Origin of the sequence: Methylobacterium sp. WL8 (assembly GCF_008040045.1) — a bacterium.
Classification (GTDB): Bacteria; Pseudomonadota; Alphaproteobacteria; order Rhizobiales; family Beijerinckiaceae; genus Methylobacterium; species Methylobacterium cerastii.
In genome coordinates this window covers 1-53956 of record NZ_VRVF01000032.1, presented here as the reverse complement: position 1 = coordinate 53956, position 53956 = coordinate 1, and the positions used below count along the sequence as shown (strand labels likewise).

Annotated in this window: 41 protein-coding genes and 1 pseudogene; 17 read left to right on the top strand and 25 right to left on the bottom strand. The window is 65.5% G+C overall.

Going from position 1 to position 53956, the window contains the following annotated elements; translation table 11 throughout:
- Positions 1-237 precede the first annotated feature (237 nt).
- From FV234_RS13385 to FV234_RS13375, 3 genes are all read right to left on the bottom strand, one after another.
- Positions 238-708: a BLUF domain-containing protein gene (locus tag FV234_RS13385; protein WP_147829740.1), complete on the bottom strand. Its 471-nt coding sequence runs from the start codon at positions 706-708 to the stop codon at positions 238-240.
- Between the two features lie 132 nt (positions 709-840).
- Positions 841-1251 (bottom strand): BLUF domain-containing protein, encoded by a 411-nt coding sequence (locus tag FV234_RS13380; RefSeq protein ID WP_147829738.1) that lies wholly within the window; start codon positions 1249-1251, stop codon positions 841-843.
- Between the two features lie 102 nt (positions 1252-1353).
- A complete protein-coding gene (locus tag FV234_RS13375; protein ID WP_147829736.1) occupies positions 1354-2247 on the bottom strand; it encodes a cobalamin B12-binding domain-containing protein in 894 nt (297 codons plus the stop codon).
- A 704-nt stretch (positions 2248-2951) separates the two neighbouring features.
- Here FV234_RS13375 and FV234_RS13370 point away from each other — a divergent pair.
- The 6 genes from FV234_RS13370 (at position 2952) to FV234_RS13345 (ending at position 7139) form a co-directional block, all read left to right on the top strand.
- Positions 2952-3152 (top strand): hypothetical protein, encoded by a 201-nt coding sequence (locus FV234_RS13370; protein WP_147829735.1) that lies wholly within the window; start codon positions 2952-2954, stop codon positions 3150-3152.
- A gap of 46 nt (positions 3153-3198) precedes the next feature.
- Positions 3199-3441: a hypothetical protein gene (locus FV234_RS13365; RefSeq protein ID WP_147829733.1), complete on the top strand. Its 243-nt coding sequence runs from the start codon at positions 3199-3201 to the stop codon at positions 3439-3441.
- Positions 3442-3503: 62 nt separating this feature from the next.
- Entirely contained in the window at positions 3504-3998 is a 495-nt protein-coding gene (locus FV234_RS13360; protein WP_147829731.1) for a response regulator, read from the top strand.
- Between the two features lie 160 nt (positions 3999-4158).
- Positions 4159-4902 carry a Crp/Fnr family transcriptional regulator gene (locus FV234_RS13355; protein WP_147829729.1) on the top strand — a complete coding sequence of 248 codons (744 nt, stop codon included), beginning with the start codon at positions 4159-4161 and terminating at the stop codon, positions 4900-4902.
- Positions 4903-5409: 507 nt separating this feature from the next.
- Positions 5410-6066, top strand: coding sequence for a hypothetical protein (locus tag FV234_RS13350; protein ID WP_147829727.1), 657 nt, complete (start codon positions 5410-5412; stop codon positions 6064-6066).
- Positions 6067-6668: 602 nt separating this feature from the next.
- Entirely contained in the window at positions 6669-7139 is a 471-nt protein-coding gene (locus FV234_RS13345; RefSeq protein ID WP_147829725.1) for a hypothetical protein, read from the top strand.
- A 100-nt stretch (positions 7140-7239) separates the two neighbouring features.
- Here FV234_RS13345 and FV234_RS13340 read toward each other — a convergent pair whose 3' ends face one another.
- Positions 7240-8763 (bottom strand): sensor domain-containing diguanylate cyclase, encoded by a 1524-nt coding sequence (locus FV234_RS13340; RefSeq protein WP_187273677.1) that lies wholly within the window; start codon positions 8761-8763, stop codon positions 7240-7242.
- A 512-nt stretch (positions 8764-9275) separates the two neighbouring features.
- On the opposite strand from FV234_RS13340, the gene FV234_RS13335 reads away from it, so the two are divergent.
- Positions 9276-10499, top strand: coding sequence for a TAXI family TRAP transporter solute-binding subunit (locus FV234_RS13335; protein ID WP_147829721.1), 1224 nt, complete (start codon positions 9276-9278; stop codon positions 10497-10499).
- Positions 10500-10584: 85 nt separating this feature from the next.
- Here FV234_RS13335 and FV234_RS13330 read toward each other — a convergent pair whose 3' ends face one another.
- Positions 10585-10818 (bottom strand): PepSY domain-containing protein, encoded by a 234-nt coding sequence (locus FV234_RS13330; protein WP_246686192.1) that lies wholly within the window; start codon positions 10816-10818, stop codon positions 10585-10587.
- Positions 10819-11259: 441 nt separating this feature from the next.
- Positions 11260-12339, bottom strand: coding sequence for a PAS domain-containing protein (locus FV234_RS13325; protein ID WP_246686193.1), 1080 nt, complete (start codon positions 12337-12339; stop codon positions 11260-11262).
- 188 nt (positions 12340-12527) lie between these two features.
- On the opposite strand from FV234_RS13325, the gene FV234_RS13320 reads away from it, so the two are divergent.
- Positions 12528-12848, top strand: coding sequence for a hypothetical protein (locus FV234_RS13320; RefSeq protein ID WP_147829717.1), 321 nt, complete (start codon positions 12528-12530; stop codon positions 12846-12848).
- A gap of 210 nt (positions 12849-13058) precedes the next feature.
- Here the strand turns inward: FV234_RS13320 and FV234_RS13315 are convergent, their stop codons facing one another.
- The 7 genes from FV234_RS13315 to FV234_RS13285 all read right to left on the bottom strand — a co-directional run bounded on the left by FV234_RS13315 (position 13059) and on the right by FV234_RS13285 (position 30932).
- A complete protein-coding gene (locus FV234_RS13315) occupies positions 13059-13742 on the bottom strand; it encodes a response regulator transcription factor (RefSeq protein ID WP_246686191.1) in 684 nt (227 codons plus the stop codon).
- A complete protein-coding gene (locus FV234_RS13310; protein WP_238272994.1) occupies positions 13723-14838 on the bottom strand; it encodes a sensor histidine kinase in 1116 nt (371 codons plus the stop codon). Before FV234_RS13310 ends, FV234_RS13315 begins: the two co-directional genes overlap by 20 nt.
- A gap of 58 nt (positions 14839-14896) precedes the next feature.
- Positions 14897-15436, bottom strand: a complete 540-nt coding sequence (locus tag FV234_RS13305) for a methanogen output domain 1-containing protein (RefSeq protein ID WP_246686190.1) — start codon at positions 15434-15436, stop codon at positions 14897-14899.
- A gap of 149 nt (positions 15437-15585) precedes the next feature.
- Positions 15586-16932 carry an HlyD family type I secretion periplasmic adaptor subunit gene (locus FV234_RS13300; protein WP_147829714.1) on the bottom strand — a complete coding sequence of 449 codons (1347 nt, stop codon included), beginning with the start codon at positions 16930-16932 and terminating at the stop codon, positions 15586-15588.
- A gap of 24 nt (positions 16933-16956) precedes the next feature.
- Complete coding sequence (locus FV234_RS13295; RefSeq protein ID WP_147829712.1) at positions 16957-20190, bottom strand: cadherin-like domain-containing protein; 3234 nt, start codon at positions 20188-20190, stop codon at positions 16957-16959.
- Positions 20187-21914 carry a type I secretion system permease/ATPase gene (locus FV234_RS13290; protein WP_147829710.1) on the bottom strand — a complete coding sequence of 576 codons (1728 nt, stop codon included), beginning with the start codon at positions 21912-21914 and terminating at the stop codon, positions 20187-20189. The genes FV234_RS13295 and FV234_RS13290 overlap by 4 nt, the downstream gene beginning before the upstream one ends.
- A gap of 60 nt (positions 21915-21974) precedes the next feature.
- Positions 21975-30932, bottom strand: a complete 8958-nt coding sequence (locus FV234_RS13285; protein WP_147829708.1) for a peroxidase family protein — start codon at positions 30930-30932, stop codon at positions 21975-21977.
- A 768-nt stretch (positions 30933-31700) separates the two neighbouring features.
- On the opposite strand from FV234_RS13285, the gene FV234_RS26215 reads away from it, so the two are divergent.
- The 4 genes and pseudogenes from FV234_RS26215 to FV234_RS13270 all read left to right on the top strand — a co-directional run bounded on the left by FV234_RS26215 (position 31701) and on the right by FV234_RS13270 (position 35751).
- A complete protein-coding gene (locus FV234_RS26215; RefSeq protein ID WP_187273676.1) occupies positions 31701-31862 on the top strand; it encodes a hypothetical protein in 162 nt (53 codons plus the stop codon).
- Positions 31863-31966: 104 nt separating this feature from the next.
- Complete coding sequence (locus FV234_RS13280; RefSeq protein ID WP_187273675.1) at positions 31967-33910, top strand: GAF domain-containing protein; 1944 nt, start codon at positions 31967-31969, stop codon at positions 33908-33910.
- A gap of 185 nt (positions 33911-34095) precedes the next feature.
- A complete protein-coding gene (locus FV234_RS27050; protein ID WP_348643062.1) occupies positions 34096-34314 on the top strand; it encodes a helix-turn-helix domain-containing protein in 219 nt (72 codons plus the stop codon).
- A gap of 891 nt (positions 34315-35205) precedes the next feature.
- Positions 35206-35751 (top strand): annotated as a pseudogene (locus FV234_RS13270) (recombinase family protein).
- A 119-nt stretch (positions 35752-35870) separates the two neighbouring features.
- Here FV234_RS13270 and FV234_RS13265 read toward each other — a convergent pair.
- The 8 genes from FV234_RS13265 to FV234_RS13230 form a co-directional block, all read right to left on the bottom strand.
- Positions 35871-36665, bottom strand: a complete 795-nt coding sequence (locus FV234_RS13265) for an FCD domain-containing protein (protein ID WP_147829705.1) — start codon at positions 36663-36665, stop codon at positions 35871-35873.
- A gap of 13 nt (positions 36666-36678) precedes the next feature.
- Entirely contained in the window at positions 36679-38166 is a 1488-nt protein-coding gene (locus FV234_RS13260) for a M81 family metallopeptidase (RefSeq protein ID WP_147829703.1), read from the bottom strand.
- A gap of 29 nt (positions 38167-38195) precedes the next feature.
- Complete coding sequence (locus FV234_RS13255) at positions 38196-39443, bottom strand: Zn-dependent hydrolase (protein ID WP_147829701.1); 1248 nt, start codon at positions 39441-39443, stop codon at positions 38196-38198.
- Positions 39444-39466: 23 nt separating this feature from the next.
- Entirely contained in the window at positions 39467-40180 is a 714-nt protein-coding gene (locus FV234_RS13250; RefSeq protein WP_147764192.1) for an ABC transporter ATP-binding protein, read from the bottom strand.
- Positions 40177-40965: an ABC transporter ATP-binding protein gene (locus FV234_RS13245; protein ID WP_147829699.1), complete on the bottom strand. Its 789-nt coding sequence runs from the start codon at positions 40963-40965 to the stop codon at positions 40177-40179. Before FV234_RS13245 ends, FV234_RS13250 begins: the two co-directional genes overlap by 4 nt.
- The gene (locus tag FV234_RS13240) at positions 40962-42017 is read right to left on the bottom strand and encodes a branched-chain amino acid ABC transporter permease (protein ID WP_147829697.1); all 1056 of its coding nucleotides are present in this window, start codon (positions 42015-42017) and stop codon (positions 40962-40964) included. The genes FV234_RS13245 and FV234_RS13240 overlap by 4 nt, the downstream gene beginning before the upstream one ends.
- A gap of 12 nt (positions 42018-42029) precedes the next feature.
- On the bottom strand, positions 42030-42884 hold the full coding sequence (locus FV234_RS13235; RefSeq protein ID WP_187273674.1) for a branched-chain amino acid ABC transporter permease: 855 nt from the start codon (positions 42882-42884) through the stop codon (positions 42030-42032).
- Positions 42885-43071: 187 nt separating this feature from the next.
- Positions 43072-44286 (bottom strand): ABC transporter substrate-binding protein, encoded by a 1215-nt coding sequence (locus FV234_RS13230; protein WP_147829695.1) that lies wholly within the window; start codon positions 44284-44286, stop codon positions 43072-43074.
- Positions 44287-44762: 476 nt separating this feature from the next.
- On the opposite strand from FV234_RS13230, the gene FV234_RS13225 reads away from it, so the two are divergent.
- Both FV234_RS13225 and FV234_RS13210 read left to right on the top strand, forming a co-directional pair.
- The gene (locus tag FV234_RS13225; RefSeq protein ID WP_246686189.1) at positions 44763-45953 is read left to right on the top strand and encodes an MFS transporter; all 1191 of its coding nucleotides are present in this window, start codon (positions 44763-44765) and stop codon (positions 45951-45953) included.
- A gap of 691 nt (positions 45954-46644) precedes the next feature.
- On the top strand, positions 46645-46896 hold the full coding sequence (locus FV234_RS13210) for a hypothetical protein (RefSeq protein WP_238262605.1): 252 nt from the start codon (positions 46645-46647) through the stop codon (positions 46894-46896).
- Between the two features lie 499 nt (positions 46897-47395).
- Here FV234_RS13210 and FV234_RS13200 read toward each other — a convergent pair whose 3' ends face one another.
- Complete coding sequence (locus tag FV234_RS13200) at positions 47396-47962, bottom strand: MucR family transcriptional regulator (RefSeq protein ID WP_147829689.1); 567 nt, start codon at positions 47960-47962, stop codon at positions 47396-47398.
- Between the two features lie 388 nt (positions 47963-48350).
- On the opposite strand from FV234_RS13200, the gene FV234_RS13195 reads away from it, so the two are divergent.
- Positions 48351-48746, top strand: a complete 396-nt coding sequence (locus tag FV234_RS13195; RefSeq protein ID WP_147829742.1) for a MucR family transcriptional regulator — start codon at positions 48351-48353, stop codon at positions 48744-48746.
- A 549-nt stretch (positions 48747-49295) separates the two neighbouring features.
- Here FV234_RS13195 and FV234_RS13190 read toward each other — a convergent pair.
- The 3 genes from FV234_RS13190 to FV234_RS13180 all read right to left on the bottom strand — a co-directional run bounded on the left by FV234_RS13190 (position 49296) and on the right by FV234_RS13180 (position 52686).
- Positions 49296-49475, bottom strand: a complete 180-nt coding sequence (locus FV234_RS13190) for a hypothetical protein (protein WP_147829687.1) — start codon at positions 49473-49475, stop codon at positions 49296-49298.
- Complete coding sequence (locus tag FV234_RS13185) at positions 49475-51625, bottom strand: AAA family ATPase (RefSeq protein ID WP_147829685.1); 2151 nt, start codon at positions 51623-51625, stop codon at positions 49475-49477. Before FV234_RS13185 ends, FV234_RS13190 begins: the two co-directional genes overlap by 1 nt.
- A 338-nt stretch (positions 51626-51963) precedes the next feature.
- Positions 51964-52686 carry a hypothetical protein gene (locus FV234_RS13180; protein ID WP_147829683.1) on the bottom strand — a complete coding sequence of 241 codons (723 nt, stop codon included), beginning with the start codon at positions 52684-52686 and terminating at the stop codon, positions 51964-51966.
- Between the two features lie 83 nt (positions 52687-52769).
- Between FV234_RS13180 and FV234_RS13175 the strand changes: the two genes are divergently transcribed.
- Both FV234_RS13175 and FV234_RS13170 read left to right on the top strand, forming a co-directional pair.
- Positions 52770-53126, top strand: coding sequence for a hypothetical protein (locus FV234_RS13175; RefSeq protein WP_147829681.1), 357 nt, complete (start codon positions 52770-52772; stop codon positions 53124-53126).
- Between the two features lie 314 nt (positions 53127-53440).
- The gene (locus tag FV234_RS13170) at positions 53441-53854 is read left to right on the top strand and encodes a hypothetical protein (RefSeq protein ID WP_147829679.1); all 414 of its coding nucleotides are present in this window, start codon (positions 53441-53443) and stop codon (positions 53852-53854) included.
- Positions 53855-53956: the final 102 nt, after the last annotated feature.

The window sequence follows — 53956 nt, the reverse complement described above, 5'->3', positions numbered from 1 at the left end:
TCACACGCCTTCCGTCCCTCGCTGGGGTCGACGGTCTGCCCAAATCCCCATAGCTCTGCGCCCGCCATCCCGCGGGTTCGTTCTTCCACGACTTTCGTACGCCTCGCGGCGCCCGAAACTCTTCAGGGAAGCGGACTTTAGCCCTTTGCCCCTAAGCAGACGTTCTGCGTCGGACGCAACTGAGTGGTACAAGCTGCATCAAGATCTGCCATCAGGGATACACCGACCCCTGCCACCTCACCCAAGCGAATTGAGCGAGTCGGAATCGAGGTGTTTGAGAATTCGCTTGAGTGCCACGCGGTTGTTTTTATCGTCCGTGCTCTCAAGCGCATCCTGAAGGACAAGGCGGATGTCTCCGGCCTCGACCTTCTCCATGTCCCAGTTCGGATAGAGACGCTCTCGTTCTTCCTCGCTCTGGCTGAGCGAAACGATGTCATAGTGGCGCTTGTCGCGATGCAGGGTTGCGATCAGTTTCCGTATCTCGGCGGCTGGCCCCTCGATCCACTGGAAGAAGACACCGCTGCCGAACACGAGCACCCCGGTGATACCATGGGCGAGATTGTTGCGTTGGGCCGTCTCGACGATGCGAGCGACTTCGGCGTCGTCAACGCCCCCCGCGGCCCGACTGCAGTAGACGAAATGGTAAAGTTTGGGCAGCGCCGCTTCGTCAAATTCCGCGCCGCGCGGAATGCCGTATTCGTCGAACATGGATGGGCACTCCTACCTGGATCAGCTAGACGCTGCTCGAACCCTGTCTGTACCGATATTCGAGAAAAGGTGCGGGTCAAGTCAGTCAGAAGGCATCCCAAGTTCATCCATCAGGCCATTATTCACGGAAGCCTATGATACATCGTGCTCGGATTGAGCAGCAAGCCGCTCGAATATCTTGATCGCTTGTGGAGGAGTGGCCCGATCTATGGCTCCGTCGGCAACCTCGGCCTGCGACCACATCCATGAACGGGCGGGATCGTCACGCATAGCCCAGGTGGGAAATAATCGATCCGTCACGGTCTGATAGGATATGCGCCGGATCTCCAGATGTCGGTCGTCCCTCAAGATCCGGGCATAGGTCGCATCCAGCGCATCGGCCGTGCCCTCCAGCAACTGCATGTAGACATCCGCCCGGCAAATGAGGGCGCCCGTGATCCCATCGCGCGTGTTGCATCGCCGCGATTGCGAGAGGATGCCGTTGAGCATCGCTTGATCGAATCCGAAAGGCCGTGAGGCATAGATGAGCTGAACGAGAGACATTGCTGCGAGATCCCATCAGTCACTTGGATCGGTCGATGAATCCACACTCGCTCACGCGAAGGCCGAGCGATGAGAAATCGCCTCGGCGAGGATGGATTTGCCTCAGGGCGATGTCGAGCGTTTGGATTGAGAAGACGAGAGCAGTCTTTGTGCGAGCAGCACCGCGGTAGGAGCGTCGACCGCCGAGGCGTCGGCGCCGACCCGTTCGACATATTCCGGATGCTCAAGAAAGACGGGTCCCCCGACGATGACGCCGATCGACGGGTTGAGCGACGCCCGCCGTACCGCCTGGATCGAGATAGCGAGTTGATCGAGGTGGCTCTCCCGGCTCAGCGTCAGACCCACCACGCCGAACAACTCCGAGCCGACGAGATCGGCGATTTCCTCCGGACTGGAGGCCAGGCCGCTCGCCACATGCCAGCCGGCCTTGCGCATGAACTGCTCGACGATCGCCAAGCCGAAGGTGTGGCGTTCACCGGGTGCCCCCATCAGGAGGATACGACGCCCATCATCATAGGGAGCGATGCCTCCGTCCGACCGGAACGTGGCCAGAAGGAACTGGAGTTGGGCGAGGCCGGCCGTGACCTCGATGAAGTCGCACAGGTCGTCATCCCACATGCGACCGAGCAAGGCCGCAGACGGTGCCAGAAGATCGAGGAACAGGTCGTCGACGCAATAGCCCTTCCTCATCAATTCGGAAAAGGCGTCCATGAGTGCTCTGACGTCGTGCCCGAGGATCAGGTCCGTGAAGCCGGCGACCGCTTCCGTATCGAGCTTCGGCAGGATGTCCGACCGGACCTGCCTCTCGCCGCGATCGAGCAACATCAGCCGGGGGATGATGTCCGTCTGAACGATGCGGCCGAGTGCCAGCGTCCGCTGTCGTGCCTCTTCGGCAGACCGTCGTCGTGCATAGTCCTCTCGGACATACGCCGCTTCAGCGATTCCCGCCGTGATCAGACCGGCCCACTCTCGGTGGGGTGATCCCAGATCCAGCATTACCTCATCCCCATGGTCGGGGGTTCAGATCCCCGTTTGTTCCTGACCGTTGTCCGGCGAGTACGAGGCGCAAAAGAGCTGCAAATGTGCGCGTTGTAAAGAAGACGACCTTCCTACCGCGCGCCCGGCAAGCCAAGGACGTTGGGCGTTGTGACTCTTCGCGGAGACATTCCGACGGGTGGCTCAATCGGCCATCGCTGCATCATGCCGTGGCCAATTAGCGCGACCAGCTACGATCAGGCTGTCAGCCAATCATGCTGCCCGTGGTCGCCGATGGCACGTACTCAATCCTGGTTTGAGGTGCCTGCCGGATCATTCCGCGGGTGCGGAGTGGAGCCTCGATGCCCACGTTGTGAAAGATGGCCAAACACAGAATTCACAAAAAATATGGTCGACATGTGTTATCGATTTTAGGCTTCCTTGACGACGACAAGACCGTTTGAGAGGCGACCCTGATATTTGTTTTACTGTGATCGAGTTCCACTCCGATCTATGAGATAAGGTCGTAGTCTGCACGATGTGCGTCTTTAAATTGAGCGCCAGCTGTGTTATTTGCTATATAGTTTAATATATTTTGTAATTGCAATACCGACAGCTTAATATCTATGCCCATTAAAATTTTCTAGAAAATATGCGTCGGGCGATATTTCTCGCATATTCTGAAATTAACGTGTATCACTTGCTGGAACTCAGCAGGAAACGCCGTGAACAGCCGAAACGCCATCGAAGCCTTGACGCTTCAAAACCAACGCCTGACGGGAATGCTTCGCGGCATCGATAACGGCCTGTGGTGGGCGACGGACCCTGCCGCCAAGTTGGATGCCGACAAGATACTCGTGCAGGCCGAGATCATCCGGGCTGCGCTCGACGAGACGAGCGTCATCGCTGCGAGGATCGCTGCCTGACGGCTTGATACGGTAGCGGCTTGCCGAGTCATCGAGGATCAACCTGATGGATGTCGTTCTCACACCTACGGGCCCAACGGGTAAGGCTTGGACGTTGAAGGACCGTCTTGGACGGAACCTCGGAAGCATTGGCGAGACAGGAACCGGTGATGATTTCCGGATCTTGCCCGAAGCGTGGGGCCTGCTCAAGAACGTGAAACGGGGACACGCCTCCCTCGATGCCGCCATGTCGGCCATCGCCGGGGCGACCAACGGCGCGTGCACCCTTGACAGCGGGGATTGGGAGTGACGCCGAAGGCGATTGCATCGCCTTGTCGATGTTCACCGGAGGGTCTCATCGCGACGACCGCGATGTCGGGACCGGAGGAAGCGGTGGTGGGGTCCTGTAGCGGACCTGTCACCATCCTCATCGCGGAAACCGACCGCATCGTTCGGTGGGCCATCGCCGAAACCCTGAAGCATGCCGGCTACGCGACGACGGAGGTCTGCACGGCCGCGGAAGCGCTGGCTGTCCTCGAAGGTCCGGCACCGGTAGGCATGCTGATCACCGGACGCAGCATCGTCGGCGGTGGAGTCGCCCTCGCCCACCTGGTTCACCACGGTTGGCCGTCCATCGGCATCATCGTGACCTCGGCAATCGGACGGCACCATCGGTACGACCTGCCGCCGGGCACACGCCTGCTCGGGAAACCGTACATGTTTTCGGACATCGTCCGCGAGGTGGAGTCCGGACTGGCATCGGTCAGGGAATGGGCATCGGCCTGCGCGCAGACCCACGACCCGCTCGTGAGCCTCATGACCAGTGTTGGAACGGTCCCCTATTCCGCCGATGGGATCGTCGCCTGAAGCCGACGGGTACCGCCCACGTGCCGACGGTGCAGGCCCGCCGGGTTGGGAAGGCCCGGACCAGACGGTCCACCGAGCTTGGCCCGGTATTCACGCACTGATGTCGAATATCGGGTACTGATCCCTCGTGCTGGATATTGAGCACGCCCACGGAGGGCACATGCTCAGTCCACTCATCCAGAAGCTTGAGGGCAGGTTTACGCTTTCCGAGTCCGACAGGTCGGCGCTGAGGTCTGCGAGTTGCCGCGGGCGCCGGGTTCGACCCCGCACGGACCTGGCCTGGGAAGGAGACCTTTCGGATCACGTGCAGATGATCAGGAGCGGCTTCGCGTGCCGCTACAAAGTTCTCGCGGCGGGCACCCGGTCCATCGTTGCCTATGTCATCCCGGGGGACATCTGCGACCTCAACGTCGCGATCCTGGGTGCCGTGGACCACAGCATCGGCACCATCGACGCCTGTGAGGTGGTCTCCATTCCACGCCAGGTCCTTGACGACCTCACGGGCAACCACCCGACCCTGAACCGCGCCCTGCGTTGGGCCAGCTTGGTGGACGAGGCGATCCAGCGCGAATGGCTCGTGAACATGGGCCGTCACACGGCCGAGAGGCAGGTCGCCCATCTCCTCTGCGAATTCCTTTGGCGACTCCAGGCGGTCGGACTTGCGGGTCGGGACGGCTACGAGCTTCCGCTCAGACAATCGGACCTGGGTGACGCGACGGGGATGTCGAGCGTGCACGTCAACCGAACGCTCCAGAAGCTCAGGGGAACGGGCCTCGTCAGACGGGAGGGGAGGTACTACTCCTTCCCGGACGTCGAGGCGCTGCAGGCATTCGCGCAGTTCGACCCGAAGTACCTTCACCGCTCACCGGGAGGCGTCGACGATGCGCCTTTGCGCCAGCACTGATTGAACGGGACCTCGAACGCGGCGGCTTAGAACCGGAGACCCCGGATTTGCAGATTGTGAGATCAGCCAGGCGCTCGCCGCCGCCGCAGTCCATCCTGACGACCAGGAAAGGCTGGCGGATAACATGCAGGGACACGCGTTTGCGCTATCGGCAACAGAACCAAGGAGGCTGGACGCGCGAGCGACTGTGGCCTTGATATTTCCAGGGTTAAGGTGAAGCCACGAGACGGACTGTTACAGGAGGTGAGCACGTGCGGCCGCTATGTCAGCTCTGATACTTTACACGAACAGAAGCGGACGTGCAAAAAAACTCCCAACTTCGCGTTAAAGCAGGCCGGAAAATATCACAACAATTTTACTATCTTGCAGTATAAACACAATCGATTATAATTCTAATCACAGATAATTTTTGTCTGCCGCATATGATACGAAAGATCGCCTTCTACTTAATTCCGGCTGATCCCGCACCTTTCTCGACGCGGAAGTTTGGAAGGATGCGCTAACACCATGTTGATGCGACGCCTGATCGCAGTCTTTGCAGCCGTCGTGCTTTGGTCGCTGTGGGTGCTCTGCATCCTCCTGATCCTCCCGGTGCTCCTGAATGTTCCTGGTCAGGCCACCCCAGGAGAAATCGCTCTTTGGCTCGCGGTCCTTTGTGCAGTCGTCAGCTATCCCATTCTTCTACCGGTGTTGGCGGTTCTGAAAGCGTGGGCTGGTCGCAAATCCAATTCTACGTTACTTGCGGTAACCCACACTGCAATCTGGGGAGCTTTTGTAGGGGTCATGGCAATCCTCGCGACCCTTGCAGGTGCCTTCTATGCCCACGAACAGGCTCGCCCGATGCTGACCCGAGAAGAAGGGTTCACCAACTCCTACGCGAACGCGATCCTTCGACAGGATACTGCGTGGATGGACCGCATCCTCAAGGAGGGGGCTCACGTCGATCACCCCATGTCACTTGGCAGCACGCCCGCCTCGATGTCGGCCGCCTTCGGAGATTGGTCCCTAGTCCTGTTCCTGCTCGGTCGCGGAGCCGATCCGGATCGAAAAGACGATCACGGCAGGTCAGTGAGGACGCTTGTAGCTACACCTCCCGCACCTCCTCGAAACCCGACCGAAGCTCACGCATTGGATGGCGTCCGCGCACTCCTAGGCAAGCGGTGAACGCGGTCCCTAATCGCCACTCTATTCGAACAAGCCGCCAGACCGCCTTTTACCCAACCCGGTCGCGAAGGCTCATCATCAAGGTGCCGGCTAGCGGACGTTCCGGGCTTTTGCAAAGGGTCGGAAGCGGGCGCGGCGATAGCGTCCGCTTTCTTGCGTTGCTGCCCGAAAGCGGACCGGCGGAAATCCACCCAACCCAGTCGTAGAGCGGACGGACGGGCCCCGACCCAACCCGGCCGCTCATCGCGTTTCGGCGCCTGCCTGTAAGCGGACGTTATTCTGAAGCCCGCTGTCTAGGTAGGACCAACTAAGCACTGCCCAACCGCTTTTCGATTGCTGCGCCAAAGGAACAGCCGTTTCTCCGCTGAGTGAAGCTCCCCGGGAGAACTTCCGACCTGCAGACCGAATTTGGGCCGAGGGCAAGGAGCGCGTCTCGCTCCGGACCGTGTGGGCACGGGTGAAGCTGAACGCTGGGGGGGCCGGCAACAACCAACCGATTGGCGAGCATCTGGCGGAGTGGACCCGGGAGCGCGTGTACAGCCTGGTCATTGAGCTCGCGGGCTTGCCGGAAGCGGTCGAGACGGGGCTGGCGAGGGCCCGGCGTGGCGTTGTGGAAGGCGGCGGAGGCCGAGGCCGCAACGATTATGGTGAGGGAGCGCCTGCGCATCGCGGAGGCCATCGCCGCGGAGCGGGAACTTAGGCAGAAAGCGCTCGGGATGGTGGACGCGCGGGACGCCTTCATCGAGGCCCAGCTCAGCGAGATCGCGTGGTTCGTGGACGAGCTCGAACGGCCGAAGGTTCACGTGGCGATGGTCAAGGCCCGGGCGTTCTGGCGGACCGTGGCGCAGGAGATATGGAACATCCTCCCGGAGCGGGAGGCGATGCACCTCGGCGACATCGCGAAGCGGATCGGCCATGAGTTCGGCAAGGAGGCCGAGGACCATCCCGGGGAGTGGGGGCCGGAGTTGCTCCGTGGCGTGATCGACCAACGGATCAACTTCAAGAAGCTGTTCGCGAGCGACGGCAGCGGGCGCTACCGCAGGCGCAGGCCGGAGGACGACGTCGCGGCCTGATGGCTTACTTGACCAGGCGGTGCCGTGCTCCGCAGGGTGGGGGGCCATGCCACGATGGCGGCGAGACGCGGAACCCGCTCGCAGGTGAACGATACGACGGTCAGGCGGCGATCACGCGAAGACGTTCCCCGCCTTTACTCCCCGAGATCTCGGACGGAGCGCTTCGCGTCCGATTGCGACCCGCCGCCTTGGCCTCGTACACGGCCGCATCCGCCAGAGCGTAGAGATCCTCCGCCCGGGAGACACCGGAGGCTGTCCCGATGCTGACGGTGACCGCTCCCGCAGCGATGCCGGCCATGCCAACCGTCAGTCGCGACACCTGGGCATGCACCTCGTCGGCGACGCGCAGCGCGCCTGCCTCGTCGGTCTTCGGAAGCAGCAAGACGAACTCCTCGCCGCCGATCCGGCAGACCAGGTCGCCAGGCCGGTTCACGCCGGCCTGAAGGCAAATGGCCAATCCCTTGAGCACTTCGTCGCCGACGGTGTGGCCATGCTTGTCGTTGATGCGCTTGAAGTGGTCGGCATCGACCATGAGCAGGGACATCGGCTCGCCGGTCCGGCGTGCGTCCGCGCCGGCCCGTGCGTAGGCATCCTCGAACCGGCGGCGGTTCGCCAAGCCGGTTAGCGCGTCCGTGCACGATAGGCGGGCCACCTCGGCATGCATCTCCGCCCTGCGCCTGAGTTCCCGGCCGAACAGAAGCGATAGGGCGATGGTCACCCCGCATAAGGCCAGGACGATGGCGGCAATGCCGAGCGCCTTCGTCCGCCATTGCGCCTCGACGTCGGCCGTGCCGACGGCGACGTTGAGGATCAGCGGCAGGTCGCCCACCTGAGTGAAGGCGTAATGTCTCTCGACACCGTCGCGGACGGACGTCCCGATGAAGGCGCCGCTGCCCTCGCGGACGAAGCGGTCGAAGTTCGGCGTGCCGGCGATGTTCACTCCGATGTCGGCCTCGGCATAAGGGTGGCGCGCGATCCGCGTCCCGTTCCGGAGGTAAAGGTTAATCGCGCCATCGCGGCCGAGGCCGATCCTGTCGAACAGGCGGGTGAAGTAGGCCAGCTTGAGGGTCCCGAGCGCGACGCCGCCGAAGGAACCGTCAGGCTTCGAGATGCGCCGGCTGAAGGGAAGCATGCGCTCGCCTGTCAGGCGCGATACCAGCGGCTGGCCGATATGGAGGCCAAGGTCGAGGCGAGCCTTGTGGGCCCTGAAATATTCCCGGTCGGCATAGTTGCCCTTGCGCGGCGGCCAGGCGGCCGCATCGACCGCGATCTCGCCCGACTCGTCGATGACCAGTAGGACGCCGAGGTCCTTGGCGGTGGCGGCGCGGTCGAACAGGATCAGTTGCCGCGTCCGCGGGCTCGCCTCCGAAGTCTCTGGCGCCCGCAGGTTGTCGACGATGCCCTGCAGCGACAGGTCGATGAGCTCGACGTTGCGGGCGATGTCGCGCTCGACGACCTGCAGCAGGTTCCCTGAGGTCTGCTCGGACCTGTCCCAGGCGTCGCGCCTGAGGTCCAGCAGCATGAGCCCCGACATCACCAGCATGCCGATGGGCGCCAGCACGCCGAGCGCGACCCAGTTCCGATTGGACGTCAGCGCTCGCATCAGGCGGTCGGGGACGGACATCACCGGGCGTTTCCAATCTTGGTCGCCACGAATGTCGCGCATGGGGTCTGACCGGACGGTTAAGCACCCGTCATGACAGCCTCGGAAGCCGTCTCGCGCCCGACACGGCGCATGGAGAACAGTCCCGAACGAACCGAAGTCGATCCGGACCCGGTTTGGGCCGTCGCCTAATCACGGCCCGCTTAGATGGCCGGGGCGTGACCCCGGCGCATTCGGCGGTATGAGTGAGACGTCGTCCCTGGGCCGAGGCGACGCAGGTGCCGACGACGGCATCTTCTATCGCCCCGTGCTTGAGGCCGCCTCCAAGACCTTCCGGTGTCGCCGAGGCCGCGATCACGAAGGTCTCGCCGCAGGCAGATCCCGTCGAAGGCCCTTGAACCATCGATGAGGGTCGGCGCCGGATCACCGACGACCACCCTCTTCCTGGGGCGAGGCGTCCCGGCCGGTGACGGACGGGTTCCCGGCAGGGAGGACCGTCGTAGGCGTCGAACGGGGGTTCCGAGCCGGCCCTGATGCGGGCCTACGCGGATGCCTTGGCCAAGGGAAAGTCGTCGATCCGGCTGCGGATCGTGCCCTTCGACGGCGTGCGCGAGAGTGCCGAGGCCCTCCGGGACGGCAAGGCCGACCTCGCCATGGTCCGGCCGGACGTCCTGCTGCCGCGCAACGGGCTCACCCTGGCGGTCCTGCGCGAGCAGGCGACCTTCGTGGTCGCGCCTCGCCAGGCCGGCATCGACGGCTTCCCCGCCCTCGCGGGCAAGCGGCTGGGGATCCTGGCACCTCGGAAGGCGGACCATGCCCTCGTGCGGCGCCACGGCCTGGAACTGCGGGACGACGTTCCCGAGGGCGTGGTGCCCGGACAAGTCGTGGCCCTGGCCCCGGTCGAGGAAGGGGATATCGGACGCTTCCTCTCCGAGGGCCGCATCGCCGCCGTGATCCTGCTGACCACGCCGACGTCGGCGGCCGCGCAACGCATCGTCGGGATCGTCCGTGGGGCGGACGCGAACGGGGAGGCGACGCTGTTCGGCGCACCCGACGCCGCGTCCACCCTGGCGCGGCTTCCCCGGCTGCAGGCCGTCACCATCCCGGCCGGCCTCTACGACGGGCAGCCACGCCTCCCGGCCGAGGACGTTCCGACGGTCGGGTCGTCCTACCGCCTCATGGCCCGTTCGACCTTGTCCCGGAGCGTCGCCGCGGAGGTGACCCAGCACCTGTTCGAGATGCGGACGCTCCTGTCGGAGGCCACGCCCGCGGCGGAGGACGTGACACATCCGGCCTACGACACCACCGTTGGCTCGACGAGCGCACGCCTGCCCATCCACCCGGGCGCCATCGACTACTACGAGCGCGAGCAGGAGAGCCTCATCGAGCGCTACGAGAGCTGGATCTACCTGGTGGCCATCCTCGGTGGTGGCCTCGGGTCGGTCGCCGCATGGCTGCGTCAGCGTGTGGGGCGCGTCCGCCGAGAGCGCATCGAGGTCGCGACCCTGCGGTTGCTGGAGATCCGCTCGAACGCCCGAGGTGCCACCGATCGGGTAAGGTTGGAGGCGATGGCGGGTGAGACCGACGACCTCGCTGCGAGCATCGCCAGGCATGCGATGAGGCGGACGAGTGAGCCCCGCACCCTGGCGGCGGCGGCGCTCGCGGTGGACGCGGTGCGTTCAACCATCGCGAGGCGTCTCGGTCGTCCGGTGGATGCGGACGCGACGGCGGACCGATCCGAGGAAGGCCAAGCATGATTTCGCCGACGAACGACATCGCCTTCGAACGTGTGCGCGAGTGGGTCTTCGAGCTCCGATACCGCAACCAGTGGCCGGAGGGCCTCTATCTTTCCACTTCCCCGAGTATCTCCCCGGTCTTAGGGTCAAGGTCGAACTGCATCGCCTTGCCGTTCTTCATGCCTTCCCCATCCCAATGACCATCCTCAGCCTCGATCTTGATGATCGAGGTGTATCCCGACAACATGAGCTTCTGCTTGACCTGCTCCACCGGCATCCAATCCGGTCCGGGCTGGCCAGCCAGGGCGACGCCCTGCAGGCCAACGCTGAATACCAGCATGCAGGCGATCACTGGGAATCTGATCATTTCTGACATCCGGGATACGTATTCGGTAGAAGCATTTCAGCGATATCACTTGTACGACAAATCATCGCCGACGCTCCATCCTCAATTGGTGCGGCTACCGGTCACCGTACTTCATGGATGCATCCATTGTTTAGAACGTAGCGACTGCTTGGCAGTGACAGGTCAGCCCGCCCGCCGGGCAAGGGCCTCCAACGGGCAAAACGTCCGGATCGTTCGTGTTGGGCCGCATGCGAAGCCGGCAGCCCCCATGAAATGCGGTCCGGCGGTCAAGCCTTCGGCGCACGCGCCACGTCCTCGACGGGAGCGCACGAGGAACGCGGATGCGACCTGGGCGGCGGGGTCGACCATGCGCCGGTCCCGGGGTGGGATCGCGTTCGGCCGAAGCCCTCCGCCTTCGGTTGCGGGAAATCCGGATCAGGTCTCCCTAAGCCCGGGCTTGGCGCCGGGTTCGAACGTGAACGTGACGCCGGCCTCCTCCAGCACCTGCCGCACCACCCTAAGCGTGTCGGGGCGAGGCTTGATGGAAGACGTCGCGTCCTCAAGGCGCACGATGGTCGAGACGGACACGCTCGCCCGTCGAGCCAACTCGTCCTTCGACAGGCCGGTGATGCCACGCGCACCACGGATCTGGGCCGGCGTGACGATCGGCTCCCCGTCGTCCGATGCGTAGGTCGCCCCCCCGGATGCACCCTTAGAGAAACCGTAGCGGTTCCGTCCGGGTACGCTGAGGCACACCCCAACCCATTCCCGCACCGAGCCGTCATGGTCGAGGATCGGCACCCCGCGCGCATTGAACCAGCGGTAGATGCCGTCGGCGCACAGCACCCGGTAATCCGTGTTGTACGGGGTGGCGTGCGAGACCGCGGTCGACCACGCCGCCGCCGTGCGATCGCGGTCGTCGGCATGGATGGCGTCGAGCCAGCCCTGCCCGCTCATCTCCAGGTGGCTCTGGCCCGTGAGCGCCTGCCATTGCGGCATCTCCAGGGGCTCGCCGTCCGGTCCGTTGATCCAAAACACCGCCGCGGTCGCGCTCAGGAGGGCGTTGAAGCGGGCGTGACGCTGCTCCATCGACGTGACGCTGTCGTGTCGTCCCGTGACGTCGAACACCACGCCCATGCCCTGGTTCGGCCTGCCGTCCGGGTCGAGCATCACCTCGGCACGGTGGAGGATCCAGCGCTTCGTGCGGTCCGGGCGGATGATCCGGAACTCCCGCGTGATCGGCTGCCCGCTGCGCAGCACGGAGATCTGGTCGCCATGGGCAGCCCGGTCGTCGGGGTGGATCAGATCCAGGCCGATCCCGAAGCTCATCTCCTGTGCCGGATCGAGGCCAAGGATGCGATAAAGCCCGACCGAGGCTTCCACCCTGTCCTTGCGCATGTCGGCGGTCCAGAAGCCGACGTCGCCCATGTCCTCGACCAGCTTCAGGAGGTTCCTGGAGGAGAAGGCAGGCGAGGTGGGTGGCACCGCTTCGCCCTCTGACTGCGTCAGGCGCATCAACGAACGCGTCGGCATCCCCCCTCCTTGCCCGTCACGGCGGAAATGGACGTTTTCGTCTGATCGAAGCGTCATCGACGCCTATGATAAGACGTTTATGTCGAGCAGTTTCATCCGGTATCGGGCAGCAGGCTCAATTGACGACTTGGATCGATTGCCGAAGCGTTCAATCTAGCCCTATCTAGGGGATGCGCGCGCTTCTGATTTTGGCATCGCTTGCCTTGGCCTTGATCTATTATCAGAGCCAGGATGCTGGCTCAGACCCGTCCCCGGACGCTGCGGTCCAGCCTGAGCATTCCGAACGAGAGAAGCAGCGGGAAGAGGCTATCGCGCGCCGACGATCCGAAGCGAAGCTGGCAGCCGAACGTTCGAAGGTGGCAGTTCCCATCATCGAGGCCGCGCTAACGGAACTTACCGCAAAAGGGGTAACACGCGCCGACCTGAAGGCTCACTTCTATGAAGAGATAGAGGAAGAGGTTTGCGACGCTCGGGAGTGTCGCGAGGATTAGCGGCCCGCCCGCCCTGCGCGTCGGTTCGGTTCGAGACATGACGGTCCCAGCCCGTCGGCGATCAAAAGCCCTCGGTCCATCGTTGGGTACGCGTTCGACCGGGCCGTCACCGCGGCCAATGGCGACGGCCAGGCCACGAACCTCGCAGTTGGCCCGCCACGGCCACCGTAGGTAACGGCAGCCGGACCAGGTGGGCCCGGGGTGCCGAACTCACCGGAGCGTCATCTCACCCTGAAGCCATCCCTGGAGGATGGCGAACTGGACGATTTGCGCACGGCTGTTGATGCCCAACCTGCAGCAGGCCCGGGCCTTCTGGGCTTCCACGGCCTTCGAGGTCACCCCCACGCGGCCGGCGATCTCCTTGCTGGTGTAGCCGTAGGCAACGAAGCGAAGGATCTCGCTTTCACGTGCCGTGATCGAGTTCTGGGCCTCGTCCGACGGCACAGCGACGACGCGTCCATGGCGGACGCCGTGCCCCGGCAGGAGCGGGTCGACATAGGTTCCTCCGGACCGGACCGCCTGGACGGCCTGGACGATGTTGAGGAATGCCGAGCGTTTGAGGACGTACCCTCCCGCGCCGGCCTCGAAGGCCTGGTCGACGTAGACCCGGCTTTCGTAGACGCTCAGGATGATGGCCCGGCTCGGGCTTCCGCGTTCGACGAGCTTACGGATCACCGTGACCCCGTTCATGTCGGGCATGGCAAGGTCCAGGATGGCGATGTCCGGCACGAGTTCGGTCACCGCCTGCACGGCCGTCGCTCCGGTGTCCACCGAGGCGACGATCTCAACCTCGCCCGTGCCGGCGAGAAGGTCGGCGACCCCGTGGCGGAACACGGGATGATCGTCCGCGAGGATGACGCGGATCGCAGCACGGTCAGGCATGGTGGGGGGCATCAATGGTGAGGTGGACCCGCGCTATCACGGAAGTCCCTTGGCCGGGCGAGGATTCCAGTTCCAGGGTGCCCCCGACCAGGGACATGCGTTCGCGCATCCCGATCAACCCGAGCTTGCCCTGGGATACGAGCGAGAGGGTGGACGCCTCGTCGGCCTCGAATCCCACACCGTCGTCGTCGACTGTCAACGTGAGATGACCCGGGCTGAACAGGAGCACGAACGAGGCATAGCTTGGTCGACCGGCGTGCTTGGCCACGTTCGTGAGCGCCTCCTGGCTCAGGCGATAGAGCGTGATGGCGTGCTCGGCCGGCAAGGGGACCTCCTCCCCGCAGACCTGCATCTCGGTCCCGATGCCCGTCGCACGGCTCCATTCGTCCACCAGGTAGCGCAGGGCCGTAACGAAGCCGAACTCGTCGAGGGCAGCGGGACGCAGCGCCAGGGTCACCCGCCTCAGGGCCTCGCCGACGTCCTGTGCCTGCCCGAGGAGGCCGTCGAGCTCGTTTTGTGCCGCGGTGGTGCCCATCAGATGCGGCAGGAGACGTCTAAGCCCGAAGTTCAGCGCAACAAGGTGTTGGCCCGCATGGTCGTGAAGGTCGCGCGCGAGCCGGCGCCGTTCGTCCTGGCCGGCGCGGTACAATCGCGCCAGGACCTCGTCCCGTTCCCGTTCCGCCGACACACGGGCGACCGCGTCGGCCTCCATCCGGACGAGCAATGCCTCTCGTTCCCGCATCAGGGACTGCAATTGCAGCGTCCGTCGCCTGCGCTCCTGCATGATGCGGCGGGCATCGTGGAGCTTGGCGGCCAGTAACCGGAACCGCCGGTCGAGGGCCGGCGCATCGAGGTGGAGCAGGACCAGCGCGTGCCCCTCGAACCCATGCAGTCTCGCGCGCATGCCGTGGCAGGAATGCCGATCCAACCCGCCGTCGCCCCTTTGGAGGAACAAGACGCCGGGCAAGGTCGCGGCGGTGGAGGCGCAGCGGTCGACGTAACGCAGGAACTCGTCGCGGACGGCTCCTTGGACGGGGAGGGAGCAGCCGACTTCGAGCCCTGGCAGGGCCTCGCGGGCCATTGCGTTGGCCGCCTCGACCTCGCCCATGCGTCGGACCAGGAGCATGGGGGACGGGACGAACTCGAAGAGGGTGTCGAAGTCGGACCTAGGCGTCGGCCTTCCCGAAGTAGGCCTGTCCCCCGTCGTCAAGAGCGTCGGGATCGAGATCGATGACGATCCGACAGCCATGGGCGCCGCGGGCGATGGTGTCTGCGAGCGTAACCCGTCCATAGCCCTGGCTCTCCGCAACCATGTGGCCGAATACGTGTGAGGTCACCATGCACATCGACGGGGACTCCTTCGCCAGGTCGCCGAAGGGACACCGCCGGTTGCCGAGCACGATGCGCTCGGCCGTCTCCTCGATGACGTAGAAGTCGCCTCCGAGGCGTCGCTTAAGGTCGATCAGCGCCCCTATGGTCGCCTTGAGGTCCAGCCTGGAGGTCCCTGCTGCACGAAGGTATTCCGCCTCGATCTCCTCCGAGATCGCCAGTCCCACCAAGTTGATGAACCCGCTGGTCTCCCGGCTTCCGACCGTGTCTTCGAGGGTGCTGTTGAGGACCCTGACGACCATCCCGAGAAAGCGCTCGCGGTCGATGCCTATCTGCGCTTGGTCGAAAGCCGTTATGTCAACCGCTCGATGCTCCATCGACTCAGTCCTCCGCGCAGATATGAATCACATTATTGTGCGGAATCACTAAATTGACAATCGAGTAGAAATACTTCTGGACTGAAAACTGTCATTCCAGTCGCCGGAAACAGGGATGCCATCAAATGGTGGAATTCCACGCATTTATCCTACCGCTCCCGGAAGCTACGGCTGAACTGGTCCTGGATCGGTTTGACGAGATAGGACAGGGCCGTGCGCTCCTCGGTGGCGACATGGACCTCGACCGGCATGCCGGGCACCAGGCGCTTCCCAATCCCGAGGCGGCTCATCTCCCCGGCGTCGAGCTCGACGTATCCGACGTAGAAGGCGTCGTCCTTGGCGCTCTTGGACGTCGAGGGTGACACGTAGACGAGTTGCCCCTTCAGTTCCGGGGTCGTGCGCTGGTTGAACGCAGTGAACCGAACCCTCGCCACCCGGCCTACGCCGACCTGGTCGATGCTGGACGGGGCGACGTGAATCTCGATCTTCAGCCGCGCGTCCTCCGGAACCACGGTCGCCAGCACGTCGGCCGGGGTGATGACGCCGCCGACCGTGAAGGTCTTCAGCTCGTGCAGGATGCCGGTGACGGGCGAGCGGATCTCCGTCCGGGTCAGTCGGTCCTCCAGGGCGATCCGACGGTTGCCCAGTTCCGCGAGCTTGGCGTCCACGGTGCCGAGCTCGCGCTGCGCCTCCGTGCGCGCGGTGTCGGTGACCGCGAGGAGTTGCACCCGGATCTCGCTCGCCCGCACCTTCGCCCGGGCAATCGAGGCTTCGAGCGAGCCCTGCTCCCCGGACAGCCGATGGCGGTCCCGGTTGATGGGAAGGAACTTCGATCCCTCGAAGAGCTGCTTGTCGACCAGTCCCTGCAGCTTGCCGTGCTCGCTCGTCAGGATGACGAGCTCATCACGCTTGGCGTCCCTCTGCTTCACAAGTCCGGCGACCTCCTCGGTGACCTGTCCGATCTGGAGTTCAAGCTGCTGACGCTGGCTGTCCCGGCTGGCGAGGTTGCCCTTGAAGAGGCGCATCTCGCCGTCGACGATGGCCTTCGTCTCGGGGTCCACGCCGGCCAGGGACAGCGGGAAGCTCATGGTGCGCAGCCCGTCCCGCTCGGCGAGGAGGCGGGCCTTCTTGGCGGCGAGCTCGACCAGCTGTCCCCGCACGATGGCGAGCTCGGCCCGCGTCTGGGCGTCGTCGATCCGGATGAGGACCTGATCGGCCGTTACGGCCTGCCCGTCACGGACCAGGATGGCGCCGACGACGCCGCCGTCCCGGTGCTGGACCGCCTTGGCATGGTGGTCCACCGTGACGGAGCCCGGCGCCATGATCGCGCCGTTCAGGTCCGTCGTCGCGGCCCATCCCCCGGCCCCGACCACCAGGGCGATCACGAGGGAAAACCCGAAGGCGATGCGGGGTACCACCGAGAAGGAAGGCTCCTTCCGGTGGTCGATCTCGGCAAGGGACTTTGGGCGGTGGGATCCGACGGCTTGGGTGCTCATGGTCCGGTACCTCTTACGGCGGGATCAGGTGACGGGTGTGGTGGGGGTCGATGCAGCTTGGTGGACCGGGCCTTCGATGAAGAGCAGGGTGTGGTGCCCGTCGAGGACGATGGTCGTCTCGAACGTGTCGTCACGGTCGAGGTCGGCCGAGATGACGGTCACGTCGCCCTCGCCGAGGAGGGCGGACCTGTATCGGATGCCCGACACGGTGCCATCGTTGCGCTCCATCGCATCCGCCAGGGAGTTGCCCCCGGTGCCGCCGCCAGCCTCGAACAGCGACCAGTTGAGGAGGTCGACGTGGTCCCCGACCGAGAAATCGGTGATCTCGACCGCACGGGTCGGTTCCCGCGCTCCCAACCGGGAGAGGAACTCGTAGGCATCGTTCCCGCCGCCGCCCGTGAGCACCACGTCGTCGTCCCCGATGACGAAGCGGTCGTCACCCGACCCGGCCACGATGCGCTCGATCGATTCCACTTGGTCCTCGCCGAGCTCGGTGCCCGACACCACGTGATTGACGAGGTCGACGAGCAGGTTCCCGGTCGCCCCGCCGAGGTCGAGGGTATCGGAGCCCTCGCCGCCGTCGATGCGGTCGTCGTCGCCGTCCATGGCCAGGACGATCCGGTCGTCCCCTGCGCCCGAGCGGACGGTATCTTGCCCGGCCCCGTCGAGGATCGTGTCCCGACCTCCGCCTCCGTCCAGGACATCGTCCCCCGAACGACCCACGAGACGGTCGTCGCCGTCGCCTCCGGAGAGGCTGTCGCCACCGGTGCTACCGAGGAGAACGTCGGCCCCGGACCCGCCAACCACCGCCTCCACGCCCGCGACGTGATCCTGCCCCGTCTCCACGCCGACCGAGGTGCCCAGGATGAGGTCGACGGTCACGCCGGAATGCGCCGCCGAAAGGTCGAGGGTGTCCTGGCCTTCACCGCCATCGAAGCTGTCGGCCTCGCCATCGGAGGATGCCGTGATGACGTCGTCGCCGGCGCCGCCGAGCACGACGTCCGAACCGGTTCCGTCGAGAAGGGTATCGGCGCCCGATCCGCCATCAAGACGGTCGTCACCGGCACCACCGGATATGCGGTCCTGCCCCATGCCGCCCAGGAGCGTGTCGCCACCGGAGCTTCCTGAGAGGACGTCGTCGCCCGAGCCACCCAGCACCACCTCGACCGATGCGACGGCGTCGGTGCCGATGTCGCGCCCGACCGCGGTCCCGGCCATCAGGTCGACCACGACGCCCGAGGTCGTGGCGGTCAGGTCGAGGGTGTCCTCGCCGGACCCGCCGTCGAAGCGGTCGGCATCGGCGTCGGTCGCGACGATCAGGACGTCGTCACCGCCGCCCCCCAGGACCGTGTCGGACCCGGTGCCGTCCGACAGGACGTCGTAATCCGCGCCGCCGTCAAGGAGGTCGTTTCCGGCGCCTCCCGCAAGATGATCTCGCCCGACGCCGCCGAAGAGGTCGTTGGGGCCCGCATCGCCGCCGATGACGTCGGCGCCAGATCCACCACGCACCACCTCCACGGAAACCAACTGGTCACGACCGATCTCGGCACCGACGGCCGTCCCTGCCGCCAAGTCGACCGTGACGCCGGACGTCGTGGCGGTGAGGTCGAGGGTATCCCGACCAAGCCCGCCATCGAAGAGGTCGTCATCCCCGTCCAGCGCGGCGACGATGACGTCATCCCCCTCCTGCCCCAGGACGATGTCGCGGCCGGAACCGTCCAAGAGGACGTCGTCGCCTTCCCCGCCCTCCAGGCGGTCGTCGCCGGCACCTCCGGACACCGCGTCCCGACCGAGGCCGCCGAACGCCAGGTCGTTGCCCTCGCCTCCGTCCAGGCGGTCGTCGCCGGCACCGCCGAACAGCATGTCGCTCCCGGTAGAGCCTATCAGGATGTCGTTGCCGTACCCGCCATCCAGGAGGTCGTCGCCGGCATCGCCGAAGAGGATATCGTCGCCTTCCTCGCCGAAGATGCGATCGTTGCCGGTCCCTCCGGACACGACATCCGCGCCCGAACCGGCGAAAATGACGTCGTCGCCGGCCGCGCCGAGGATGGTGTCGTCCCCGGCGCCCCCGACGATGTGGTCGTCGCCCAGGCCACCATCGATCAGGTCCGAACCGGCACGGGCGTCGATGATGTCGTTACCGGCGCCGCCGTCGATGGCATCCGCGCAGAGGGTGCCGAGGATGATGTCGTCGCCGCTCGAACCGGTCACCTGATTGCGCTCGACGACGTTAAAGCTGGCCGTCTGGGCGATGGAGAATTCTCCGTCCGTCACCTCGTACGTGATGGTGACCGGACCGACCGCGTCACCGTCGAAGATCCATCCGTCCCCGTCCGGGGACAGCGCCCCCGAGGAAACCGAGACGTTGCGGACCGACAGCACGTCGCCGTCGGGATCCCGAACGTTGCGGAGGAGGTCCGTCATCGCGATGGCGAGGAGGGCGCAACCCGTCGTGTTCGCCAGGAGAACGGGCCCCGACGAGATCGGGGCGCGGTTGCGTCGCCCGTCCGTTCCACCCTTTTCATCCTCCAGCGGCAGGTTGTCATTGGGGGGAACGGTACTGCCACCACCCGTATTGCGGGGTCCGTCGGCGGGTTGGCCCACGCCACCGGCGGGATTCGCCGCATCTTCTCGGTCGGCATCCCGCCCAGGTCCGTTGGAATGTTCGGATGTGGGCGACCCGCCCTTCTCGGTGGACGATACGGGTTCGTCGACGCCGTTCCCCGAATGCGGACCGTTTTCGCCTTGCCCGGCATCCGATGGCCTTTCGTCCCGGCCGCCACCGCCACCACCGCCACCAGAGGCAGCTCCGCGGTTGTCGTTCTCCGGCGTCGGGATGACCGGGGATGCCTTGAAGTCGTTGAGGTTCGGCTGGGGATCGGGCTTCGCGAACTGAAGGGTTTTGGTGCGGAGAAAGGCCGGGGAATCGTACTCCGAGGCCGGCGCCTCGGACCCGGGTGCCACCCCGGACGTTCCGGCGAGGCGGCCATCGGGCTCCCTGGCGGCCGGTTCTTGATCCGAGGGTGTCAGGGCGACCAGCTTCGGGCCGGGCTTCGGCTGCGGCTCCACATCCGCGGCCTCGGCCTCGGCATGCACCGGGGTATTGAACAGAGACTTCAGGTATGCGGCCAACGATGCGACGGCCAGCGCCAGGTAGTACGGCGTCCCCGACTTCGCGTTGGTGCCTTGGGCATCGTATTTCGTGGTCTCGTCCGGACGGGATGTCCCGGTCTTGGTGCCCTTCGTCTCGATCATCATGCCGTCACCCGCTCCACGGAGGAGCGCTCCCTTGCGACCTTGCCGAGGACGGCTTCCTTGGGACCGAAGGCGGTCATCTTGCCGTCCTGGATGACCGCGATGACGTCGACGGCGGCGAGCACGCTCGGACGGTGGGCGATGACCACGGCGATGCCACCCCGGGCGCGGACGCCGAGGATCGCGGCCGCCAGGGCAGCCTCGCCCTCACCGTCGAGGTTGGAGTTGGGCTCGTCGAGCACGAGCAGGAAGGGACTACCGTACAGCGCACGGGCGAGGCCGATACGCTGGCGCTGTCCGCCCGAGAGCGCGGTGCCGAACGGACCGAGCTCGGTGCGGTAACCGTCGGGCATCCGCAGGATCATCTCGTGCACGCCCGCTGCGCGGGCTGCCGCCACCACGAGGGCGGGATCGGCGCTTTCCGCGAGGCGGGAGATGTTCTCCTCCACCGTGGCGTCCATCAGGCAGACCTCCTGCGGCAGGTAGCCGATGATGCGGCCGAGGCTTTCCTCGTCCCACTGGGGGAGATCGGCGCCGTCGAGGCGCACGCCGCCGCGCAGGACCGGCCAGATGCCGGTGAGCGCCCGGCTGAGGGTGGTCTTGCCGCCGCCGCTCGGGCCGATGACGCCGAGAGCCTGGCCGGCGTTGAGCTCGAAACCGACGTCCGACAGCAGCACCCGACCGGATCCCGGCGCCGCGACGGTGACCGAGTTGACCCGCAGGGACGACAGCGGCATCGGCAGCGGCATCGGACGGTCGATGCCGGACAGGGCGACGAGCGTCTCCTTGAGGCGACCAAAGGCGGTGCGGGCCACCGAGATGGCCTTCCAGTTGCCAACGGTCTGGTCGATGGGCGCCAGGGCGCGGGCGGAGGTGATCGAGGCCGCGATGATGGCTCCGGCCGAGAGCTCGCCGCCGATGACGAGGTAGGCGCCGAGGCCGAGCACGGCCGACTGCAGGATCATGCGTAGCACCCGCGAGATCGCGCCGAACGTCCCGGCGATGTCCGTGGTTCGGGTCTGGAGTTCGAGGTGCTCGTTGTTGGCCAGGCGATACCGGTCCACCGCCCGTTCCGAGAACCCCATCGCCTTCAGGACGTCGGCGTTGCGTGCGTTCGAATCGCCGATGGCGTTGCGCGCCACCACGGCCTGCTGGGTCGCCCCGGTCCACCGGCGGGTCGTCAGTTCCGTCAGGATGGTGAGGAACGTGAGCAGGACGGCGCCCGCAATGGTCAACATGCCGAGCCAGGGGTGCAGCATGTAGACGAACACGAGGAAGACCGGCGTCCAGGGCAGGTCGAAGAGCGCCACTAAGCCCGGGCTTCCGAGGAAGCCGCGGACCGTATCGACGTCGCGGCTGCGTTCCATCGATTCCGCCGCCGAGAACCCGAAGCGCGGCATGTCGATGGAGACGCGCTGGGCGAGCGGGGCGATGCGGCGGTCGAGCTGCGCCCCGATCCGGACGAGGATCTGTTGGCGCAGGACGTCGAACATGCCTTGGAATAGGTAGAGGCCGATGGCGAGCGTCGACAGGCCGACGAGTGTCGGCAGGCTGCCGCTCGGGAGGGCGCGGTCGTAGACCTGCAGCATGTAGAACGAGCCGGTCAGGGCGAGGACGTTGATGATGCCCGACATCCCGAAGAGGAAGACGAACGGCATCCCGAAATGACGGGTGAGCCGCTCGACGCTTCTTTTCTTGGCGAGTTGCTTCTGGTCCTTGGTGCGCATGACGAGTTCCCCCGGCGGCCGGATGGAGGGGTCGGGCCCCTAAGCGGGGCCCGACGGACGTCAGAGCGTGAAGTCCGCCGCCGTGGCGGCAGGCGTTCCCTTGATCGCGAACTTGAACTCGGGCGCCGCATCGCCACCCGTGTTCCCGGCGACGATGGTGTAGTCGCCGTCGGCCCGGCTCTCCTGGGTGACGAGCAGCTGCCCGACACCGGTGAAGGCCGCCCCGGTCGCGAGCGTGAACGCCTGGTTCCCGGCCACGCCCTGGTTCGCGTCGATGCCGCTGAGGTCGATCCTGTCGCCGGGCTGGAAGCTCGCGATGGTGTCGCCGTTGGCCGCGGCGGCCGACTGGAAGTGGTAGATGTCGGCGCCCAGGCCGCCATCCATCACGTTCACGGCGTCGCTCGCCGTGATGTGGTCGTCGCCGGAGCCGGTCACGATGTTCTCGACGCCCCAGAGGGTGTCGGACCCGGATTGGGCGCTGGTGACGCTGCCGCGCCCGGCGAGGCCGGTACCGAGGTTGGCCGTGATGTTGGCGGTGATCGCCGACATGTCGAGCGTGTCGCTGCCGGTGCCGCCGCCGACCTCGTCGCCCCAGTAGCTGTCGTTGCCGTCACCCACCTCGGCGACGAAGAGGTCGTCGCCGTCCCCGCCGATGACGGCATCGTTGCCGGCGCCCGCGGTCACGAGGTCGTTGCCGGCCCCGGCGAGGATGCGGTCCGCGCCGCCGTCGCCGTAGAGCATGTCGTCGCCGGCGCCGGCGAGGATGTCGTCGTCACCGGCCCCGCCGAAGACCACGTCGCGCCCGGCACCGGCATCGACGAAGTCGTTCCCGTCGCCACCGCGGATCACGTCGGCCCCGTCGGCGGCAAAGATGTGGTCGTCGCCGGACAGCCCTAGGATCGTGTCGGCGCCGGAAGTCCCGGATAGGACATCATCGCCCGCGGTACCGGCCACCAAGCTTGCCGGAAGTTCGGCCGGTGGCGTCGCTGTCCCGCCGCCGGTCGTGCCTCCGACCGTTCCACCGCCGGTGGTAGCGCCTCCCGTGGTGCCGCCCTGGTGACTATCGTCTCCGTTCTCGGCCACGTCGGTGCCGTCGTCGTCATCGGACGAATGGCCCCCGGTCCCATGATCGTTCCCGGAGCCGTTTCCTGAGGTTCCTCCAGTCGTGCCGCCTGAGCCCGTGCCGGACCCGGCGCCATTGCCCGAAGCGCCCCCGGCCGTGCCACCGGCACCCGCACCGTTTCCGGTCGTTCCACCAGACCCCGTCCCAGACCCCGTCCCAGAGCCTGCTTGGGTGCCGGTTCCGTCATCCGCACCGGTGCTTCCGCCGGTTGTGCCACCGGTTCCGGTGTCATCGCCGGTGCCGGTACCCGTGCCGCCCCCGCCGACACCGGTGCCATCATTGGTGCCCGTGCCCGTTCCGGTTCCCACGTCGGTTCCAGTGCCCGCACCGGTTCCACCGCCGGGCTGCGCGTCCTCGTTGCTGACTGCGAAGATGTCCTCCTGCAGGCCGGTCAACCCGGTATTGCGGGTGACGATGTCGGAGAAGGTCTGACCGTCGACCTGGTTCTGGTAGAAGTCGAAGTTGTCGAATCGGTCGAGGTAGTAGAACCGGTCACCCTCCTGGAGGCGGTCGAGCTGCTCGTGCAATACGACCCAGAAGGTCTGCCCGACGACCCCGTCGTTGATGTGCTTCTCGGCCAAGCCGCCGACCCAGAGGTCGACGCGGTCGATGCCGGACACGACCTTGGTCCCGTTGGGCCCGTCATGGAGAACGATGTCCGGGTTGGCGGTCACGAAGGCCGCCCGCTCCCCGGCCGTCGTCAGGACGAGGTCCGGATAGGCTTCCTTGAACTGCGCGATGACGGTGTCGCTCAAGCCGTTCCGTGCCTGGAAGTCCGACCAGGACGCGTAGGGGCGGAGATCGCCGGCGAAGCCCACCGCCTCGTGGACGTACGGATCCGAAGAGGCCTGAAGGTCGGCGCGGACCTGGTTCAGGGTTCCCAGGCCGACATCGCGGCCGCGAGCCACGTTGAAGGCGAAGAGGTCGGCGTTGATCCGCACGAGGTCGTTGCGCACGGCGTCGACGATGTTGAAGTCGACTTCCTCGGCCGGTTGCGTGGCGACGCCGGCGAGGATGGCGTTCGCGCCGAGCTGGGCATAGCCCGGCTGAGGCACGTAACCGGGAGGAAGGGGAGCCTTGAAGGCGCCGGCATCGTTCGTCGGGTTGAGGAAGGCGTCGACGAGTTGCACCTGACGCGGCTGGCCATCCGGTCCCAAGACCGTCAGGCTTTCCCCGATGAGCGAATGCCCGACGCGGTAGACGGCGGAAGCGAACTCCTCGGAGATGCGCGCGTCCACGCTCGCATCGTAGCCGCCGAAGCCATGCGAGCCGTTGCCCTTCATGCCGCCGATGAGGTGGTCGGCGAACTCGGTGAAGATGACGCGCTGGTACTCCGCCTCGTTGATCATCTTGGCGGCCTGGAAGACCTCCTCCGGCGTACCCTGGAAGCCCGACTCGACGAGGTTGTCGACGTGGAAGTTGTGGTTGCGCGCCCAGATCGTATGCATCGCCGTCAGGGAGACGTTCTCGTTCGCCCGGCCGTCGCCGGCCACGAAGTGGTCCAGCAGGTTCACGAAGGGGTTCGTGTCGAGGAGCAGGGCGTTCCCGCTGCCCATGAAGTTCGCCGCCATGGCGCTGACGATGCCGGGGTCGAACGCGCCGGTTGCCGGATCGACGAGGGTTCCCGCCGCATGTCCCGGTGTCGCGAAGTTCGAGTAGTAGTCTCGGAAACTGATCGAGCCGCCGGGCAGGGAGGGATCGTGGAAGATCGTGTTGGCCTCCCAATGGTGCTGGATCAGGGCACGCAGGGTCGGGAGCAGGTTGAAGGCGGGATCGGACGGGTCCGGCAGCCCGGCCAGCAGGTGGGCGCCCACGCCCTGGTGGCCATCGCTCTCGCGCAGGAACTGTCCGACGAGCTCGTGCGAGCCGTAGGCCTGGTTCTGGTCGACGAAGGGCGAGGTCTTGTTGAGGTGTTGCGGGACGCCGTTCGCATCGATTGAGGACACCTCACCGCGGGTGAGATCGACCGGGTTGTCGCTCGTGGGACTGCGTACTGAGCCCGGACCGCCGATCTCCACGGTCCCGTTCGTGGACGACTTCGGCAGGAAGTCGAGGCCGTGGTCGAAATACTGGCCGAACGCCATGAAGAAGATGTTCGCACCATTCGCCTGGTGCGGAAGATCGGCTTCCTGGGTGCCCAGCACGTTGCTGATGGCGCGTGGATCGAGCCCGGTGAACAGCGGGTTGAGGGCGTTGTTGCCCGTGGCCGGGTCGAAGGCCCCGTAATGGGCTTCGGTAAGCCGGATGAAGGGCTGGTCGGCCGCCCCGAACCCGGGATGCGTCAGGTTGTTGCCGACGCCCGAGAGTTCGCGCACGCCGGAGGCACCGTTGGCGTCGTCGTCACCCCCGGCGACGGCCTGCCCAGTGACGAGGGCCTTGATTCCGGCAAGGTCCGCCGGCGTGAGGGCGAACCCGCCGCCCGTGGCGGTCCCACCTCCGTTTGCGGTCCCGTCGCCGACGGTGCCGCCGCCAGGCTGAGTCCCGCCCGTCGCCGGGACGGTATCGAAGGTCGGCGTGCCGGAGCTCGCGAAGGTGATGCTGTGCGTGCCGCGCGTCAGGATCGTCATGCCGTTGGCCTGCGTCTCGACGTAGTCGGCCAGGGTTGTGCCCGGCGCGAGGTCGATGACGTCCTGAGGTCGTAGCGTTCCCACGATGGTGTCGGCGCCGCCGTTGGAATGGAATACGATCCGGTGGGCCGAGGTCAGGCCGGAGATGTCAACGGTGTCGTTCCCCTCCGTGCCATCGATGGTAACGGTGTTAAGGTTCAGGCTCGTCGTCGAGAAGTTACCGATCAGGAAGACGCTGTCACCGGCACCGGCGTTGGTCGGCGGGTTCGGCGACGAGACGGTGGCCGTCCCGATCCGGATCTCCTCGATCTCCTGCAACTCCGCGATAATGGCGGCGGCCCCGGCACCGACGCTGCGGGTCACGACGATCTCGGTACCGGCGCTGAGGGTCGCGACGTTGTTGCCGGCGACCTGGCCCCAGGCGGCCGTCGTGTAGACCCGGAACGTCTCGGCGGCGCCCAGCGTCCCGTTGGCGACGAAGGTGTCGCCGACCGGTCCCTCGGTGCCCCCGTTGACGACGTCCCGCCCATCGGATGCGACGAGGGTGATGGGACCGAGCGCGACGCCGCCGTTCCAGGTGACGACATCGTCGCCGGCCCCGGCATTGACGACGTCGTTGCCCGTCCCGCCCTGGAGTGCGTCGTTGCCGGCCGCGCCGTTGATGACGTCGTTGCCAGCGCCGCCATCGACGAAGTCGTCGCCCGCCCCGGCATTGACGATGTCGTTGCCGCCGTTGCCCAGGATGCGGTCGGCGCCAGCCGTGCCGTTGATCGTGTTCCCGAGGCCGTTATCGACGATGTTGTCGCCCACCACGTCGGTCGGCGCCGAGACCACGCGCTCGGAGTAGCCACCCTGGTCGGTGAAGCTCACAGCGACCCGGACCTGGAAGCCGACCTGCGCCTGCTGCGGCGTGAAGTTCTGTCCCGTCGCCCCGGCGATGTTCGTCCAGGTGACCCCGTCCGCACCGAGGGACTGCCACTGGAAGGCAAAGGTGGTCGGCAGTCCGTTGAGGTCGGCGATGCCGGCGACGTTCGCCCGAAGCGCCGCTAGCTCCGTCGGAGAGGTGTCGTCAATGGTCGGTGCCCCGGTGGCCGGCACGTTGGTGAGGAAGACGCTCTGGTCGGCGAACTGGGCCCGCTCGATGTTGTGCAACGTATCGATGCCGTCGGAGAGCTTCAGGGTCGGGGTCACCGCGAACCCGGTGTGGCTGACCTGGAAGCTGCCGTCGCCGAGATTGGTCACCGTGTAGTTGGCACGCACGTCGGAGAAGATCGCCGTGTCGACGTCGGCTCCAGCGCCGGCATCGACGAGTTCGCGCACGATGTTAAGCTGCCCTGGGTTGACGGCCCGGGACATCAGCGCGGTCTGCAGGAGCATCCCGTCGAGATACAGGTCCTCGGGATCATGTGCGGCGAGGCCGGCGGGGGTCTTGTACATCTGACCCGCCAGGCTGTCGGCGGTCGCGATCTCCGTGCCGGCGGCGTCACGGATGCTGATCCTGACGTTGAGCCAACGGTCGCCGTCGATGATGTCGTTGCCGGCCTTGCCGTTGAAGGTGTCGCTGCCGGCGCCGCCGAGGAGGATGTCGCCACCGTTCTGGGGGTCGAAGACCGTGATGTCGGGAGCCAGGTCGGCGAAAGGCGTGGCGTCGACGCCCACGGTCTGTCCGCGCACAGCCCCGGGTGTCAGCTTGAGCAGGGCTTCCAAGCCGTCGATCAGGGCGACGTTCTGCGACAGCAGCATGCTGTCGGTCGCCGGGCCACCGACGATGCCTCCCGCCGGATCGCCGACCGCACCGGTTGGCTTCTCGGTGCCGATGAGGGTGTCGTCATGCTTCCAGCCCGAAGCGGCCTCGACGGCGTCGTTGCGGTCGCGAAGCGTCAGGGCCTGCTGGTTGACGAAGCGCGAGATGCCCAGATCGATGACGCCGTCGTTCGGGTCGCCCTTCTGGATCACCCAGTCGAAGCCCAGCATGCCGTTGTTGCGCTGGATGCCCGGTCCCTGAACCATGATGTCGTCGCCGGACTCGCCATCGTAGTCGGTATCGTTGCCCTGTCCGTTGAGGACGTCGTGGCCGATGATGATGCTGTTGAAGAATAGCTGCGAGTTCTCGCCCGACAGGCCATCGAAGCCCTCGCCGCCCTCGATCCAGTCGTTCCCCTCGTTGCCCATGAGGTTATCGGCGGCGCTGCCACCCAGGACGAAGTCGTCGCCGCGCCCCGCGAAGACCTCGACCGGATCCGTGGAGTGGGTGATGAAGTCCTTGCCGCCACCGCCGAACAGGATGTCGAGGCCCGGTCCGCTTGAGATGGCGTCGTTGCCCTCGCCTCCGCGGATGAATTCGTCGCCGAAGGGGTCCTCGATGACGTCGTCACCATCGCCGCCGAAGATCTGGTCGGACTCCATGCCGCCGTTGAGGTAGTCGTCGCCGCCGTCGCCCCAGAGGGTGTCAATGCCCTTGTCGCCGATGAGGATGTCGTTGCCTTCCGTGCCGCCCAGCACCACGTGCTCGCCGCCGCTGAACTTGAGCATGCCGCCGTCGGCATGCCCGTCTCCGTCAACGTCGGCACCCGGGTCGAGACGAACCACCTTCGGGTCGAGGATCTGGAGCAGCAGGTCGTCCTGGGTCGGATCGTCGCCGACCTGCTTGACCTGGTTGAGCTCCAGTACGTGGTCGGCACGCCCGAACAAGGACCCGTTGAGGTGCGAGGATCCCTCGTCGCCAAGGTCGGTGTTACGCTGGACGAGGGCCGAGAAGGTGTTGGCCTCCAGCTCGTTGAGCAGGTTCATGCCCTGCGTACGGCTGAGATAGTAGAAGCGGTCGCCGTTCTGCAGGTTCTCCATCTGCGTCTCGAAGACGAAGTTGAAGGTATTGCCGAGCATCCCGCCGAATTCCATCTTCTCCTCGGCGAGACCGCCGATCCAGAAGTCGACGTCGTTCAGGCCGGAGTTGGCGGCGGTCCAGGCGCCCGTGCCGTTGAGGAAGTCGAGCCTGTCGGTCGGGGCCGAGATCGTGTGCGCCTCGTTCGCCGCGGTCGAGGGATCGTCCGGCACGTCCACGTTCACGCCGAACACCAACGCAGTCGCCGCGGCGCGCTTGCCGGCGAGGGTCGTCTCCTGGGTGATGAGGTCGTGGTCGCCGTAGGCCGCGATGAAGTTGATCACCGAAACCGGGTTCTTGATGTTCTGCGCGAAGTCGATCCAGCTCGTGTAGGGCTTGAGCTTGGCGTCCGCCGTCATCGCGTAGAACTCGGCGCGGGCCTCGTTGAGGGTCGGCACGCCCTGTTCCCGGGACCGCGCGATGTTGAGCGTCGCCAGGTCGAGGGGGAGCCCCAGCAGGTTGTTGCGCAGGGCATCGACGATGAACTCGTCGATTTCGTTGCCGATCTGCCGTGTCATGCCGCGGATGATGGCGCCGGCGGCGGCCTCGGTGTCGACGCCGCTGGCTGTGAAGGCGAGCGGGTTCAGGAACGCCTCGATGAGGCCGAGTTCCTGGGTGCCGGCCACGGTCGTGTCGGCGTCGACCGGCTGCATGTCGAACCCGACGCGGTCGATGGTGTCCGTCAGCATCGAATGCCCGAACCGGTAGACGACATGCGCGAATTCGGCCGTGATGGCCGGATCGATGTCGGCGCTGTTCGTGAACACGAAGGGATCGACGTTGGGCTGGACCGTCCGTGCGAACTCCTCGAACACGAGGTGCTGGTACTGCATCTCGGTGACGAACTTGGCGGCCTGGAACAGGCGCTCGCCGTCCCATTGCAAGGCGGCCACGCCCTCCGGCGTGGTGGGGATGGCGTCGTTCGGACCCAGGTCGACCCTCAGCCACTCGTTGATGAAGGCGCGGTCACCCGAGGCGAGGATGGTCTGCTTGTTGGCCTCGACGAGGCGATTGTGCTCCGAGTGGAAGATGGTGTGGACCGCGGTGAGCCCGATGTTCTCGTTGCCGCGCCCGTCGCCGGTGATGAAGTGCCGGTCGAGAAGCTCGTTGTCGTAGGCGAGGTTCGCCCCGGTCTGAGGATTGAAATCGACCGCATTGCCGGTGAGCGCGTCCGCGTCGGCCGCCACCGCCCGCCCTTGAACGATGGGGTCCGCGGTATGGGCGATGTCGTCGAGGAAGGCGTGCCCCGTCATCACGGCGCCGGTCGTGCGGATGCCCTCCGCCGTTCCCTCCTTGAACCACGTGGTGGGATGGGTCGCATCGGGCTGCATCAGCATCTGCGCGTAGCCGTGGGCGCCCGGGATGAATTTGCCGTAGGGGTCGGTCATCAGGACGGGCACGTTGTGGATGTCCGTGTCGACGAGCTCGATGCCGAGCATGGCCTTGGCCTGGGCCTTGACCTCCGCCCAGTTGGCGATGGCCCTTCCGTCCGCGCCGCCGTTCAGCAGGTTCCCGGTCGCGATGGTGACCGGGTTGTCGATATTGTCCCCCGGGGTGATGTCGGCGCGGGTGTACTCGCGAAGGAAGACCTGATGCGAGGGATGCGAGGTGTAGGTCTGGTTCTGGTCGATCCAGGGCGTGGTGGTGTTCCTCGCGGTTACGATGTCGTCCGCCGTGCCGAGCACGCCGTCGGCGCCCGGCCCCGCAACGGGCGTGGCACGGGTCAGGACCATGAATTGCTGCGACGCCGGAAGGTCGTCGGCGTTCCCGAGCACCCCGTCGGCACCCGCGATCAGCGGGTCGTCCGGCATCAGCGGAACGATCACCGAGCCGTTGCCGCCCTTGGTGGCAAGGTCCAGGCCGTGGTCGAAGAACTGCCCGAACAAGGTCATCCAGCCATTGAAGGGCGGGGACAAGCCGATGTCGGGCGACTGGTTCGGGATGAAGGCGATATCGGTGGCGGTCGGGATGTAGCCTTGAGGCGGTGAATCCCCACCGTGCGCATCGGCGTAGGCCGCCTGCGCGATGGGGTTCGCGAACCAGGCGGCGACGGCGGCCGGGTTGTGCGGGCTCATGTCAACGATGAGGTTGCTCGCCGTCCGGATGCTGGTGTCGACGACGGTGCCGGTCGCGCTGTATTCGTTGTTGATCACCAACCCGCCGGGTGCCGGACCATTCGTGTCGAACGAGCCCGTACCCGTGGTGTATTGGGCGGGCAGCAGGCGTGGAAACGGCTGGTCGGCCGCTCCGAGCAGGCTCTGACCCGGCAGGAGGTTGTTGTTGCTTCCGTCGACCGCCCGAAGACCCATCGGAAGCAGCGCGGCGTCCGGACCGATGATCTCCTGGAGGGTGCGAGTATTCCCCGGGGCCGCGTATTCCTCGGCGATGCGGATCTGGGCGAGGATCTGACGAAGGTCGTTGGTGTCGACCGTGAACGTGACAGACATGGCCGTCTCCTGAAGACATGAGGCTGCGGCAGGACGCACCTCGACGGGCGCCCCGGGGATCGTGGATGGGGGTATTCGCGGAGAGGCCCCCGCGTATGGGGCGGCCGGATCCCAGCCGAGGGCTAGGACGCTGGAGGGGGGAGCCGGTGAGGCGGAGGCACAATGACGATCGCGATCCGCGATGAAGAGTAGGACGCAGATCCTTTATGCGGTCCAGGGAGAATGTGGTGCGACCGCTCCGGATGACCGGGCGATGTCGTAATATTGCTCGTCATCGCAGGGACCTCGGCAAAACCGGGGGATCGAAGCGCTCGGCCGGTCTATGCTTGGCCGGTGACAGAACCTTGCACGGATCGCGTTCCACGCAATCGTGAATAATTCCTCAACGAACTAGGAAAAACCCACGTGTGAGGGTTTTTCCCTCATCATTGACAATCTTTGACCGAGGTACGGCACCACACGTGCACGTCACATGAGATTGTCCTGCCCGATAATCAATCATTTATAGGGTTTTAAAGACAATAACTCAAAAAAGAATGATTTCAACGCATTATATTTGGCGAATGGATGGTTGTTTGTAAAAATCGCACGGCCGAGTTATGGTTCGTCACTGAATTCCGTATTGGGTGAAGAGCGTATTTTTGAGAGCCTCCAGTTGCGAAACGGATGGCTGGGTCCGATCTTGGAGCGGGTCGATGCTTCTATACCACGTGCCTTCGAGGCCGATGGATCGTATGCGGCAGCACACCGGCGGAACTGAGGGGGTGCATGCCGATGTTCCTGGACATGCCCGATGACACCGCCGCCGAGAATTGGCTGATCGCGCTGTCGCGCGCGCATGACCTGCTGGAGTGGGGGCAATGCGAGGGGGTCGAGCTTCGCGATCTCATGCGGCTGGCGGCGCTTCAAGCCTCGGCATTCCGGTCATGATAAGCCAGGGAGCCGAACAAAGCCCGAGCCGGGACGCAAGGCTTGATGGCGCGGGAAACGCAACGGGACGGAACAGCGCCTCAGATACCGAGCGCCTCGCCACATTGTTCCGCTACGGCATTCTCGATACGCCCGGCGAGGAGGCGTTCGACGGCATCGTGCGCCTTGCGACCAAGCTATGCGGCACGCCGGTCGGCATGATCACCCTCGTCACCTCCGAACGGCAGTGGTTCAAGGCGCGGGTCGGCTTCGACGAGGTTGAGACGCCGCTGGACCGGTCGATCTGCGTCCATGCTTTGCCCGAGCCGACCCTGTTCGTCATTCCCGACTTGACCCGCGACGCGCGCACGATGGCGAACCCCGCCGTCACGGGCCCCTTGGCGATGCGCTTCTATGCGGCAGCACCCCTGCGTACCGCTTCCGGCCATGGGCTCGGCACGCTCTGCGTCATCGATCGCGAGCCCCGTGAGACCGGCCTCACGCCGTTGCAGGCCGAGATTCTGGGTGCCTTGGGCGAACAGGTCATGAGCCTGTTCGAGGCACGTCGCGCCTCGCTTGCGGAGAAGGAGGCCACGTCTAGGCTCCGGTCGAGCGAGGCGTTCATCCAGGGCGTCCTGACCGCATCGCCCGATTGCATCGTGGTGCTCGACCTCCATGGCAACCTGGTCTTCATGAACGATCCAGGCATGAGCCTCATGGGGATCGACGACTTCGACGCCGTCGCCGGGTCCCCGTGGCATCGGTCATGGAAAGGATCCGATGCAGCCAAGGCCCGTCGGGCGGTGTCGACGGCGAGGACGGGGACCCCCGCTCGCTTCGAGGGTTGGACGGACACTAAGCGCGGCGTATCCCGGTATTGGCACGTGATGGTTACCCCCATCGCCGGTTCGGACGGTCGGCCGGACCGGCTGTTGGCCGTATCCCGGGACCAGACGGAGGCGACGCGGGATACGGCGCGTCAGGTCGAGCTCACGGCCCTGGGCGAACGCCTGCTGGGCATCGCCGATCCCTTGGAGATCGGTGCCCGAGTCGCCGAGATGGCTGGGCTCGCCCTCGACCTGTCGCGGGCAGCTTACGGGACCATCGACCCGTCTGAAAGGATCATCACCTTTGAGCGGGATTGGACACGCCCCGGTCAGCGTAGCGTCGTAGGGCGTTATCCCTTCGCATGTTACGGCGCCTACGCCGACGATCTGCGCCGCGGCCAGGCTGTGGTCATCCCTGACGTCCGCACGGACCCCCGAACGGCATCGAAAGCGACGGAACTCGGTCTTCACGGCATCGCCTCGCTCCTCGACGTGCCCGCGATAGCCGAGGGGCGCCTCGTCGGTGTCCTGTGCCTCCACGACGCCGGCCCGCGTGAATGGAGGGAACGGGACATCGTCTTCGCGCAAGCCGCAGCGGAGCGGGCGCGCGCGGAACTGGCACGGATCGCGGCGGAGGAGCAGCAGCAGCTTCGGACGCGCGAGGTCGGCCACCGCTTCAAGAACCTGCTCGCGATGGTCCAGGCCATCGCCACCCAGACCATGCGCTCTACCGACGACGTGAAGGTCGCGAGCGACATCCTCGCCGGGCGTCTCGCCGCGCTGGGCCAATCCCATGACCTTCTCCTCGACGGGGGCATGGGGAGCGGTCCCATCCTCGACGTGGTGAGGCGCGCGCTCGACATGCATATCGACGCGGCGGAGCGTTTCGACATCTCGGGCCCCCAGGTGCGGATCGGCGCTAAGGTCGCGCTGTCGCTGTCGTTGATGTTGCACGAACTGTCTACGAACGCCGTGAAGTACGGCGCGCTCTCCAATGTCGGCGGGCGCGTGATCCTGGGCTGGCAGGTGCGCGGGACAGTCGGCGAGCCGAGGCTTCGCTTGACGTGGGTGGAGACGGGAGGTCCGCCGGTCATCCCACACACGCGCAAGGGGTTCGGCAGCCGTCTGATCGAGCGGGGGCTCGCTGGTCAGGTCGGTGGCGTCGTCGAACTCTCGTACCCTTCGACGGGGTTCACCTTCACCATCGAGGCGCCGCTGGCGGCATTCCAAGTCGAGATCTGACCGATACCCTCTATTCGACCGGAGCGTTCATGTGGTTCACGGCATGAAGTACGAGACCTCGTCGGACGGTCGAATGCCGTGCCCGCTCATGGCCAAGCTGCATGAGCGGCCCGGCTGCGAGCTTGGTCTCGGCCACGACCACATGACCTGCTCAGCCGTCGTACCGCGGAGGAGGAGGTCGCGATCTGCCTTCTCGGCCTGCGCGGGCGCTACGCCCGCATCGCGCGAACCTCCGTGACCCTCTCGCTGCCGATGGGTCGAAAGACATCGCCGACCATCCCGGCCTCACCATCAAGACGGTCAGCCGGCTGCTGACGCGGCTCGACCGCAAGAGATCGCTGCCGATCGTGCCGGGCGGTGTGCGCCTGCTCGACCTCGACCGGCTGGTAGACCCAGCCGCCTAAAGCGAACTCGCCGGCTTTCCATCGCAAGGACCGCGCAGACATGCCTACCCATCACGACCTCCTCTTGAGGATCGCCGGCAGCCTCGATTGTTCGGTGAAGGCATTGCAGGGCGAAGACCCGCCCCCCGCCCACCTCGGGGGTGTCGGGGAACTCCTGAGGCTCTGGCATGCGCTGGATACGCCCGAGGATCGCGCCCGGCTGGTCGCGGTCGCCCGAACACTGGCCGGGCATCATCGGGACGCTTGAAGAGTTCAAGGTGAGCCCGGCGATCCCTCTCGCAGACCTCGTCACCCTTCCCTAGAGCGAGGGGCCCATCTCAGCGCTCAAGCGTCCTGGGGTAAGCAATCGGGTTCTCCGCCTCGTCCGGATCGAGCCGAAACTCGGCTTTCTGCTAGGTGCTCTTAAGTTATCCGCTATGAGTTAGCATTATAAAATCTAGGGTTTACTTAAGCAGAACTTTGGTCTTTAAAGCGGATCATTGCGCCGGAGAACAGGAGATCAACGCAGCATGCGGCCTGAGTGGATGCGGCATCGTCAATTCCGATCAGAAACTTGATGTCGAGCTTGAGCGCCAACGTTCGCTGATTTTTTTGCATCCCGTCAATCTTCGAGAAAGCGTCAGCTTTTCATATTTTCCGGCTGAAAGCAGACAAGCAGGAATCCACCCGACCCCGTCGTTGGCCTCTGTTTCAACAGCCTGGAAGCGGACTTCCGAGGGTCGGCAAGGGGTCGACACCGTACGGACCGTTACTTGGACTTCAATGTCCGCTGCCGGGCGGTGGGTTGATGTCTGCTCATGGCGCAAAGCCGAATTGAGTTGGCGACAGCACATTGGGGTATACCCCAGCGTGACGTAACCCGGCGCGGCCTAAAGCTTGAGGTGACACCCCATGGCCCGTATCGGTTACGCTCGCGTCAGCACCCTCGATCAGGATCTTGATGCTCAACTCGTTCGTCTGAAGGCAGAGGGTTGCTCGCTCATTCGTTCCGAGAAGGTGTAGGGCGGCTCGCGCGAGGGCCGTACCGAACTGGCAACGGTGATCGAGTTCATGCGGGCCGGCGATGAACTCCTTGTGGCTCGCCTCGATCGGCTCGGCCGTGACACCCGCGACGTGCTCAACATAATTTACGAAGTCGAACAGCGTGGTGCCTTCGTCACCGTGCTCGACCCACACGTCTCGACGCAGGGACCTATGGGTCACGTCATGCTGACGGTGCTCGGCATGGTGGCTCAGATGGAGCGCCGCTTCATCAAGGAGCGGCAGCGTGAAGGCATTGAGCGGGTCAAAGCTGCTGGCATTTACGTAGGTGGCAAGCGGCGGCTCGACCGGGACCGCATCTGGGCGCTGCACGCTGATGGCGTCGGGCCGGCCGCCATCGCTCGCACGCTCGGGTGCTCGTGGATGCAGGTTTACAGGGTACTACAGGCTTCGTGATGGAAAACGGTCGATGCCGCCTGACCTCTCACGCCTCTCTCCCGTCAGGATTCTTGATACCTACCGCGATATCCCAACGTCATCGGCAACCAGCTTCTCGCCAGCACTTTTTTACCGGCTTAATCGACAATAGGTCCCGGCCTCGGTCGTAAGCTTAAAAGGTCCTTGCGGAACTTGGCATCGAGCCGCTGCATGAAGTGCTCGGCGCAGCACATATGGTCGTGCATCTCACGGCGAACAGCCTCGGCGTCCTCGGCGCGGAAGGCCGTCACAAGGGCGCGGTGACTGGCGAGGTTATGGGCTCCGAACGCCTCGTGCTCGTTGAGGCTGTCGCTGCGGAACTCCACCAGGTCACGAAGCAGGCTGTTTAGGAACCGGCACATGAAGGCGAGGAGCGGATTGTCGCTGGCGTCGCACAGGATATCGTGGAAATCGACCTCGACCACCCGGTCGAGGCCACGGCCATCGCCGGCATTGGCAGCCTCACCGGCTGCGATGTTCTCCTCAAGGCGACGGAACTCCGTCTCGCTGAGGCGGCCGACTACGCTGACGCCGAGCGTCACCTCCAGGCTGCGTCGCAGAGCATAGACCTGAGCGAAGTCGAGTTCCTGGAAGTGGAGGAACCGGCGCAGCTGCTGCGCGGCGGCATCCACAGAGATGGGGCGGATCTCCGGGCCGCCGTTGGGGCCGGACTGCATCGTCACCAGCCCCTGGACCTCCAGGGCCTTCAGGGCCTCGCGGATCGTGCCCTTGGCGCAGCCGTAATGCTGCATCAGGGCGCGCTCGTTCGGCAGACGGTCGCCGGGCGCCAGACGCTCGCGGGCGATCCGGTTGCAGAGATCCTCCGCGATCTGGTCCGACAACTTGATCCGCCGCATCGGCGCAGGCGGGCCTTCCACCGCCGACCTGCTCATCGGTTGGACCAGCTCATCGCGGCGTCCAGGCCACGTCGGCATCGAGGGGGAAGATCGGGCGGGCGAGTTTGGCGAACGGGAACAGCCCATAGTCGGAGCTGGTCACGCCCCGGCTCGCACATTCCACCACCGCCCGGGCGATGGGCTCAAAGACCGGCCGGCAATACATCCGCGACTTCAGGATCAGCACCCGGGTTGCTGCCGGGTCAAGGCCGGAGGCGGTAAAGACGCCGAGGTCCCAGGGCTCGTGTGGCTCTTCCGTGACGAGGATGCGGGCCGCACCTGTATCCAGTACCGCCGCCCGCCCCATGCGGCAGCGCTGGCCGGTATAGGTTGGGCCGGTGATGACATACTCGCCGTCGCCCAGGGCCGTCACCGTCCCGGCGAGGTGGAGGGAGGGCTGGCGTTCCAAGCCCGGCAAGGCCACGCGGTTCCCGAGGCCTAGTTCGATCCGGGCGCCGACGCCCGCCGCGTGCATGGTCGCGACGGCCTCCGGATCGCAGATTGGGCCGGCGAGGATGCCGTCCATCCCGGCTGCTAGGGCAGCGGCGAGGACGTCCATTACGTCGCAGGTGCCGCCCGACATGCAGTTGTCGCCGTGGTCGAGGAGGAGCACCGGTCCGTCGCCCGGCCCAGACAGCGCGGCCTTTGCTGCCGCGATGGACTCGGCTAGCGGCACCTCCACGTAAACGAAGTCCTTGCGGGCGCCCCAGAGCTCGGCCGCGAGGTCGCGGGCCGCCGCATCAGCGGCCCCTTGCGTCTCCGCCGTGACCGTGACGGAGACGCCGGCCTCGTAGAGGTCGGCCAGGCAGAAGCCGCCGAAGATCGTCGCGGCGAGGACGCCCGGGCGGGACTCCGCCGCCCGGGCGGCGGCGACAGCCGAATACATCGGGCCGGGCACGCGAGTGTCCATGCGCAGGGTGTGGGCGAGCATCGGCGGATGGACCCAGGCCCGGCGCGGCGCGAGGCCCTCGTCGAGCATGCGCCCGACGATGCCGGCGACGAGGGTGCCCGTCTCGGCCATGTCCACGTGTGGGTAGGTCTTGAAGCCGGCGATCGCGTCGCAGTTCGCCACCATCCGGTCGGTGACGTTTCCGTGGAGGTCGAGGGCGACGCCGAGCGGCACGCCGGGCGCCAGGGCGCGGATGCGGGACAGGAGCTCGCCCTCGCCGTCGTCGTGGCTCTCCGTCACCATCGCCCCGTGCAGATCAAGGAGGATGGCGTCGCAGCCTTGGCGAATTGCGTCGAGGATCGCCGCGCTAAGTGCCTCGAAGGCCGCGTCTGCAACCGGGCCGCTCGGGTTGGCATGAGCCAAGATCGGCACCGCAACGGTGGCGCCACGCACTTCCGCGAAGCGTATGAAGGCGCCGAGCGCCGTGGTGCTGTCGCGCCCCGCCACCAGGGCCGCCTCACCCCAGAGCGGGTTGAAAGCGGCCAGCGGGGTCGCCAAGGGCGAGAAGGTGTTGGTTTCGTGGTTCACCCGGGCGGTGACGATACGCATGCGCTTCGAAGCCTTGCTGGGGTTCGGGATCAAGCTGCGGGGGACTGGCGGGCGTCGTAGTCGAGCACCGTGTCGAGCAGGACCTGCGCGCCGGCGGCGCATTCGGACGGAGCGGTGGATTCGGCTGGGTTGTGGCTGAGACCACCGGCGCTCGGCACGAACACCATGGTGGTGGGCACCAGGCCGGCGACGTGGGCGGCATCGTGCCCCGCCCCAGAGACCATGTCGCGGGTGGCGTGGCCGCCCTTTTCGGCCGCGCGCCGAACTGAGGCGATGCAGCCGGGATCAAAGGCCACGGGGGCGGTTCGCGCAATGGACTTCAAGCGAGTCTCGAGACCGAGCTCGGCGCCGATGCGCGCTACGGCCGCCTCCAGGGCCGCCTCCATGATGTCGAGCACCGCGTCCTGCGGGTGGCGCAGGTCCACCGTGAGGAAGACGTGGCCCGGGATGACGTTGTTGGAGTTCGGCGTCACCGTGAGGTGGCCGACGGTGCCGACCGCGTCGGGGGCGTGCGCCCGGGCTGTTGCATCCACAGCCTCTACTAGGCGGGCGCCGCCGATCAGGGCGTTGCGCCGCAACGGCATGGGGGTCGAGCCTGTATGGGCGGACTGGCCCTCCAGGGTAACCTCGTACCAGCGCATGCCCTGCACGCCATGCACCACACCGATGGTGGCGCCTTCCGCTTCCAGGATCGGTCCCTGCTCGATGTGCAGCTCGAACATCGCCCCGAACGGCACCGAGCCGGGCGCTGCGGCGCCGCGATAGCCGATGGCGTCGAGGGCCGCGCCGAAGCAGGTGCCGGCGCTGTCCTGGCGCGCCTCGGCCCAGTCGACAGCATAGATGCCCGCATAGACGCCGGAGCCCAGCATGGCGGGAGAGAAGCGTGCGCCTTCCTCGTTGGTCCAGTTCACCAGCAGGAGTGGCGCCTCGGTGACGTAGCCGGCCCCGTCGAGGGTGCGCAGCACTTCGAGCCCGGCCAGCACGCCGAGCACCCCGTCGAACTTTCCGCCAGTGGGCTGAGTATCAAGGTGGCTCCCCAGCGCGATCGGCTTCAGGTCCGGATTCCGGCCAGGGCGCAGCGCGAACATGTTGCCGACCGCATCCACCGTGAGGGTACAGCCCAAGGCCTCGACCTGGGTCCGCAGCCAGTCGCGCACCCGGCGGTCCTCATCGCTCAGCGTCAGGCGGGCGATGCCCCCGTCCGGAGTGGCGCCGATGGCAGCGGTCTCGGTCAGGCTGTCCCAGAGGCGCTCGGCGTTGATGGTGAGATTCGACATCGGTACCCCGGACTCCGTTCGGCTCACGCCGCCTTCACGCCGAGGAAGCGGTCGCGCGCCGCCTCGTCGGCGACGAAGTCGGCATTGCCGGCCGCGTAGGCGACGCGGCCGAGTTCGAGGATGTAGTGACGGTCGGCGAGGCTCGTGCAGACCGCGAGGTTCTGCTCCACCAGCAGGATCGGGACCCCGGCGTCGCGTATGACCCGGATTTGGGCGACGATCTCTTCGACGATGACGGGCGCGAGACCCTCCACCGGTTCGTCGAGCATAAGGAGCTTAGGCCCGGTGAGGAGGGCGCGGGCAATCGACAGCATCTGCTGCTCGCCTCCCGAGAGCTGCGCGCCCCCGTTGCGGCGGCGTTCCTCCAGGCGCGGGAACATCGTGAAGATCTCCCGCATGCCCCAGGGCGACCCCTTGCGCACGGCGATGGCTAGGTTCTCCTCGACGCTGAGGAGGCTGAAGATACCGCGATCCTCCGGCACGAGGGTAAGGCCGGCCCGAGCGATGCGGTGAGCGGGCCAGCCCGCTACGTCGTTGCCGCGGAATCGCACCCGGCCGCCGCGCGGCGGGAGGAGGCCGCTGATTGCTTTCAGCGTCGATGTCTTGCCAGCCCCGTTGCGCCCGAGCAGGCAGACGATTTCGCCGTCGCGAACCTCCAGACTGACGCCCTGGAGGATGTGGCTTTTGCCGTAGAAGCCCTGGACCCCGTCCAGGCTGAGGGCGACCGGGCCGCTCACGAGGCGTGCGCCTCGGCCGGCGTCAGGTCGCCGGTGATCATGTTGCCGAGATAGGCCCGGCGCACCTCCGGGTCGTCGCGGACTCGGGCCGGCGACCCCTCCACGAGCACGCGGCCGGCACGCATCACCGTCACGGTATCGGAGATGTTCATGACGATGCCCATGTTGTGCTCGATGAACAGGACGGTGTGGTCGCGCCCGAGGTCGCGGATCAGCGCCGTCATCGCGCCTATGTCTTCGATGCCCATGCCGGAGGTCGGCTCGTCGAGGAGGATGACCTTCGGGGCCGCCGCCATGGCCATTCCGACTTCGAGGCGCCGCTGCTGGCCGTGCGAGAGTTCGCCGGCAGCGCGCAGGGCTACCCTGGTAAGGTCGAGTCGTTCCAGCATCGCCTCGGCCATGGCCAGCGCCGGTCGGTTCGCCTCGGCTCGGCGCCATGGGGCCAGTGCCTGCCAGGGCGTCTTACCCTGCGCGGCCAGCCGCAAGTTTTCACGAACACTGAGCGTCGGGAAGAGGCTGGTGACCTGGAAGGAGCGGGCGAGGCCGAGGCGCACGCGCTCGTGGTCGGCGGTGCGGGTGATGTCCCGGCCGGCTAGGGTGATGCGCCCGGCCGAGGGCGTGATCCGCCCGGTCAGCGCGTGGAACAGGGTGGTTTTGCCAGCGCCGTTCGGGCCGATGATCGAGTGGACGCTGTTCTCGGCGATGCGCAGGGTTACGTCCTGCAGGGCGACGAAGCTGCCGTAGCGGACGCCGAGTTCGTCGGTGGCGAGGATCGGCACGCTCATCGAGCGACCTCCGGTGCGCGGCCGGTCTCGACCGCGGGACCAACCGCCCCCACAGGGGCAACTTCGAGGTTCGCTACCACCGGCCGGTCGGGCGTGGGGTCGTCGGGCGGCGGCGCCCGGGTCACTAGGGCGACGGCGCGCTCGATCAGGCCCCAGAGGCCCCGTTGCAGGAACAGCGTGATGATGATGAGGAGGAGCCCAAGAAGCAGGAGCCAGCGCGACCATATCGCCGACAGGGCGTCCGCGGCGAGCAGGTAGGCGCCGGCCCCGAGGAGCGAGGCGAATAGGTTCGCGCTGCCGCCGATGATCGTCATGATCAGCAGGGTCTCGCTGGTGTGATAGTCGATGTTCGAGAGGGGCGCGACGCCGATCAGCATGGCGTGGAGCGCACCCGCGAAGGCGGTGACCGCGCCGGAGATCGCGAAGGCCGCGACCTTGAAGGCGCGCACCGGGTAGCCAATCGCCCCGGCCCGGCCCTCATTGTCGCGGATGGCCAGCAGGGTGCGCCCGAAGGTCGAGAGCGCGACCCGCTGCAGGGCAGCGAAAAGCGTGAGGAAGAGCACGGCCACGAAGGTGTAGTAGGTCCATGTATCGGCCAGCACCGTGCTGGCGAAGCGCGGGCGCGGGATGTCGAGCAGGCCATTGTCGCCGCCGGTGACGCCGCTGAAGGTGTAGGCCAGGAAGTAGAACATCTGCGAGAAGGCCAGCGTCAGCATCACGAAGTAGACGCCCTGGCGCCGGATCGAGACCCAGCCCACGGCGGCCGCCACCAGAGCTCCCAGGACCAGCGCCAGCAGAAGCATGACAGGGACCGGCAGGCCGGCCCGGACAAGGCCTAGCCCCGCGACATAGCTGCCGAGGCCGAAGAAGATGCCCTGGCCGAAAGACAGGAGGCCGGTATAGCCCAGCAGCAGGTTGCAGGCGGCTACCGCCAATCCGTAGATCAGAATCTCGCTGGCGAGCGTACCGGAACGCATAGCGAGAGGCAGGATCAGGACGGCAGCGACCGCGAGGCCGAACTGCACCAGGGGTCGGTCGAGGAAAGGAATCATCGCCTCTTCCCCTTAGGCTCGGCCGAACAGGCCGCGCGGCATCGCCATGATGATGCCGGCCATGCCGAGATAGATGACCAGGCGTGCGCCCTCGGGCCACAGGGTGGCCATTAGGCTCTGGGCGACGCCGACGAGGATGCCGGCCGCGAGCGCCCCGACGTAGCTGCCCATGCCGCCGATCACCACCACGACGAAGGCGATGCCGAGGGCTTCGACTCCCATGAAGGGCTCGACGCCGCGGATGGGGGCGGCGAGCGCTCCGGCCAGGCCAGCCAGCCCGGCGCCGAGCGCGAAGACGGCAGTGTTGATGCGCAGGGTATCGTAGCCGAGCAGCGCCATGTTCGACGGAGATTCCGACCCGGCCCGTACGATGGCGCCAAGGCGCGTCCGATCGAGGAGCCACCATAGGCCTGCTGCCAGGATCGCCGTGAAGCCGATCACGAAGAGGCGATACTCTGGGTAGACGAAGTCACCGAGGATCATCACTCCGCTGAGGGTATCCGGTGGGGGAACATTCCCGCCGATGGGCCCCCAGATGATGATGACCAGCTCTTGCACCACAAGGGCGAGCCCGACGGTGACAAGGATGTGGAAGGTGTGGGGCAGTTTGTAGACGCGACGCAGGAGCAGCCGCTCGATGATGCCCGCTAGGATAGCCACGACGAGAGCGGCGAGTGGCATTGCTACCCAGAAGCTCAGCCCACGTTCGACGCCTTCGTAGGCGAGGTAGGCGCCGAGAAGGTAGAACGCTCCATGGGCGAAGTTCACGAATTGCAGAAGTCCGAAGATGATGCTCAGGCCCACCGCAAGGAGGAAGTAGAGCATCCCGAGCCCAAGGCCGTTCAGGATCTGGAACAGGTAGGTCACGAGGTTTCCCGTTCAGCCAAGGTATCGTTCGCTTCGCAAGACGCGGCTTCTTCTCCCCTCGCGAGCAAAGGGTGGCCCGCGTCGGAGGATCGATTGAAGGCCACGCGCTATCCGGAGAGGTCGCACTGACCCGCATTGCACGTGGGCCACTCTCACCGCGAAGGCAGGCGTGATTGACGTTCAGCCGTTACGTCATCTTGCAGCCGGCGGCCTCGGGCGTGAGGAACGACTTGCCGGACTGGATGACCTCGGCGAAATCGTCCTTGTCCTTCATGGCAGACTTCGCCTTGCCCTTGAGCAGGTAGTAATCCTTGATGACCTGATGGTCGGCGGCGCGGATCTCCTCCTCGCCGGTGAGGCCAGAGTAGTGCATCCCTTCAAGCGCCTTGATCACGGCGGAGCTGTCGGCGCTGCCGGCCTTCGTGGCCGCATCGAGGAGCAGCTTGGTGATCTGGTACGAGCCGGCAAAGGAGTAGTTCGGCGTCATCTTGGCGGTCTCGCGGACCTTGGCCACCAGGGCCTTGTTCAGGGGTGAGTCGATGCCATGCCAGTACTGCGCGCCGAAGTAGACGCCCTCGCAGATGTCGGCGCCCAGGGCTTCGAACTGTTCCAGGCCCGAAGCCCAGGCGAGCACGATCGTCATCCGCTTCTTCAGGCCGAAGCTGACAGCTTGGCGCAGTGCGTCCGAGGACTGCGAGCCGAAGTTGAGGAGCAGCAACACATCGGGCTTGGCCGCGATGGCGTTGGTGAGATAGCCACTGAACTCCTTCTCGGCCAGCGAGTGGTAGCTGTTGCCGACGTGCTCGATCCCCTTCTCTTGGAAGACCGCTTTAGCAGCGCTGAGGAGGCCTTCGCCGAACACGTATTGCGGGGTGATCGTGTACCATCGCTTGGCCTGTGGCATCTGCGCGATGAGTGGCCGCACGGTCTGCGCAATGGCGCCGAAGGTCGGCACCGTCCAGCGGAAGGTGCCGCGATTGCAGTCCGATCCGGTGATTTCGTCAGCGCCGGCCGTGGTGATGAAGACGCCGTCGGACTTTGATGCCTCTTTGCCCATCACCAAGGCCTCGGAGGAGAGGATGCCGCCGGCGAAGAGGCGCGTACCCTGCGCCATCGCCTCCTGCATTTTGCGGGCGGCCGGGGCCGGCTTGCCCTCGGTGTCGATGTCCGCGACCGTAACGGCGCGACCGAGGATCTTGCCGGCCTCCTGCGCGGCGAAGGCGGCGCCGAGCGAGGCGTACTTGCCATTGGCTGCGAAGGCGCCGGAGATCGGCAACGGCGTACCAATGACGAGAGGCCCGTCTGCGGCCCTGGCGCCGCGCAGGACCCCGTACAGCGGGAGTCCGGACGCCCCCAGGGCGGCCACGAGCGAGGTTTTCAGGAATTGACGACGATCGTGCATTCCACCGCTCTCCACTGGGCGTACGAGCGTACTATCCGAACTATACGCATAGAATGATAATTGAATGTGGTCGTCAAGGGACCCGGAGTTGCTGCGACGCATGACGAAATGTTGCGTTGCGGCCGGACGAACGGCGAGCAAACGTCCGAATTTTAGGCAAACGGGCACGTTGGAGGGAATCCTCGTGCCCGCGGGAAGACGCATTTATGCGAGCGGCGCTCGGTTGCTGGCACACTGGCAGCTTGCACGCTGGCGGCTTGCACGCTGGCGGTGGTCGTGACCTGATGACAGGCCGGGTGACGTGCGCTCGGCTCCCGGTCGCGGAGCGTACATGCAGGCGCAAACCACTCCATCCGCGGGCGTCGCCGACCAGTCGCGCCGAGCCGCGGTCGCCGCCTTCATCGGCACGACCATCGAATGGTACGACTTCTTCATCTACGGTGTCGCGGCGGCGCTGGTGTTCGGCCCACTCTTTTTTGGCGGGCGAGACCCCGTTCCTTGGCACGCTATCCGCGTTCGGCGCCTTCGCCGTCGGTTTCTTTGCGCGGCCAGCCGGCGGCCTCATCTTCGGCCACCTTGGCGATCGCTACGGGCGCAAGCGCGCACTTATCGCCACGCTCGTCATGATGGGGCTGGCCACCAGCGGGATCGGGCTACTGCCGACCTACGCCACGGCTGGCGTCTGGGCGCCGGTTGCCCTGGTGCTGCTACGCCTGTTCCAGGGCATCGCGGTCGGCGGTGAGTGGGGCGGCGCCGTACTGCTCGCCGCCGAGCATGCCCCCCGCGGTCGCAGCACGTATTTCGCTTCCTTCGCCCAGTTGGGTAGCCCGGCCGGACAGATCCTCTCGCTGCTGGCGTTCCGCCTGGCTGGGCTAATGGACAAGGAGGCGTTCCTCGCCTGGGGTTGGCGGCTGCCGTTTCTCGCCAGCGTCGTGCTCCTGGCGGTGGGTTTCGTGATCCGGCTCGGTGTAGCGGAATCGCCAGCCTTCCAGGCCTCGCAGGCGGCCGATCGGGAGGCGCTCGCCCGGGATACGCCGATCCCGGAGGTGCTGCGCACTCAGCGAGGCCCGCTGCTGATGGCGATCGCCGCCAACACCTTTGCTATCGCTTCGGTGTATCTCTACCAGGTGTTTCTCATCACCTTCGCCGTGCAGTATCTGCATATCGAGCGCGCGGTGATCCTCGACGCCCTGCTGATCACCGCCGTGGTACAGTTCGTCGTCCAGCCGGTGGCTGCGCGCGTGGCCGAGCGGCTCGGCGATGAGAGCCGCTTCCTCCAGCTTTCGCTGGTTTGGTGCATCCTCACACCCTACCCGCTGTTTCTGTTGCTGGAGACGCGCTCGTTCGCCGGGATCACGCTGGGCCTTTGCCTGATCCAGCTCGGCATTGCGAGCTTCTACGCGGTGGTGGCCGGCTACGTGGCTAGCGCCTTTCCGACCCGGGTGCGCTACACCGCCATCTCGATCGGCTACCAGTTCAGCGGTGCAGTGGCTGGGGGGCTGACGCCGATCGTCGGCACAGTGCTGGCGGAGGCCTCCGGCGGGGCGTGGCTACCGATCGCGCTATTTGGCACGATGCTCGCCGTCATCTCGCTGCTGGGCATCACGTTGCTTCGGCCGCATGTCCGGGCGCTGCGTCGCTGGGGTGGGGATGAGACAACGACCTAATCGCGGCGCACTGGTTCCTGTTTCGTTCCGTCGCAACGATGCTTGCGCCAGACCACCATCGGAGGCTTCGGCAATATATCAACGGCCATAAGCTAAGGTTGGTTTTTTCCCCCGGAAGCGGACGTTCCGAACCCGACCCAACACAGTCGCCTGCACTGCCGTCGAGGCTCCTCCGAAGCGGTCGTTCGCCGGGCCCCGTCTATTTCGGATCGAGATGGCAAGCGGTTCCCCGCCCGGCCGGATCAGAGATTTTGGACGGAGGCTGGCGGCTGCATGAACTCGATCGTCGCGCCGTCAGGGCCAACGGCGTAGATCACTCGCGTTCCAGCCCGTGCGCCGCTCGCGATCGACTGCGGAATGCCTTGAGCCTTCCATACCCGTGGGAGACGAGCCGATCCCGCCGCAGCGATCGGCGCTCTGCCTCCGCCAAGTCAGCAAGCGCATTCTCAACCACCCTTACCAGCGCGGCCCAGGCGTCACCGCGGGCAGCCCGGCGGTAGGCGAGCGCGATCGTCTCGGCCTCGCTCAGCCGGATCTCCACAGGCGGTTCATGCGGCTGGGGGTGCATCGGCGCTCCGACTTGTCCAAGAACATACAAGGAACAGACAGCAAGCAGACCAACGGTTCAACCATGGCGACGACGGCCAGGCGCGAAGCGGTGAGATGGTGTGGAGGGCGGGGTAGAAGGCCAATGCCGACACCGCTTTACCGCTTCCACTGCACGAACGGGCACGACCTTGTCGCCGATCGGCAGGGCAAGCGGCTGCCGACCTGGGCGCTGATGCGCGTCCACGCCGAGCGGGTCGCGCTGGACGTGATGCTCAGCAGCCCTCCACGCGACTGGTCGGCTTGGACCGTCGAGGTCTACGACGCATCAGGGTGGCATGTGGTGTCGAAGCCGTTCACCGACGTGCTGGCCACTCAGCAAGCACGGCAAGGGTGAGGACAGCGTTAGTCGCCACCGCCTCCACTACCTCCGTCACCGCAACCTCCGCCGCCATCGCTGGAGCCACCATTCGAGCATCCGTGACCGGAGCCATCCGACGAAGACGAACCGTCAGACGAAGATGAACTGCTTGAACCGGTAGCCCATGAAGGACCAGACCCCCAGGGATTTTTCGAGCGGAGCCAACTCGGCCGCAAGCTCCAAAACGTCATGAAGAGAGCGAAGCTGAAGATGAAAACTTCAAGGCCATGCTTCTGGTCCATCCACGCACCTCATCGGCTGTGTCCGGTCCAAGGATCGTAGCACAAAGGGGAGTGGCGGTGAATGGTGAGATCGGTTCGGCCCCGCTCCGATCTGCTCACGGAGCGGGGGAACCCCGGATCTCACCAGCTAGGCCGATGCGCAACTTGGCCCAGGTGCAGGATGCCGGCACCCGGTTACAGGCACGTCACCGCGACGGGTGCCGCGGTGTACCGGAATGGGGCGCGGAGCGGCCTCAAGCCGGTTCGGCGGCCTTCTTGCGGCCCTTCGCCTTGGGAGCCGCCTCGGAAGCCTCTGCGGCCTTACGCGGCCGCCCGCGGGTCTTGGGCGCCTCGGAGGCCGTCTCGCCCGTGTCCGCAGCCTTGGGGGCTACCTTCCGTCGCTGCTGACCGAGGCCGAGCGACCGGGCCAGCTCGGAACGCTGAGCGGAGTAGGCAGAGCAGGTCGAAGGGTAGTCCGAGGGCAAACCATAGAGCGCCCTGTAGCCGTCCATCGTCAGGCCATGCGTGGTCAGGTGGCGCTTTAGCGTCTTGTACCGCTTGCCGTCGATGAAGGAGATTAGCGCATCAGGCGTGATCGACTTCTTCACCTGGGCCGGCGTCGGCTTCTCCGGGCCGGCGGGCTCAGCGGGCGTTGGGTTAGCAAGACCTGCAACGGCAGCATGCACGCTGGCAATCACGCTAGGCAGCTCCGACACCGGCACGTTGTTGTTCGACACGTAGGCCGCCACGAGGTCGGCAGCGAGTTCGATGAAGTTGCTGGATTGAGTTTCGACTTGTTCGTCCACGGTGTTTCCTTCCATCAAGAGGATCTATCGCTCTACCGCCCGGGGCTGGTGGTCAAGCTACCTCTATGAAAAACACACTGGTGAATGCTACAGCACGGATAGAGATTTGTTGCTGCGCACTGCTGTTGCAGAGGTGGGCAACAGCCAAATGCAACGCGCCTGACGCGGTGCTGCCGCGGAGCACCGCGCAAAAGTCGGGGCCGCCCCGATGGGACGCCCTAGCCAGTCTTCACCGAAACCAAATCCTCACAGCATGCGTACAGGTCACGGCAGGCTCGCGCGATCTTGAGCGAGTTGTGCCTTGATCTAAATCTGAGATCGGTAGATCTCACGCCGGTAGCGTACACACAGGACGAACGAAGTGACCAAAGATAACCTGGGGTTGAACCCCGATATGCTCGCAATGGTAAGCGAACTGGTAGCGGCTTACGTTTCGAACAACCGCGTACCGGCGACTGAGCTTCCGGGATTGATCGGCACCGTCCATGCGGCCCTCAACGGCATCGCGAGCGGGACAGCCGCCGGTGGCGTCAGCTCCCCGGCCGAAGAGGTCGAGAAGCCCACCGCGGCACAGATCCGCAAGTCCATCCGGCCCGACGGGTTGGTCTCCTTCATCGACGGCAAGCCCTACAAGACGCTGAAGCGCCACCTGACGAAGCACGGCCTCAACCCGCACAGCTACCGCGCGAAGTTCGGCCTGCCGGCTGACTACCCGACGACGGCAGCCTCGTACTCGGAGGCCCGCTCCGCCCTCGCGAAGAACATCGGCCTCGGCCGGCCGGGCCGTATGGCCGCCTGAGCAGGCCTTAGAAGCCCGCCGCGATCTGCCGGCGGGCTTCGGCGTTCAGCACACACCGAACCGCATGTGGCTGGTGACGATCAACCCACCGCCTCTGCTGGCGGTCGCACCTCGTACGGGTCGAGAAAAGCAGCGAGATACCTGCTTGTCGCCGGATATGACCATTGCTCGCCCCCTTCGCGGTATGACTGTGCCGAACCTTCACCCATCCGTAGAAGGGATCGTGGGGGACGAGAAACCATGCTCGGACAGCCACAGAGCTGTAGGGCATGGATGGGAACAGCATCAGCAGTTCACGGCCACCGTATCGGCGCCAATCGACCAGGGGACGGCTCTTCAGCTGAACGCCTGACAGAACGCCGCCCGGGGTACAGATCACCAGGTCCTCACCCTCGATGTCCGCCTCCGGCCGGTATACGCGATAGCCGAAACGGATCAGGACGGCTGTCTGTGGTGGCACGGCAGGTCCACCGCCTTGCCGCCCTTCTCGAGCAGGCGCACCCACATCGATACGAGCCGTAGGCATTCCACCGGCTCGTATCACGCTGCCTATCCCAGATCAGTACGCTGCTTAAGAGCCTCAAACTCGATGCGTCGCCGCAGGATCTCTGCCAAGCCTTCAATGACGACGTAACGGTCGCCATCAAGGATTTCGCAGAGGTCCGCGATGGCATGCGCAAGGGGCTGAAGGTCCCCGAGATCAGTTTCGTCGGGAGGAAGCGAGAACATCACGCGGCTCCTCGGTTCAGGGCCGGAACGGACGTAAGCTCGGTCGGCGCAAATGCATCATGGTTCGGCATGAGCCGGTCGATGTCCACGACGGAGAGGTATCCGGCTTCCGCAAGCTCCGAGGCGATAGCATGCAGCTCCGTCGATCGTGCCTCCAGCACGGTGCGGGATCGGTCGCGCGCTCTTCGTAGGCGATCGGTTACCGCCTCGAGAAGCCCGTTCACGAGAAAGAGGTGGCTGTCCGAGGGCGCGACGTAGAACGGCCCGAGCTTGCCGAGCCCGAACCGAAGCTCGATGTCCCCAGCGATCGTCGTCGCCTGGGCAAGATCAGAGCCTGGACCGGATCCACTGCCGATGCAGGCAGCGCCAAGCTCGATCTCCTCAGCAACGCCTCCAGCCAGCAGCATTGCGAGGACCGCCTCGAGCTGCGGCAGCGTCGCGGAGCCATCCACGTCATGCTTGAATTGAGCCTGCCCACCGCCATCGTGAAGCAGCACATCGACGATCGTTCCGCAGCCAAGGACCCGACCTACGATCGCATGACCCGCCTCGTGGATCGCGGTACGCCACCGTGTCGCCGGGGGCATCGCGAGCCGTCCCTGACGAACCTCAGCTAGGACGTCGTCGAGACCGATCCGGCGCCCGGCGCGACGTGCCGCGCCTTTGGCGCGGCGCACGAACGCCTCGACATCGGCGCCCGTTCTGCCGCGCGCGGCCAGCGCGAGCGGCATCAACGAATCGCCGGCGAGTTCGTCGACACCGAGATGGTGCCGGAAGATCCTGGCGAGGCTCGTCGTATCCGGCCTCTCGATGGCAATCTCTCGGTCGAGGCGCCCTGCACGCTTCACGGCGGGGTCGATCCTGTCGGGATGGTTGGTGGCCGCGACGACGACCACGCCCGGGCGCTCCTCGACGCCAGCGAGCAGCTCGAGGAACAGGTTTACGATCTGTGTCCAGTACTGGACGTGATCGCCGCGGATCTGCGCACGGTCGGAGATGCCGTCGAGCTCATCGATGAACAGGATGCACGGCGCCTGCGTTCTGGCTTGCGCAAACACCCGGCGGATCGCCTGCAGGGTGCCGGAGAGGTAGTCCGATGCGCACCATTCCGCGACCGACGTCGCCACCAGCGGAACACGTGCGGACTTCGCCAGGGCGCGGGCAAAGCTGGTCTTGCCGACGCCAGGAGGGCCCGACAGCAGCAAGCCTCGATTGTCGATGTCGGCCCAGGCGAGGCGACCGACGCGATAGGACTGCAGATCGGTAGCGAGTGCGAGGCCCCAATCCTTGGCCGCTCCATACCCGTCGAGATCCTCCAGCGCCGGCCCCGTCTGAAGGTAGTCGGCCTTGGCTGCCGTGACCCGGGCGAGCGCGTCGATACAGGCATCGGGCGAGGTGGCTCCCCGGAATGCGATCGGCAGATCGGCGATGTCGAGGGTGCGAACCAGATCGGGATCGATCCGTCGGGTCGAGCATCCCCCGGTGACTGCTTCGATGACGAGGTCGAGTGCGCTCTGATCGAGGCAGGGGAGCACGATGCGATGCTCGGCAGCGCGCAAGAGATCGCGCGGCAGTTGGCGTGTCGGATCGGGCGCGCATCCGACGATCGGAACCCGCGCGTGGAGTGCCGAGGCCATCATGAGGTTACCGACATCCGGCCTGTGTTCTTTGTACGAGCCGTCTCGGATGAGCAGGCCAACCTGCGTCGGCTTCAGAGCGGCAGGCCTGCTGCCGCTCAGGTCCATCGCTTTGACGCCCGGGCGGAAGGCGCACTTCTCGAGAACGTCTCGAACCGGCTCGACGAGATCGGGCAGGTGGGTGGTGATGACGACGACCGGCGCCTCCCGCCGTAGACGACGGACGAGACCGTCTTCCGCCTCGATGGCGCGAGCGACGAGGACGGCCACCGCGGCAAGATCCGCGGGGATAGGCACGTGCTCGGTTTTCTTCTCGCCCTCAGTCTTGGCGAGGATCCGCTCGACGGGATCGTCGGCCTCATCGTCATGGCCGAGACCGAACCCGACATCGCGGAGTAGCTTGAGGTTTCCGCGCTCCTCCTTGGCGAGGGTTCGAAGGAAGGCACGGGCGAGCGCGTCTAACGGCCTGGTGTCTGGATGCTGATCAATCGAGTTTGTTGAGTTCGGCAACATGGCATGATCTCCCACGGCCGGGCAGCGGCGCCGGCCGTCAGCGTGAGGGCTGGATCGGATGCAGCGACGCGGCTGGCTCGAAGGAATCAGAGCACACGGCGGGCGTCGGCTTCAGGAGATCGCCTGCTTCATAGGCGACAGAATGGATGTAGAACAAATAAAGAACAGAGCGCAAGCTTCCGTTTGCATCCTGTCGGCTTGCCTGTGGATAGATACGATGGCCCAAGCGTGGTCCGTCACAGTTCACGCTAGCGATCAAGGCGGAATGCTGGATGGTCGAAATCCGTAGGCGACGCTGAACCAAGCAAGTCCCTGGTGCCACCTGTCACGATACGGCGTCACGACCCCGAGTCACTCGTTCCGGTCGAGACCTTGCCGCTCCCAGTGTCGACACGAAGATCGCAGTCGCATGCGGATATCCATCGCACGCATGGATCGCGATCGGGGCATGGGTGAAGATGCGAAGCGTGCGTAATCGCGCTCCTCATGATGCCGACGACGGTCCGCACCACCTCGCTTAGCTGCAGTAAGGTCGCTACCTGCACCTCGTCCTCGGCGGGGGCGCCTACATGAATTTCGAGTTTCGTTCGGTCTCCGCTCCGGGTCTTTCGATCGGCGGCATCGAGGAACTTGGATAGCAGCTCCTTGTCGGGGCCTGTGTCTTTGATCCGAATCAAGCCTACGATCCTACGATCAAAATTCGTGAATGTTACGACAATGCGGCTGCGCATCCTCAACGTCTGGATTTCGATTTGCCTATCATCGCGAGAAGCGAAACTATAATGATCATCGTAGACTCTAACGCCGAACCCGATAAGGTCGTAATCAGCAACGTCAAAGCCCGATGCTCCGTCAAAAATTGCTTGAAGTGAAGCGTCGCCGTTCTGGATACGTCTGATCAGCCTTTTGTCGGTCTGCTCGAAATCAGGAGTTCCGTGCCGCCGAACTCGGAGGATATGATATGTCGCCGGCTGCCGGACGCTGGGGGATTGCTTCCCGAACCCCATGGATCGAAACTCCCCGGCTGACCCTATGAAGGCTTCGTCGTTCCTTCGTTTCATGAGGGGGCGATCGTCTACAACGTGTTACGCATCGTGGCTTCTCATACGGTTCCTTCAAGGCGAAGCAGGTGGTTCGGCGGGTCATGACCGGATCAGAGTTCAAACATAGGCTGCGACTCCTGGGACGTACGCAGGTCGGCTTCGCTTCGGAGATCGGTGTCACCGAAAGAACGGTCCACAACTGGGCGAGCAAAGGTCCGCCTGCCGAGATCCGCTATCTCATCGACACGATGACGAGCTTGGAGATGCCTTTCGGCCCGCATCACGAAGTCGTTCGCGATCTCGCCGCAGAGAAAGCGTTCGCACGTTCGGCCACCATAGTCATGAACCAGCTGGCGGAGCAGGCAGCCCGCACCGGAGCCGGACGCGAATTCATCGATGCAGTTCGGCTCTGGATCGGTCAGACGACGGATCAGGCTAAATCCGAGCCAAGTGATTGATACCCTGCCTACATTAGCCGCCGCTACCCCGCGCGATAGCTGTGCCGCTCATAAAATGATTGAATATGTGTGCATGCCTTCGACATTTGTATGAGTATTCATCGATATCCCGCCCGGACCGACAAAAGAAGCTGACCCGAAAATTTTTCCTGTTTGCCCAACATATAGATTGGTAGAACAGAAGCACCTGAGTTCCGGGTCCAAGACTACGACCCACCGACGCCAGGACGGAGAGATATGGGCATCAAGTTCCAGACCGATCGCCGATGGCTGGGTCCAGGGCGATCGATCGAGACAAACGAAGGTCGATCGAAATGCAGGTTGAATCCATAGAAGCTAACGTACGCTCGATTTCAAATCAAACGGTCCGACATCCCGGATTTATCTCGTTCAAAACCGCTGGCCCGATCCCGTATGTATTTCGATGGCACCGAGATCTTTTGATACAGGTAACACTGGATCCGGCGATCGACGAAATCCACTATGAACATCCTACGACCGAGGGCGACGAATCGCTCAACCTTCGTCTGGTCGCCGACGGGACAGCCATTCATGTCATCGCGCTTCGCGATGCCGACGTCATGTCGCTTCGTCCGGGCCCACCCGGCGGGGCGCTTCTGCGACGCTCCTTCGTGCTGACCGAACCTCGGGCATCCGACGCCCGCGCCGTATGGGCGACCCGTAGATTGCTGGTCCAGATCGGGGTCGTGTCCCTAGGCGTGGTGTAGCTTGGTGAGGGCCACCACGATCACCGGCTTGGGCCGGGACGATCAGGCTGCGAGGGTGGGCAGGCTGACGAGGGGATCATCGCCGATCGGGGCGATGCTTTC

Excerpts from the sequence above, each read along its gene's own strand:
- FV234_RS13295 (WP_147829712.1), bottom strand. The coding sequence starts at position 20,190 with ATGATGATCGAGACGAAGGGCACCAAGACCGGGACATCCCGTCCGGAC.
- FV234_RS13300 (WP_147829714.1), bottom strand. The coding sequence starts at position 16,932 with ATGAGCACCCAAGCCGTCGGATCCCACCGCCCAAAGTCCCTTGCCGAG.
- FV234_RS13170 (WP_147829679.1), top strand. The coding sequence starts at position 53,441 with ATGCAGGTTGAATCCATAGAAGCTAACGTACGCTCGATTTCAAATCAA.
- FV234_RS13255 (WP_147829701.1), bottom strand. The coding sequence starts at position 39,443 with ATGTCGAATCTCACCATCAACGCCGAGCGCCTCTGGGACAGCCTGACC.
- FV234_RS13195 (WP_147829742.1), top strand. The coding sequence starts at position 48,351 with ATGGTAAGCGAACTGGTAGCGGCTTACGTTTCGAACAACCGCGTACCG.
- FV234_RS13200 (WP_147829689.1), bottom strand. The coding sequence starts at position 47,962 with ATGGAAGGAAACACCGTGGACGAACAAGTCGAAACTCAATCCAGCAAC.
- FV234_RS13290 (WP_147829710.1), bottom strand. The coding sequence starts at position 21,914 with ATGCGCACCAAGGACCAGAAGCAACTCGCCAAGAAAAGAAGCGTCGAG.
- FV234_RS13305 (WP_246686190.1), bottom strand. The coding sequence starts at position 15,436 with ATGGAGCATCGAGCGGTTGACATAACGGCTTTCGACCAAGCGCAGATA.
- FV234_RS13260 (WP_147829703.1), bottom strand. The coding sequence starts at position 38,166 with ATGCGTATCGTCACCGCCCGGGTGAACCACGAAACCAACACCTTCTCG.
- FV234_RS13265 (WP_147829705.1), bottom strand. The coding sequence starts at position 36,665 with ATGAGCAGGTCGGCGGTGGAAGGCCCGCCTGCGCCGATGCGGCGGATC.
- FV234_RS13315 (WP_246686191.1), bottom strand. The coding sequence starts at position 13,742 with ATGCCCCCCACCATGCCTGACCGTGCTGCGATCCGCGTCATCCTCGCG.
- FV234_RS13355 (WP_147829729.1), top strand. The coding sequence starts at position 4,159 with ATGCTCAGTCCACTCATCCAGAAGCTTGAGGGCAGGTTTACGCTTTCC.
- FV234_RS13190 (WP_147829687.1), bottom strand. The coding sequence starts at position 49,475 with ATGTTCTCGCTTCCTCCCGACGAAACTGATCTCGGGGACCTTCAGCCC.
- FV234_RS13360 (WP_147829731.1), top strand. The coding sequence starts at position 3,504 with ATGTCGGGACCGGAGGAAGCGGTGGTGGGGTCCTGTAGCGGACCTGTC.
- FV234_RS13240 (WP_147829697.1), bottom strand. The coding sequence starts at position 42,017 with ATGATTCCTTTCCTCGACCGACCCCTGGTGCAGTTCGGCCTCGCGGTC.
- FV234_RS13180 (WP_147829683.1), bottom strand. The coding sequence starts at position 52,686 with ATGAAACGAAGGAACGACGAAGCCTTCATAGGGTCAGCCGGGGAGTTT.
- FV234_RS13350 (WP_147829727.1), top strand. The coding sequence starts at position 5,410 with ATGTTGATGCGACGCCTGATCGCAGTCTTTGCAGCCGTCGTGCTTTGG.
- FV234_RS13380 (WP_147829738.1), bottom strand. The coding sequence starts at position 1,251 with ATGTCTCTCGTTCAGCTCATCTATGCCTCACGGCCTTTCGGATTCGAT.
- FV234_RS13330 (WP_246686192.1), bottom strand. The coding sequence starts at position 10,818 with ATGCTGGTATTCAGCGTTGGCCTGCAGGGCGTCGCCCTGGCTGGCCAG.
- FV234_RS13340 (WP_187273677.1), bottom strand. The coding sequence starts at position 8,763 with ATGTCCGTCCCCGACCGCCTGATGCGAGCGCTGACGTCCAATCGGAAC.
- FV234_RS13335 (WP_147829721.1), top strand. The coding sequence starts at position 9,276 with ATGCGGGCCTACGCGGATGCCTTGGCCAAGGGAAAGTCGTCGATCCGG.
- FV234_RS13310 (WP_238272994.1), bottom strand. The coding sequence starts at position 14,838 with ATGGGCGAGGTCGAGGCGGCCAACGCAATGGCCCGCGAGGCCCTGCCA.
- FV234_RS13375 (WP_147829736.1), bottom strand. The coding sequence starts at position 2,247 with ATGCTGGATCTGGGATCACCCCACCGAGAGTGGGCCGGTCTGATCACG.
- FV234_RS13320 (WP_147829717.1), top strand. The coding sequence starts at position 12,528 with ATGCGCGCGCTTCTGATTTTGGCATCGCTTGCCTTGGCCTTGATCTAT.
- FV234_RS13385 (WP_147829740.1), bottom strand. The coding sequence starts at position 708 with ATGTTCGACGAATACGGCATTCCGCGCGGCGCGGAATTTGACGAAGCG.
- FV234_RS26215 (WP_187273676.1), top strand. The coding sequence starts at position 31,701 with ATGCCGATGTTCCTGGACATGCCCGATGACACCGCCGCCGAGAATTGG.
- FV234_RS13365 (WP_147829733.1), top strand. The coding sequence starts at position 3,199 with ATGGATGTCGTTCTCACACCTACGGGCCCAACGGGTAAGGCTTGGACG.
- FV234_RS13185 (WP_147829685.1), bottom strand. The coding sequence starts at position 51,625 with ATGTTGCCGAACTCAACAAACTCGATTGATCAGCATCCAGACACCAGG.
- FV234_RS13210 (WP_238262605.1), top strand. The coding sequence starts at position 46,645 with ATGCCGACACCGCTTTACCGCTTCCACTGCACGAACGGGCACGACCTT.
- FV234_RS13285 (WP_147829708.1), bottom strand. The coding sequence starts at position 30,932 with ATGTCTGTCACGTTCACGGTCGACACCAACGACCTTCGTCAGATCCTC.
- FV234_RS13325 (WP_246686193.1), bottom strand. The coding sequence starts at position 12,339 with ATGCGCCTGACGCAGTCAGAGGGCGAAGCGGTGCCACCCACCTCGCCT.
- FV234_RS13230 (WP_147829695.1), bottom strand. The coding sequence starts at position 44,286 with ATGCACGATCGTCGTCAATTCCTGAAAACCTCGCTCGTGGCCGCCCTG.
- FV234_RS13245 (WP_147829699.1), bottom strand. The coding sequence starts at position 40,965 with ATGAGCGTGCCGATCCTCGCCACCGACGAACTCGGCGTCCGCTACGGC.
- FV234_RS13175 (WP_147829681.1), top strand. The coding sequence starts at position 52,770 with ATGACCGGATCAGAGTTCAAACATAGGCTGCGACTCCTGGGACGTACG.